Source organism: Mycolicibacter arupensis, from assembly GCF_002086515.1.
Taxonomy (GTDB): domain Bacteria; phylum Actinomycetota; class Actinomycetes; order Mycobacteriales; family Mycobacteriaceae; genus Mycobacterium; species Mycobacterium arupense.
In genome coordinates this window covers 1-57,671 of sequence record NZ_MVHH01000026.1, presented here as the reverse complement: position 1 = coordinate 57,671, position 57,671 = coordinate 1, and the positions used below count along the sequence as shown (strand labels likewise).

General features: G+C 68.0%; 52 protein-coding genes, 2 tRNA genes and 1 pseudogene (1 of these 55 running past the window's edge). 22 read left to right on the top strand and 33 right to left on the bottom strand.

All coding sequences use genetic code 11. The features are described 5' to 3' along the window. The 4 genes in view from BST15_RS13235 to pknB are tightly spaced (each overlapping or abutting the next) and all read left to right on the top strand, a layout consistent with a single transcriptional unit that may run on beyond the window. Positions 1–282, top strand: partial view of an FtsW/RodA/SpoVE family cell cycle protein gene (locus BST15_RS13235; protein ID WP_046191452.1) — the 3' portion only. The gene continues 1,128 nt to the left of window position 1, outside the view; the window shows 282 of its 1,410 coding nt (coding positions 1,129–1,410); the start codon falls outside the window, past its left edge; the stop codon is at positions 280–282. Further along, the gene (gene pbpA, locus BST15_RS13230; RefSeq protein ID WP_046191453.1) at positions 279–1,757 is read left to right on the top strand and encodes a D,D-transpeptidase PbpA; all 1,479 of its coding nucleotides are present in this window, start codon (positions 279–281) and stop codon (positions 1,755–1,757) included. Before BST15_RS13235 ends, pbpA begins: the two co-directional genes overlap by 4 nt. Beyond that, positions 1,754–2,986, top strand: coding sequence for a protein kinase domain-containing protein (locus BST15_RS13225; RefSeq protein WP_083070991.1), 1,233 nt, complete (start codon positions 1,754–1,756; stop codon positions 2,984–2,986). Before pbpA ends, BST15_RS13225 begins: the two co-directional genes overlap by 4 nt. After that, positions 2,983–4,857 (top strand): Stk1 family PASTA domain-containing Ser/Thr kinase, encoded by a 1,875-nt coding sequence (gene pknB / locus BST15_RS13220; RefSeq protein ID WP_046191374.1) that lies wholly within the window; start codon positions 2,983–2,985, stop codon positions 4,855–4,857. Before BST15_RS13225 ends, pknB begins: the two co-directional genes overlap by 4 nt. Before the next feature lies 1 nt (position 4,858). Here the strand turns inward: pknB and BST15_RS13215 are convergent, their stop codons facing one another. Together BST15_RS13215 and BST15_RS13210 are read right to left on the bottom strand one after the other, a co-directional pair. Further along, the gene (locus BST15_RS13215) at positions 4,859–5,524 is read right to left on the bottom strand and encodes an aminodeoxychorismate/anthranilate synthase component II (protein WP_046191375.1); all 666 of its coding nucleotides are present in this window, start codon (positions 5,522–5,524) and stop codon (positions 4,859–4,861) included. A gap of 38 nt (positions 5,525–5,562) precedes the next feature. Then, the gene (locus tag BST15_RS13210) at positions 5,563–6,327 is read right to left on the bottom strand and encodes a DUF881 domain-containing protein (RefSeq protein ID WP_046191376.1); all 765 of its coding nucleotides are present in this window, start codon (positions 6,325–6,327) and stop codon (positions 5,563–5,565) included. A 92-nt stretch (positions 6,328–6,419) separates the two neighbouring features. On the opposite strand from BST15_RS13210, the gene crgA reads away from it, so the two are divergent. Beyond that, on the top strand, positions 6,420–6,704 hold the full coding sequence (crgA, locus tag BST15_RS13205) for a cell division protein CrgA (RefSeq protein ID WP_046191377.1): 285 nt from the start codon (positions 6,420–6,422) through the stop codon (positions 6,702–6,704). Between the two features lie 141 nt (positions 6,705–6,845). Further along, a complete protein-coding gene (locus BST15_RS13200) occupies positions 6,846–7,277 on the top strand; it encodes a PH domain-containing protein (protein ID WP_046191380.1) in 432 nt (143 codons plus the stop codon). Between the two features lie 22 nt (positions 7,278–7,299). Here BST15_RS13200 and BST15_RS13195 read toward each other — a convergent pair whose 3' ends face one another. Beyond that, the gene (locus BST15_RS13195; protein ID WP_082104006.1) at positions 7,300–7,848 is read right to left on the bottom strand and encodes a peptidylprolyl isomerase; all 549 of its coding nucleotides are present in this window, start codon (positions 7,846–7,848) and stop codon (positions 7,300–7,302) included. A 40-nt stretch (positions 7,849–7,888) separates the two neighbouring features. On the opposite strand from BST15_RS13195, the gene cwsA reads away from it, so the two are divergent. Next, positions 7,889–8,314 (top strand): cell wall synthesis protein CwsA, encoded by a 426-nt coding sequence (cwsA, locus tag BST15_RS13190; RefSeq protein WP_046686503.1) that lies wholly within the window; start codon positions 7,889–7,891, stop codon positions 8,312–8,314. A gap of 59 nt (positions 8,315–8,373) precedes the next feature. Here cwsA and BST15_RS13185 read toward each other — a convergent pair. The 9 genes from BST15_RS13185 to dnaA form a co-directional block, all read right to left on the bottom strand. After that, positions 8,374–8,446, bottom strand: a tRNA-Ala gene (locus BST15_RS13185). A 12-nt stretch (positions 8,447–8,458) separates the two neighbouring features. Continuing rightward, positions 8,459–8,532: transfer RNA gene (locus BST15_RS13180), tRNA-Ile, on the bottom strand. A 74-nt stretch (positions 8,533–8,606) separates the two neighbouring features. Beyond that, positions 8,607–9,473, bottom strand: coding sequence for a DUF3566 domain-containing protein (locus BST15_RS13175; protein WP_083070990.1), 867 nt, complete (start codon positions 9,471–9,473; stop codon positions 8,607–8,609). Between the two features lie 56 nt (positions 9,474–9,529). Continuing rightward, positions 9,530–12,025: a DNA gyrase subunit A gene (gene gyrA, locus BST15_RS13170; RefSeq protein ID WP_046190116.1), complete on the bottom strand. Its 2,496-nt coding sequence runs from the start codon at positions 12,023–12,025 to the stop codon at positions 9,530–9,532. An 88-nt stretch (positions 12,026–12,113) separates the two neighbouring features. Next, entirely contained in the window at positions 12,114–14,165 is a 2,052-nt protein-coding gene (gene gyrB / locus BST15_RS13165) for a DNA topoisomerase (ATP-hydrolyzing) subunit B (RefSeq protein WP_109370779.1), read from the bottom strand. A 196-nt stretch (positions 14,166–14,361) separates the two neighbouring features. Next, entirely contained in the window at positions 14,362–14,940 is a 579-nt protein-coding gene (locus BST15_RS13160; RefSeq protein ID WP_046190115.1) for a DUF721 family protein, read from the bottom strand. Further along, positions 14,937–16,097, bottom strand: a complete 1,161-nt coding sequence (recF, locus tag BST15_RS13155; protein ID WP_046190114.1) for a DNA replication/repair protein RecF — start codon at positions 16,095–16,097, stop codon at positions 14,937–14,939. Before recF ends, BST15_RS13160 begins: the two co-directional genes overlap by 4 nt. Positions 16,098–16,135: 38 nt before the next feature. Further along, positions 16,136–17,332: a DNA polymerase III subunit beta gene (gene dnaN, locus BST15_RS13150; RefSeq protein WP_046190113.1), complete on the bottom strand. Its 1,197-nt coding sequence runs from the start codon at positions 17,330–17,332 to the stop codon at positions 16,136–16,138. 533 nt (positions 17,333–17,865) lie between these two features. Beyond that, positions 17,866–19,335: a chromosomal replication initiator protein DnaA gene (gene dnaA, locus BST15_RS13145; protein ID WP_046190112.1), complete on the bottom strand. Its 1,470-nt coding sequence runs from the start codon at positions 19,333–19,335 to the stop codon at positions 17,866–17,868. Between the two features lie 617 nt (positions 19,336–19,952). On the opposite strand from dnaA, the gene rpmH reads away from it, so the two are divergent. The 9 genes from rpmH to BST15_RS13100 all read left to right on the top strand — a co-directional run bounded on the left by rpmH (position 19,953) and on the right by BST15_RS13100 (position 26,402). Beyond that, entirely contained in the window at positions 19,953–20,096 is a 144-nt protein-coding gene (gene rpmH / locus BST15_RS13140; protein WP_024442093.1) for a 50S ribosomal protein L34, read from the top strand. 17 nt (positions 20,097–20,113) lie between these two features. Beyond that, positions 20,114–20,497, top strand: coding sequence for a ribonuclease P protein component (gene rnpA, locus BST15_RS13135; RefSeq protein WP_046190111.1), 384 nt, complete (start codon positions 20,114–20,116; stop codon positions 20,495–20,497). Next, positions 20,497–20,820: a membrane protein insertion efficiency factor YidD gene (gene yidD, locus BST15_RS13130; RefSeq protein ID WP_046190110.1), complete on the top strand. Its 324-nt coding sequence runs from the start codon at positions 20,497–20,499 to the stop codon at positions 20,818–20,820. Before rnpA ends, yidD begins: the two co-directional genes overlap by 1 nt. 43 nt (positions 20,821–20,863) lie before the next feature. Then, entirely contained in the window at positions 20,864–21,901 is a 1,038-nt protein-coding gene (gene yidC, locus BST15_RS13125) for a membrane protein insertase YidC (RefSeq protein ID WP_046190122.1), read from the top strand. Between the two features lie 54 nt (positions 21,902–21,955). Further along, positions 21,956–22,540 carry a Jag family protein gene (locus tag BST15_RS13120; RefSeq protein WP_046190109.1) on the top strand — a complete coding sequence of 195 codons (585 nt, stop codon included), beginning with the start codon at positions 21,956–21,958 and terminating at the stop codon, positions 22,538–22,540. A gap of 70 nt (positions 22,541–22,610) precedes the next feature. Then, on the top strand, positions 22,611–23,345 hold the full coding sequence (gene rsmG / locus BST15_RS13115; protein WP_188108855.1) for a 16S rRNA (guanine(527)-N(7))-methyltransferase RsmG: 735 nt from the start codon (positions 22,611–22,613) through the stop codon (positions 23,343–23,345). Next, positions 23,342–24,349 (top strand): ParA family protein, encoded by a 1,008-nt coding sequence (locus BST15_RS13110; RefSeq protein WP_083070988.1) that lies wholly within the window; start codon positions 23,342–23,344, stop codon positions 24,347–24,349. The genes rsmG and BST15_RS13110 overlap by 4 nt, the downstream gene beginning before the upstream one ends. Next, positions 24,346–25,356, top strand: coding sequence for a ParB/RepB/Spo0J family partition protein (locus tag BST15_RS13105; RefSeq protein WP_046190108.1), 1,011 nt, complete (start codon positions 24,346–24,348; stop codon positions 25,354–25,356). Before BST15_RS13110 ends, BST15_RS13105 begins: the two co-directional genes overlap by 4 nt. Positions 25,357–25,580: 224 nt before the next feature. Then, complete coding sequence (locus tag BST15_RS13100; protein ID WP_188108856.1) at positions 25,581–26,402, top strand: acetyltransferase; 822 nt, start codon at positions 25,581–25,583, stop codon at positions 26,400–26,402. Here BST15_RS13100 and BST15_RS13095 read toward each other — a convergent pair. The 8 genes and pseudogenes from BST15_RS13095 to BST15_RS13060 all read right to left on the bottom strand — a co-directional run bounded on the left by BST15_RS13095 (position 26,338) and on the right by BST15_RS13060 (position 36,931). Next, positions 26,338–27,555 (bottom strand): N-acetylmuramoyl-L-alanine amidase, encoded by a 1,218-nt coding sequence (locus BST15_RS13095; RefSeq protein WP_046190107.1) that lies wholly within the window; start codon positions 27,553–27,555, stop codon positions 26,338–26,340. The genes BST15_RS13100 and BST15_RS13095 overlap by 65 nt on opposite strands. A 169-nt stretch (positions 27,556–27,724) precedes the next feature. Continuing rightward, positions 27,725–28,057: a thioredoxin gene (gene trxA / locus BST15_RS13090; protein WP_046190106.1), complete on the bottom strand. Its 333-nt coding sequence runs from the start codon at positions 28,055–28,057 to the stop codon at positions 27,725–27,727. Beyond that, positions 28,054–29,043 (bottom strand): thioredoxin-disulfide reductase, encoded by a 990-nt coding sequence (gene trxB, locus BST15_RS13085; protein ID WP_046190105.1) that lies wholly within the window; start codon positions 29,041–29,043, stop codon positions 28,054–28,056. Before trxB ends, trxA begins: the two co-directional genes overlap by 4 nt. A gap of 108 nt (positions 29,044–29,151) precedes the next feature. Continuing rightward, positions 29,152–29,544, bottom strand: a complete 393-nt coding sequence (locus tag BST15_RS13080; protein WP_052751432.1) for a hypothetical protein — start codon at positions 29,542–29,544, stop codon at positions 29,152–29,154. Positions 29,545–29,738: 194 nt separating this feature from the next. Then, positions 29,739–30,296: pseudogene (gene sigM, locus BST15_RS13075) on the bottom strand (RNA polymerase sigma factor SigM); the annotation flags it as partial. Between the two features lie 64 nt (positions 30,297–30,360). Beyond that, positions 30,361–33,765, bottom strand: a complete 3,405-nt coding sequence (gene murJ, locus BST15_RS13070) for a murein biosynthesis integral membrane protein MurJ (RefSeq protein WP_046190104.1) — start codon at positions 33,763–33,765, stop codon at positions 30,361–30,363. Beyond that, positions 33,762–36,137 carry a hypothetical protein gene (locus tag BST15_RS13065; RefSeq protein ID WP_370759871.1) on the bottom strand — a complete coding sequence of 792 codons (2,376 nt, stop codon included), beginning with the start codon at positions 36,135–36,137 and terminating at the stop codon, positions 33,762–33,764. The genes murJ and BST15_RS13065 overlap by 4 nt, the downstream gene beginning before the upstream one ends. A gap of 29 nt (positions 36,138–36,166) precedes the next feature. Then, positions 36,167–36,931: an NUDIX hydrolase gene (locus BST15_RS13060; RefSeq protein ID WP_370759870.1), complete on the bottom strand. Its 765-nt coding sequence runs from the start codon at positions 36,929–36,931 to the stop codon at positions 36,167–36,169. Between the two features lie 221 nt (positions 36,932–37,152). On the opposite strand from BST15_RS13060, the gene BST15_RS13055 reads away from it, so the two are divergent. Together BST15_RS13055 and BST15_RS13050 are read left to right on the top strand one after the other, a co-directional pair. Beyond that, a complete protein-coding gene (locus BST15_RS13055; protein ID WP_046191154.1) occupies positions 37,153–38,607 on the top strand; it encodes a CCA tRNA nucleotidyltransferase in 1,455 nt (484 codons plus the stop codon). A gap of 25 nt (positions 38,608–38,632) precedes the next feature. Next, positions 38,633–39,163, top strand: coding sequence for a hypothetical protein (locus BST15_RS13050; RefSeq protein WP_046191155.1), 531 nt, complete (start codon positions 38,633–38,635; stop codon positions 39,161–39,163). 166 nt (positions 39,164–39,329) lie between these two features. Here the strand turns inward: BST15_RS13050 and BST15_RS13045 are convergent, their stop codons facing one another. Further along, entirely contained in the window at positions 39,330–40,103 is a 774-nt protein-coding gene (locus BST15_RS13045) for a TIGR03084 family metal-binding protein (protein WP_046191156.1), read from the bottom strand. Then, positions 40,090–41,397, bottom strand: a complete 1,308-nt coding sequence (locus BST15_RS13040) for an MFS transporter (RefSeq protein ID WP_046191157.1) — start codon at positions 41,395–41,397, stop codon at positions 40,090–40,092. The genes BST15_RS13045 and BST15_RS13040 overlap by 14 nt, the downstream gene beginning before the upstream one ends. A 125-nt stretch (positions 41,398–41,522) precedes the next feature. Between BST15_RS13040 and BST15_RS13035 the strand changes: the two genes are divergently transcribed. After that, positions 41,523–42,137 carry a YqgE/AlgH family protein gene (locus BST15_RS13035; RefSeq protein WP_046191158.1) on the top strand — a complete coding sequence of 205 codons (615 nt, stop codon included), beginning with the start codon at positions 41,523–41,525 and terminating at the stop codon, positions 42,135–42,137. A gap of 15 nt (positions 42,138–42,152) precedes the next feature. Here the strand turns inward: BST15_RS13035 and BST15_RS13030 are convergent, their stop codons facing one another. Continuing rightward, positions 42,153–42,605 carry a hypothetical protein gene (locus BST15_RS13030; protein ID WP_046191159.1) on the bottom strand — a complete coding sequence of 151 codons (453 nt, stop codon included), beginning with the start codon at positions 42,603–42,605 and terminating at the stop codon, positions 42,153–42,155. 23 nt (positions 42,606–42,628) lie between these two features. Beyond that, the gene (locus tag BST15_RS13025; protein ID WP_083070986.1) at positions 42,629–43,510 is read right to left on the bottom strand and encodes an LpqN/LpqT family lipoprotein; all 882 of its coding nucleotides are present in this window, start codon (positions 43,508–43,510) and stop codon (positions 42,629–42,631) included. 184 nt (positions 43,511–43,694) lie between these two features. Here BST15_RS13025 and leuS point away from each other — a divergent pair, with 184 nt between their 5' ends. Further along, entirely contained in the window at positions 43,695–46,577 is a 2,883-nt protein-coding gene (gene leuS / locus BST15_RS13020) for a leucine--tRNA ligase (RefSeq protein ID WP_188108858.1), read from the top strand. Between the two features lie 20 nt (positions 46,578–46,597). On the opposite strand, the gene BST15_RS13015 is transcribed toward leuS, so the two are convergent. The 9 genes from BST15_RS13015 to BST15_RS12975 form a co-directional block, all read right to left on the bottom strand. Further along, positions 46,598–47,263: an SDR family oxidoreductase gene (locus BST15_RS13015; RefSeq protein ID WP_046191010.1), complete on the bottom strand. Its 666-nt coding sequence runs from the start codon at positions 47,261–47,263 to the stop codon at positions 46,598–46,600. Beyond that, positions 47,263–47,775 carry a MarR family winged helix-turn-helix transcriptional regulator gene (locus BST15_RS13010; RefSeq protein ID WP_046191009.1) on the bottom strand — a complete coding sequence of 171 codons (513 nt, stop codon included), beginning with the start codon at positions 47,773–47,775 and terminating at the stop codon, positions 47,263–47,265. The genes BST15_RS13015 and BST15_RS13010 overlap by 1 nt, the downstream gene beginning before the upstream one ends. A gap of 57 nt (positions 47,776–47,832) precedes the next feature. Next, a complete protein-coding gene (locus BST15_RS13005; protein WP_046191008.1) occupies positions 47,833–48,579 on the bottom strand; it encodes an amino acid ABC transporter ATP-binding protein in 747 nt (248 codons plus the stop codon). Continuing rightward, positions 48,576–50,357: an ABC transporter substrate-binding protein/permease gene (locus tag BST15_RS13000; protein WP_046191012.1), complete on the bottom strand. Its 1,782-nt coding sequence runs from the start codon at positions 50,355–50,357 to the stop codon at positions 48,576–48,578. The genes BST15_RS13005 and BST15_RS13000 overlap by 4 nt, the downstream gene beginning before the upstream one ends. Then, complete coding sequence (locus BST15_RS12995; protein WP_046191007.1) at positions 50,339–51,136, bottom strand: LLM class F420-dependent oxidoreductase; 798 nt, start codon at positions 51,134–51,136, stop codon at positions 50,339–50,341. Before BST15_RS12995 ends, BST15_RS13000 begins: the two co-directional genes overlap by 19 nt. 54 nt (positions 51,137–51,190) lie before the next feature. After that, positions 51,191–52,075, bottom strand: coding sequence for an alpha/beta fold hydrolase (locus BST15_RS12990; RefSeq protein WP_046191006.1), 885 nt, complete (start codon positions 52,073–52,075; stop codon positions 51,191–51,193). Positions 52,076–52,144: 69 nt separating this feature from the next. After that, the gene (locus tag BST15_RS12985) at positions 52,145–53,236 is read right to left on the bottom strand and encodes an inositol-3-phosphate synthase (protein WP_046191005.1); all 1,092 of its coding nucleotides are present in this window, start codon (positions 53,234–53,236) and stop codon (positions 52,145–52,147) included. 74 nt (positions 53,237–53,310) lie between these two features. Beyond that, on the bottom strand, positions 53,311–53,853 hold the full coding sequence (locus tag BST15_RS12980) for a PadR family transcriptional regulator (protein WP_046191011.1): 543 nt from the start codon (positions 53,851–53,853) through the stop codon (positions 53,311–53,313). A 141-nt stretch (positions 53,854–53,994) separates the two neighbouring features. Beyond that, a complete protein-coding gene (locus tag BST15_RS12975) occupies positions 53,995–54,846 on the bottom strand; it encodes a DUF1707 SHOCT-like domain-containing protein (RefSeq protein WP_083070985.1) in 852 nt (283 codons plus the stop codon). 112 nt (positions 54,847–54,958) lie between these two features. On the opposite strand from BST15_RS12975, the gene BST15_RS12970 reads away from it, so the two are divergent. After that, entirely contained in the window at positions 54,959–55,384 is a 426-nt protein-coding gene (locus tag BST15_RS12970) for a DUF5318 family protein (protein WP_046191003.1), read from the top strand. Next, positions 55,377–57,671, top strand: a 2,295-nt coding sequence (locus tag BST15_RS12965; protein WP_109560234.1) for a transglycosylase domain-containing protein, incomplete at its 3' end; no start/stop codon positions are given. The genes BST15_RS12970 and BST15_RS12965, both read left to right, overlap by 8 nt.

The window sequence follows — 57,671 nt, the reverse complement described above, 5'->3', positions numbered from 1 at the left end:
ATCGCGGTTCGCGACAGCTTCGGCAAGCTGCTGGCCGCCGGCCTGGCTGCCACCTTGGGCATTCAGCTGTTCATCGTGGTCGGCGGCGTGACCAAGCTGATCCCGCTGACCGGGCTCACCACCCCGTGGCTGTCCTACGGCGGATCGTCGTTGCTGGCCAACTATGTGCTGTTGGCGATCCTGTTGCGCGTCTCGCATGCCGCGCGGCGCCCGCTGAGCACCGAGCCGGCCCGCCCGGCCCCGATCGGCGACACCGGGACGGCGGTGATCGAGCGCGTATGAACACTTCCCTGCGCCGCGTCACCATGACCCTGATGGCACTGATCGTGCTGCTGTTGGGCAACGCCACCATGACCCAGGTGTTCGCCGCCGACGGTTTGCGCGCCGACCCCCGCAACCAGCGGGTGCTGCTCGACGAATACTCCCGCCAGCGCGGCCAGATCACCGCCGCCGGCCAACTGCTGGCCTACTCGGTGCCCACCGACGGCCGCATCCAATACCAGCGCATCTACCCCGAACCCGCGGTGTACGCGCCGGTCACCGGGTTCTACTCCCTGCGCTACTCCAGCAGCGGCCTCGAACGCGCCGAGGACACCGTGCTCAACGGCTCCGACCCACGCCTGTTCGGACTGCGGCTGGCCGACTTCTTCACCGGCCGCAGCCCTCGTGGCGGCACCGTGGAGACCACCTTGCGGCCCCGGGTGCAGCAGGCGGGCTGGGAAGCCATGCGCAACGGGTGCACCGGCGGCTGCCGCGGCGCCGTCGTGGCCCTGGAGCCCTCCACCGGCAAGATTCTGGCGATGGTGTCGGCGCCGTCCTATGACCCCAACCTGCTGTCCTCACACGATTCGGCCAAGCAGGGCCAGGCCTGGCAGGAACTCCGGGACGATCCCGCCTCCCCGCTCACCAACCGCGCCATCAACGAGACCTACCCGCCGGGCTCGACGTTCAAAGTCATCACCACGGCCGCGGCACTGCAGGCCGGCATCAACGAGAACGAGCCGCTGACCAACGCGGCCCGCATCGCCCTGCCCGACAGCACCGTCACGCTGGAGAACTACGCCGGCAACACCTGCGAGGGCAATGAGCCGGTGGTCCCGCTGCGGGTGGCGTTCGCCCGCTCCTGCAACACCGCCTTCGTCCAGTTGGGTATTCGTACCGGCGTGGACGCACTGCGCAGCACCGCTCAGGGGTTCGGGTTGGACATCACCCCGGAGCCCATTCCGCTGCAGGTCGCCGAATCCACCATCGGGCGGATCGGCGATGCCGCCGCCCTGGGCATGACCAGCATCGGCCAAAAAGATGTGGCGGTGACACCGCTGAAGAACGCGGCGATAGCGGCGACCATCGCCAACGGCGGCCTGTCCATGCAGCCGTATCTGGTCGACGGGCTGGAAGGACCAGACCTGGCGGGCATCGCCACCACCCAGCCGCATGAGCAGCGCCGTGCGGTGTCCGCGCAGGTCGCGACTAAGCTCACTGAACTAATGATCGACGCCGAAAGAATGACCCAGCAGCAGGGGGCCATCCCGGGCGTACAGATCGCGTCGAAGACCGGCACCGCCGAACACGGTCCCGATCCGCGGAACACCCCGCCGCACGCGTGGTACATCGCCTTCGCCCCGGCCAGCGCCCCGAAAGTGGCCGTTGCCGTCCTGGTGGAAGACGGGGGCGACCGTTTGACCGCCACCGGCGGCACCGTGGCCGCACCGATCGGCCGGGCCGTCATCGAAGCCGCACTCCAGGGGGGATCATGAGTCCCCAAGTGGGCGCCGCCCTGGCCGGGCGCTACCGCCTGCAGCGGCTGATCGCCACCGGCGGCATGGGCCAGGTCTGGGAGGCCGTCGACAACCGGTTGGGTCGCCGCGTTGCGGTCAAGGTGCTCAAGCCGGAGTTCTCCTCGGACCCGGAGTTCATCGAGCGCTTCCGCGCCGAGGCCCGCAACACCGCCATGCTCAACCACCCGGGCATCGCCAGCGTGCACGACTACGGCGAGACCGAGCTCGACGGCGAGGGCCGCACCGCCTTCCTGGTGATGGAGCTGGTCAACGGTGAACCGCTGAACTCGGTGCTCAAGCGCACCGGGCGGCTGTCGCTGCGGCACGCCCTGGACATGCTCGAGCAGACCGGGCGGGCACTGCAGGTGGCACACAGCAGCGGGCTGGTGCACCGCGACGTCAAGCCCGGCAACATCATGATCACTCCCACCGGCCAGGTGAAGATCACCGATTTCGGCATCGCCAAGGCCGTGGACGCCGCACCGGTCACCCAGACCGGCATGGTGATGGGCACCGCCCAATACATCGCCCCGGAGCAGGCGCTCGGCCAGGACGCCACCGCCGCCAGTGACGTGTACTCCCTGGGTGTGGTCGGCTACGAAGTGCTGTCCGGCCGGCGTCCGTTCACCGGAGACGGCGCGCTGACCGTCGCGATGAAACACATCAAGGAACCCCCGCCGCCGCTGCCGGCCGAGCTGCCGCCCAACGTGCGGGAACTGATCGAGATCACGCTGGCCAAGAACCCGGGCATGCGGTATCGCAGCGGTGGCCCGTTCGCCGACGCCGTCGCCGCGGTGCGCTCGGGGCGCCGACCCACCCGACCCAGCCAGTCGCTGCCGGTCGGGCGTGCCGCCCCGTCGGCCATCCCCTCGACCGCGGCCACGCGGGTTGCCCAGCCGGTGTCGGCTCGGGCCACCGCGGCGCGGCGCGCCCGGCCCACTGCCGGGACCCACCGCACACCCCCGCCGCGGCGCACCTTCACCGCCGGGCAGCGCGCCCTACTGTGGGCGGCCGGTGTGCTCGGCACGCTGGCGATCATCATCGCGGTGCTGATCGTGGTCAACGCCAAGAGCCCGGGCGGCTCGCTGGCACCGGCCACCGTGACCGACACCGGGGCACCGCAGACCACCTCGTCGAGCTCCGAATCGACCTCGTCGACACCACCCGCACACCCCTCGGGCTGGACCTGGCACAGGACGTCATCATGACCACTCCGCAGCGGCTTTCCGACCGCTACGAACTCGGCGACATCCTGGGCTTCGGCGGGATGTCGGAGGTGCACCGCGCCGTCGACACCCGGCTGCACCGCGAAGTCGCCGTGAAGGTGCTGCGCGCCGACTTGGCCCGCGACCCCAGTTTCTACCTGCGGTTCCGGCGGGAGGCGCAGAATGCCGCCGCCTTGAATCACCCCGCGATCGTGGCCGTCTATGACACCGGCGAAGCCGAGACCCCCGCCGGCCCGCTGCCCTACATCGTGATGGAGCTGGTCGAGGGCGTCACGCTGCGCGACATCGTGCACAACGACGGCCCCATGCCGCCCATTCGGGCCATCGAGGTGATCGCGGATGCCTGCCAGGCGCTGAACTTCAGTCACCAGCACGGCATCATCCACCGTGACGTCAAGCCCGCCAACATCATGATCGACGAGCACAACGCCGTGAAGGTCATGGACTTCGGCATTGCCCGCGCCGTGGCCGATGCCGGCAACAGCGTCACCCAGACCGCCGCGGTGATCGGCACCGCCCAGTACCTCTCGCCCGAGCAGGCCCGCGGCGACACCGTCGACGCCCGCTCCGATGTGTACTCGCTGGGGTGCGTGCTCTACGAAATCCTCACCGGCGATCCACCTTTCGTCGGCGACTCACCGGTGGCGGTGGCCTACCAGCACGTCCGCGAAGACCCGGTGCCCCCGTCGCAGCGGCTGCCCGGCCTGCCGGCCGATCTGGATGCGGTGGTGCTCAAGGCGCTGGCCAAGAATCCCGACAATCGCTACCAGACGGCCGCCGAGATGCGGGCCGACTTGGTGCGGGTCCACAACGGAGAGACGCCCGAAGCCCCCCGAGTGCTCACCGCGGCCGACCGCGCCTCGATGATGCCGCCCCGGGCCGGCGACTCCGGCGGCCCCCAGACCGATCCGTTGCCCCGCCAGGAACTGGACTTCAACCACGACCGGCCGGGCTCGGTGGGCCGGTGGCTGATCGCCGCGATCGTGCTCGCGGTCCTGACCGTGATCGTCACGGTGTCGATCAACGCGTTCGGCGGCCACACCCACCAGATCCAGGTACCCGACGTCAGCGGGCGGGCATCGGTCGACGCGATCGCCGAGCTGCAGAACAAGGGCTTCAAGACCCGCACCGAGCAGCGCTCCGATTCCACGGTTCCGCCCGATCACGTGATCGGCACCGACCCGCCCGCCGGCGCCCCGGCCAACAAGGGCGACAAGATCACCGTCGACGTGTCCTACGGCCCCGAACAGCGCCAGCTGCCCGACGTGGCCACGTTGAGCTACGCCGATGCGGTCAAGAAGCTGACCGCCGCCGGCTTCGGCAAGTTCAAGCAGGTCAACTCGCCGTCGACCCCCGAGCTCAAGGACAAGGTCCTGGGCACCAACCCGCCGGCCAACCAGACCACGGCCGTCACCAACGAGATCATCATCGTGATCGGCAGCGGGCCGGCCACCAAGCCCGTACCCGACGTCACCGGTCAGACCCTGGACGTGGCGCAGAAGAACCTGACCGTCTACGGCTTCACCAAGATCACCGAGGTGACGGTGGACAGCCCGCGCCCGGCCGGTGAGGTGATCGCCACCAGCCCGCCCAGCGGGGAGACCGCGCCGTTGGACGCGGTGATCGAATTGCGCGTTTCCCGCGGCAATCAGTTCGTGATGCCGGATGTGACCGGGATGTTCTGGACCGACGCCGAACCGCAGCTGCGGGCCCTGGGCTGGACCGGAATCCTGGTCAAGGGCGCCGACGTCGACGCCGGCGGCGCCGGCCACAACCGGGTGCTCTACCAGACCCCGGCGGCGGGCCAAGGCGTCAACACCGACGCCAACATCACGTTGCGTTTCGGTCAGTAGGTTATTGCGCCGGAACCCGGCGGGCGGTCTGCACCGTGGTGGCGATCTCTTGCTCGAGCCGGCTCACCAGGGCTTCGTCGCAGGTGTATCCGCAGTAACCGAGCCAGTTGGCCAGCATGCGGTGGCCGCCCTCGGTGAGGATGGACTCCGGGTGAAACTGCACCCCGTGGATGGGCAGTTCGGTGTGGCGCACCGCCATGATCACCCCGCCGCGGGTGCGCGCCGTGGCTTCCAGGACCGCGGGCAGTGTCTCGGGCAGGATCGTCAACGAGTGGTACCGGGTAGCGGTGAACGGATCCGGCAGTCCCGTGAGCACCCCGGCGTCAGTGTGGAATACGGTGCTGGTCTTGCCGTGCAAAAGTTCCGGTGCACGGCCCACCGTGCCGCCGAAGGCGACCCCGATCGCCTGGTGGCCCAAACACACGCCCAGTACCGGGATCTTGGCGTGCGCGCAGGCCTTGACCAGTGCGATCGACGCGCCGGCGCGTTCCGGGGTGCCCGGTCCGGGGCTGAGCAGAACGCCGTCGAAGTCGGCGATGGCGGTGGCCGGGTCGGCCAGGCGGGCGTCGTCGTTACGCCAGACGTCAGCCTGCACACCCAGCTGGCCCAGATACTGGACCAGGTTGAACACAAAGCTGTCGTAATTGTCGACGACGAGGATCCGCACGCCCAACAGGCTACCGCCGCCGAAACGGGGGATCGGTGTCAGTAGTCCACCGGTCCGGCCGGCACCGCGTAACGCATCCGGGCCACGGCGGGTGTCTCGGCGACTTCCACGTCCGTGCTCACCTGTTCGCTGTAGCCCAGGCCGAACCGAATCACATACTGCTTGTACAGACTGACCAGCGGGTCGGCGGCCAGGGCGGCCTGCATCGCGGCCGGGTCTCCGATCGCGGTCAACACATAGGGGGGACTGTAGGTTCGACCCTCCAGCAGCAGGGTGTTGCCGACACAGCGGGGAGCCGATGACGCGGTGATCCGCTGGTCCTGCATCTGCACGGCCTCGGCGCCGGCGCTCCACAAGGCGTTGAGCACCGCGGAGATGTCTTGTTGGTGCACCACCAAGTCGTCGGGGGAGGCGTCCCGGGGGAACCGGCCATTGGCGTCACGCTGGGCGTCGGTCAACGTCACCACCAGTCCCGGCCCGTACATGGCCTCCAGGCCGGCGGCATCGGTCAGTTGCTCGCTGCGCTTGCGCATCGCCGACAGGGCAACGCCGGAGCCGCGTCCGTGGACCGAACCGACGCCGGTCGCCAGGGCGTCACGCTGCGCGGTGAGTTCTTCCACGGTGGTCTGGGTGGCACGGACCAAGTCGACCAGTCGGGGAGCGTCCCCGCGGCGGATCTCTTTGCCGCCGGATACCCCGTGGGTGGCCGCCAGCAGCAGGCCGGCCAGGACACAGACCACCGGAACCCCCAGCTGCCACGGGGAGCGCCGGCCCGGCGACGCGGACAGCCCCTTGCGCTCCATCGGCTCTCCCGTTCTCGGCTGAGTTGCCCTGCTGGGCTAATCTCGTACGGACCCATACTCGCAGCTTCACGCCGCACCGTCCCGAGGTACCGATGCCCAAGTCCAAGGTTCGTAAGAAGTCCACCAGCTTCACCCCCTCGTCGGTGAGCCGTACCCCGGTCAAACTCAAAGGCGGCCCGTCGAGCGCCTGGTTTGTCGCGACGTTCCTGGGGCTGATGCTTCTGGGGCTGGCGTGGCTGATGGTGTATCAGCTCGGCGCCACCGGACTGGACGCTCCCGCGGCCCTCAACTGGATGGCCGACCTGGGTCCGTGGAACTACGCCATCGCGTTTGCCTTCATGATCTCCGGGCTGTTGCTCACCATGCGCTGGCACTGAGCTGCGCAGACACGAGATTTCTGGTGATTTCGGGCGGTCTGCACAACCAGCCGAGCAACCAAGCGATTGCTCAATCACAACGATGTGATTTATCCCCACTGTGGACAACTCCTGTAGATAACTTTCTCTCCGCAGGTGGACATGAGTGAGAACGCGGCTGCCCGCACGCAATGGTCACCACCCGCGGGCGGGATCGCCGGCTGCGCGGTGGTGGGAGCGGTGCTGGCGATCGGCGCAGTGACGTTGGCGACAGATGTGCCCGGACGCGTGCTGGCCGGCGTTGCCGGACTGGGGCTGCTGGTGTTTGCCGGCATGTCCTGGCGGGCACGGCCCAAGTTGGCACTGACGTTCGACGGGCTGGCGGTGCGCGGATGGTGGCACACCACGGTATTGACCCAGGACAGCCTCACCCGACTCCGCGTGACGGAATATCAGCGGATCGGCCGCAAGCACCGGCTGCTGGAGATCGAGACGCGCGACGACCAGATGCTGATCCTGTCGCGGTGGGATTTGGGGACCGACCCGCGTGAGGTGCTCACCGCACTCAACGCGGCCGGTTACACCTGCCCCTGATCCAGGGGCAGGTGCCGTCGGCTTAGGAGACGGTGATCGACTCGATCACGACCGGCTCGGAGGGCCGGTCGGCGCGGTCCGTGGCGGTCGTGGCGATGGCGTCCACCACGCGCTGGGAGTCCGCGTCCACAACCTCACCGAAGATGGTGTGCTTGCGGTTCAGGTGCGGGGTCTGCCCGACGGTGATGAAGAACTGCGAGCCGTTGGTCCCGGGACCGGCGTTGGCCATCGCCAGCAGGTAGGGCTTGTCGAACACCAGCTCGGGGTGGAACTCGTCCTCGAACTTGTAGCCGGGGCCGCCGCGGCCGGTGCCGGTCGGGTCGCCGCCCTGGATCATGAACCCGTTGATCACCCGGTGGAACACCGCGCCGTCGTAGAACGGGCCCGACGAGCCGCCGGAGGCGTTGGTGGTGGAGTACTCCTTGGTGCCCTGAGCCAGGCCGACGAAGTTGGCGACGGTCTTGGGGGCGTGGTTGCCGAACAACGCGATCTTGATGTCGCCGCGGTTGGTGTGCAGCGTGGCGGTCGCGGTGGCAATGGAGCTGTTGGTCATGGGAAGACAGTGTGCCATTCCCGGGGTGGAGGGCTGCGTCACGGGTAGCGTTGGGCCCATGCGCCTGGCGACCCAGACCCCGTTGACCCACCGCGAGCGACTGACCCGGGGCTTGGCCTATTCCGCCCCCGGGCCGGTTGACGTGGCACGCGGCGCGGTAGGGCTCAGCGGGGACGCGGTACGCCGCGGCGCGGTCGAACTGCGGCGGCTCTACCGGGAGAGTCAACTGTCCGACCGCGTGGCCGAAGCCGCCGACGCGGCGGCCCGAGAGTTGGCGGCGGCTCAGGAGGCCGTCGCCGGCCTGCCGGAGCTGCTCGAGGGAGCTGCCCCTCGCCGGCACCTACGCCGGCCCTGGCTGCTGGTGGGGGCCGCCGGTGCGGCACTGCTGGCCGGTGGCGTGGTGGCGGTGCTGATCCGGCGCTCGAACCGGCCGCAGGAGACGTCGCCCCGCCCGCCGAGTGTGGACGCGCCGCACAAGATTTGATGCCGTTGGGCGCCGGTGACAGCCCAAGAAGTAACCGCGACGCTCGCGCGTTCGCACTGTGGAGCCTAGGAGATTCGAACTCCTGACATCTGCCTTGCAAAGGCAGCGCTCTACCAACTGAGCTAAGGCCCCTGGTGGGACTCGTGGGCCTAGGAGGACTCGAACCTCCGACCTCTTCGTTATCAGCGAAGCGCTCTAACCGCCTGAGCTATAGGCCCGTAGTCGTCTTGCGACCGAGCGAGATTACCGCACTGGGTGCCCGCTCACCAAAATGCCCTGAACACCCGCCCGGTCAGTCCCGGTCGGCCAGGGTGACCTCCACCCCGCCGACCACGTCGGTGCTGAGGTTGTAGATCACCACTCCCAACGTTGCCAGGGCGGTCAACACCACGACGTTGACCAACCCGATCAGCGCGGCGCCGCCGAAAATCGAACCGGCCGAAACCAGTTCGGCCGCACTGTTGTTGGTCAACAGATCACCGACGTTGCTGTTGAGTTTGCTCCAGACGCCCATCGCGCCCAGCGCCACGTAGAGCACGGCCACGGCGATCATCCAGACGAAGAATAGCGCCGTCGACAACAGCAAGGACACCTTGAGCGCACTCCAGGGGTCGATTCGCCGGATCTGCATGCTGGCGCGCAGCGGACCCCGCGTCCCGGCCGTCACCTGCGGGCGCCGCACCGCGGGGCGCCGCTGAGGGGGCTCCGACAGATCCGGCAGTTCGCTGGCGTAGGCGTCGTCCGACGGCGCCTGCTTCACCGGCGGCGCAACCTTGGCCGCCGGCTTGGCCTGCTGTACGGGGGGTTTCGCGGGCTGGGCGGGTGGCTTGGCCGGCGGTTTGGCCGACACCGGCGGTTTGGCAGCGGCCTGCGGCGCGGCCGCGGGCGCAGGCGGGGCCGCCGGGGCGGCCGAACCGGACACGAACCGCCGGAGGCGTTCGTCGACGCCGGCGGAGTGCTGGCCCGCGGCCGGGTCTGCCTGCCGCGGCGGCGCCGGCTGCCGGGGCTGGCCGCCGCGTTGCCACGGCGGGGCTTCCCCGGTCTCGGTGATCCGACCGGGACGGCCCGGTGGCCGCTGACCCGGTTCGGAGGGCCCGTTTCCGGACGTCTCCGCCTTGCCCCCGGTGCCCGGGTGCCCCGGCTCGTTCGGTGCGCTCACCCACGGCTCCTTACCTGCGTATCCCGGCCGCGCAGCGGTCGGGTCTGACGTCGGATTCAGCTACCCGATTCCTCGTCGGCCGCCTCTTCGTCGGCGTTCCGCGCAATCGCTATCAGTGTGTCGCCATCACCCAAGTTCATCAACCGAACGCCCTTGGTCTGACGTCCTGCCTTACGGACCTGCCGCGCCCCGGTGCGGATGACTCCGCCGCCGGAGGTGATCGCGTAGAGCTCGCTGTCGTCGTCCACGATCAGGGCTCCGACCAACCTGCCTCGCCGCGAATCGTACTGAATGGTCAAGATGCCCTTACCGCCGCGACCCTGCGCCGTGTACTCCTCGATCGCGGTTCGCTTGGCATAGCCACCGGCGGTGGCCACCAGCAGATAGGTGTCCTCGCGGACCACGTTGAGCGACAGCAGCCGGTCATCGGCGTTGAACCGCATGCCCTGCACACCGGAGGTGGCCCGGCCCATCGGCCGCAACGCCTCGTCGGTGGCCGAGAACCGGATGGACTGACCGTTGGCCGAGACCAGCAGCAGATCATCCTCGGATGAGCACAGCACTGCGCCCACCAGCTCGTCCGCGTCGCGCAGGTTGATCGCGACGATGCCGCCGGAGCGGTTGGAGTCGAAGTCGGTGAGCTTGGACTTCTTCACCAGGCCGTTGCGAGTGGCCAACACCAGATACGGCGCGTCCTCGTAGCTCTTGATCTGGATGACCTGGGCGATGCGCTCCTCGGGCTGGAAGGCCAGCAGGTTGGCCACATGCTGGCCGCGCGCGGTTCGCAACGCCTCCGGCAGCTCGTAGGCCTTGGCCCGGTACACCCGGCCCTGAGTGGTGAAGAACAGGATCCAATCGTGCGTCGAGCACACGAAGAAGTGCGCCACGATGTCGTCCTGCTTGAGGCCTGCACCCTGAACGCCCTTGCCGCCGCGCTTCTGGCTGCGGTACAGGTCGGTCTTGGTGCGCTTGGCGTAACCGGTCTCGGTGATCGTGACGACCACGTCCTCGCGGGCGATCAGGTCCTCGTCCGCGACGTCGCCGTCGGCGGCGATGATCCGGGTGCGACGGTCGTCGCCGTGCTTCTCGACCAACTCGGCCAACTCGTCGTGCACGATCGCACGCTGGCGCTCCGGCTTGTCCAGGATGTCCTTGAGATCGGCGATCTCGGCCTCGATCTTGGCCAATTCATCGATGATCTTCTGGCGTTCCAGCGCGGCCAGCCGGCGCAGCTGCATGTCCAGAATCGCTTGAGCCTGAATGTCATCGATCTCAAGCAGCTCGATCAGGCCCTGCCGGGCGATGTCGACGGTCTGCGATGCGCGGATCAGGGCGATGACTTCGTCGAGGGCGTCGAGCGCCTTGACCAGGCCGCGCAGAATGTGGGCGCGCTCCTCGGCCTTGCGGAGCCGGTAGCGGGTGCGGCGCACGATCACATCGAGCTGGTGCGCCACGTAGTAGCGGATCATCTGGTCCAGCCGCAGGGTGCGCGGCACGCCGTCGACGATCGAGAGCATGTTCGCGCCGAAGCTGGTCTGTAGCTGGGTGTGCTTGTAGAGGTTGTTCAGCACCACCTTGGCCACCGCGTCGCGCTTGATCTCCACGACGATACGCAGGCCCACGCGGTCGCTGCTCTGGTCCTCGATGTTGGCGATTCCCACCAACTTTCCATCACGAACCTGCTCGGCGATCGAGGTGATGAAGTTGTCGTGGTTGACCTGATAGGGCAGTTCGGTGATGACCAGCAGGGCTCGGCCGCGTGAGTCCTCCTCGATCTCGACCACCCCGCGCATCCGGATAGAGCCGCGACCGGTGCGGTAGGCGTCGTTGATGCCTTGGGAGCCGACGATCAGCCCGGAGGTGGGGAAGTCCGGGCCCTTGACCCGCTCCATCATCGCCTCGAGCGTGGTCTCTTCATCGGCTTCGTGGTTGTCCAGGCACCAGAAGACCGCCTCGGCCAGCTCCCGCAGGTTGTGCGGCGGGATGTTGGTCGCCATACCGACCGCGATGCCACCGGATCCGTTGGCCAGCAGGTTCGGGAAGCGGCTGGGCAACACCGTTGGTTCTTGTACCCGGCCGTCGTAGTTCGGTACGAAATCGACTGTCTCTTCGTCGATCTCGCGCAGCATCTCCATGGCCAGCGGGGTCAGCCGGGCCTCGGTGTAACGCATGGCGGCCGCGGGGTCGTTACCCGGCGAACCGAAGTTGCCCTGCCCGTCGACCAAGGGGTAGCGCAGCGACCAGGGCTGGGCCATGCGCACCAGGGTGTCGTAGATCGAGGCGTCACCGTGCGGGTGGTAGTTACCCATCGTCTCGGCGACAGAGCGCGCGGACTTCGCATGGCTGCGGTCCGGGCGGAAACCCGAGTCGTACATGGCATACAGGACGCGGCGGTGCACCGGCTTGAGACCGTCGCGGACCTCCGGCAGCGCGCGGCCCACGATCACGCTCATCGCATAGTCGATGTAGCTGCGCTGCATCTCCTGCTGGATGTCGACCGGTTCGATCCGGTCCACCGAGTCGTCCCCGGGCGGCAGCGTGGTGTCTGTCATCTATTCCTCGTTCTGGTCAGAAGTCGGGCTGGTCAGATGTTGCGAGATATCGCGGACGTCGCGCGGTGCGCGGCTTCGCGAGGTGTCTCTAAACATCCAAGAAGCGCACGTCTTTCGCGTTCCGGGTGATGAAACTGCGCCGGGCCTCCACGTCCTCGCCCATCAGGATCGAGAACAGCTCGTCTGCGGCGGCAGCGTCGTCGAGGGTGATCTGGCGCAGCACCCGAACGCTGGGGTCCATGGTGGTCTCCCACAGCTCCTTGGCGTCCATCTCACCCAGACCCTTGTAGCGCTGGATGCCGTCGTCCATGTTGATCTTCTTGCCGGCGGCCTTGCCGGCTTCGAGCAGGCCGTCGCGTTCGCGGTCGGAGTAGGCGAATTCGGCCTCGGTGCCGCGCTGCCACTTGAGCTTGTACAGCGGCGGCTGCGCCAAGAACACGTGCCCGTGCTCCACCAAGGGCCGCATGAAACGGAATAACAGGGTGAGCAACAGGGTCGAGATGTGCTGTCCGTCGACGTCGGCGTCAGCCATCAGCACGATCTTGTGGTAGCGCAGTTTCGAGATGTCGAACTCGTCGTGGATTCCGGTGCCCAAGGCGGTGATGATCGCCTGCACCTCATTGTTTTTCAGCACGCGGTCGATGCGCGCTTTCTCCACGTTGATGATCTTTCCGCGCAGCGGCAGGATCGCCTGGAACATCGAGTCGCGGCCGCTCTTGGCCGAGCCGCCGGCCGAATCACCCTCCACCACATACAGTTCGGACTTGCTCGGGTCATTGGACCGGCAGTCGGCCAACTTGCCCGGCAATCCGCCGAGATCGGTTGCACTCTTGCGCCGCACCAACTCCCGGGCCTTACGTGCTGCCATCCGGGCCTGCGCTGAAGACACCGCTTTGTTGATGATGGTCTTGGCCTCGGCCGGGTTGGCCTCGAACCAGTGCCCCAGCTGTTCGTTGCAGACCTTCTGAACGAAAGACTTGACCTCGGTGTTGCCCAGCTTGGTCTTGGTCTGGCCCTCGAACTGCGGTTGCGAGACCTTCACGGAGATGACCGCCGCCAGGCCCTCGCGGATGTCGTCTCCGGTGAGGTTGGGGTCTTTGTCTTTGAGCAGCTTCTTGTCTTTGGCGTACTTGTTGACCACGCTGGTCAACGCCGAACGGAAGCCCTCTTCGTGGGTACCACCCTCGGCGGTGTTGATGGTGTTGGCGAAGGTGTGCACCGACTCGGAGTAACCGCCGTTCCACTGCATGGCGATCTCGACCTCGTGTCCGGTTCCCTTGCCGTCGAAGTCGACGATCGTCGGGTGGATCGCGGTCTTACTGCGGTTGATGTGCGCGACGAAGTCGCGCAGGCCGCCGGGGTAGCAGAAGACGCGGTGCTTGACCTTGTGGGGAGCGACGGCCTCGGCGGCCTGCTCCTCTGCGGTCTTGGGTGCTTCGGCGGTGTCGCTGACCACCTCGTCGACCACTTCTTCGACGCGCACGCGCTCGTCGGTCAGTTCGATGGTCAGGCCCTTGTTGAGGAATGCCATCTCCTGTAGCCGCCGCGCCACGGTCTCGAAGTCATACGTGGTGGTCTCGAAGATGTCCGGGTCCGCCCAGAACCGGATGGTGGTACCGGTCTTCTTGGTCTTCTCGCCCTTGCGCAGGGTTCCCGGTACAGACTTGTCGTAGGTCTGGAACCACTGGTAACCGTCGACGGAGATATCGGCTTCCAGTCGGGTGGACAGCGCGTTGACCACCGAGACGCCGACGCCGTGCAGACCGCCGGAGACGCTGTAGGCGCCCTCTTCGAACTTTCCGCCGGCGTGCAGCACAGTCATGACGACGTCGACGGTCGGGATGCCGGTGGCGTGCATGGCCACCGGGATGCCTCGACCGTCGTCGGTGACCTCTACACCGCCGTCTTCCAGGATGCGGACGCTCACGGTGGTGGCGAAGCCGGCCATCGCCTCATCGACGGCGTTGTCCACGACTTCCCAGATCAGGTGGTGCAGGCCCCGTTCACCGGTGGAACCGATGTACATACCTGGTCTTTTGCGGACGGCTTCGAGGCCCTCGAGAACCTTGATGGAATCGGCACCATATTTGTTTTGGGCAGCCACGGTCGGGAAGTTCTCCTCAGGTTCGCAAGCCAGCATGTGACGCACCACCGGGTGCGTGCGCGGGATACTGAGTCAGTCTACCTTGGGGGCCCGACGGCGAGTAATTTCTTCGGGTGTTTCTGCCCATCTGATCGCGCCGTGGCGTCGATATCGCGGTTTGCCTCGTGTCCGGCCGTTGGCCGGAGCGATTTTTTTGCTCGTAGCGGCGCTCAGGCGGCTGATCCTGAGGGGCTCACCCGTAGGTGTCGCGTGGGCCCCGGCCCGAGACGTGCAACGGTCCCTTACGCCACGACGGCGCGGTGGGGCCGGTGATCTTCAAGGTCTTGACGACGCCGTCACCTACAGCCGCGGCGATCTTGGCCAGCAGTTGCGCCTGGACCAGGCGCAATTGCGTGGCCCAGGCGGTGGATTCGGCCGAAACGCTCAGGACTCCGTCGCTCAGGCGGGTGGGAATCGCGTGGGCGGCGATGTCGTCACCGACCACCGTGCGCCACTGACCGAGCACCGTTCCTTCGGCCACCTGCGCCGACCAGCCCCGCGACTGGGCAAGGTCGCGGGTCGCCGAACCCAGGGTCTGGGGGTCGCGGCGGTCCGGCCCCGGCCCCGACCAACTGCGCCAGCCCCCGCCCGTTGCAGGCGTTCGCCGACGCAACGGGGCCCGGCGACCCTGCCCGACATCCTTGCCCTGGCTGCGCGCGGCTTCGCGGGCCTCGGCCAGGGTGCGGCGCACCAGATCCATGCCGGACAACCCCGCCAGATGAGCCGGTGGCTGCCAGGCGTTCTCCTCGGACGACTCATCTGAATCGTTCATGCGAGGTCTCCGACCAATTCGGAGACGCGGCCCTCGTCTCCTTCGGCGACCGCGATACGTATGCGGCGGGCCTGCCACTCAGACGGGATGTCTTCGGCGACGGCGGCGGTGATCAGTACCTGCTCGGCGGCGGCGGCGACCCCGGCCAGGGCCTGGCGCCGGGCGGCATCTAACTCAGCGAAGACGTCGTCGAGCAGCAGTACCGGCTCGGCACCCTCGCTGCGCAGCAATTCGTACGATGCCAACCTCAGCGAAAGTGCCATGGACCACGACTCACCATGGCTGGCAAAGCCTTTCACCGGAGTCTCGCCGAGGCGCAATTCCAATTCGTCACGGTGCGGGCCGACCAGACAGACGCCCCGGTCAAGTTCCGCGCTGCGCCGGCGTGCCAGTTCGGTGAGCAGCGCTTGCTGGAGTTCGGCGACATCGGGATGTGTTTCACGTGGATCGAGATCCAGTTTCGGTCGATAGGCCACCGCCGCGGTACGGCTCCCCGGCGCCAGCAACTGGTAGGCCTTCTGGACCTCCGGGGCCAACTGATTCACCAGGTCGATCCGCGCGGCCATCAGCTCAGCGCCATGCAGGGCCAGCTGGGAATCCCACACGTCGAGCGTGTCCAGCACGGTACGGTCCCCACGGTGCAGCGCACCCGGCGCACTTTTGAGCAACGCGGTGCGTTGGCGCAGCACTTTGTCATAGTCGGCCCGCACGCCCGCGATCCTGGGCCGACGCACGCTGGCCAACTCGTCGAGATAGCGGCGTCGCTCACCGGGGTCGCCCCGCACCAGCGCCAGATCCTCCGGGGCGAACAGCACCGCCCGCAGGACCCCCACCACCTCACGCGCATGGCGCACCGGAGCCCGGTTGAGGCGCACCTTGTTGGCGCGGCCCGCGGCTATCTCCAGATCGACGGCCAGTTCGCGGCCCTCATTGACCACAATCGTCGAGACCACAGCCCGGCTGGCACCGGAACGAATCAGCGGGGCGTCCGTGGCAACTCGGTGCGATCCCAATGTGGATGAATACCACAGGGCCTCAACAAGATTCGTCTTTCCAAAACCATTCGGACCGACCAGTACCGTCGCACCCGACTCGAGTTCGAGGTCGACATGTGCCCAGGACCGGAAATCCCGCAGGCCCACATGGCGGACATACACCGAGAAACCAACCCCTCCCGTCGTCGCTGCTGCGCCGATCAGCCGGGGAGGCGAACCGGCATCAGCAGGTAGACGTAGTCCGATGGCACTGCCGGGAACGGACCCTCACCCATCAGCACCGGGTCATCGGCACCGGCCGGCCGCAGCACCGCAGGTTTCTTCGGGTCGGTGAAACCCATCGACACCTTGTCGCTGTGCAACGAACCCAGGCCATCGGTCAGGTAGGTCGGATTGAACGCGATGGTCAACGGTTCACCGACGAAATCGATCGGCAGATCCTCTTCGGCCCGTCCGACATCTTCGGCACCTGCCGAGAGCCGAAGTGTGCCCTCCGACAACTCCATCCGGACTTGCGCGCCGCGGTCTGCCACCAAGGCCACGCGCTTGATGGCCTCGGTGAGCTCTGCCACGCCGATGGTTGCCACGGCCAGGTGCTCACTGGGCAACAGCTGCCGGAACTTGGGGAACTCCGCGTCCAGCAGTCGGGTGGTGCTGCGTTTGCCGGCGCTGGTGATTCCCAGCAGGCCCTCGTTGCCGACCGAAGCACCGGCGCCCAGAGCCAGGTGGACCTCGTTGCCGTCACTGCTGGCCTTGGCTGCTTCCGCCAGCGTCTTCGCCGGTACCAGAACCGCAGCCTCGGTGCCGGGGGCCGCGGACCACGTCAACTCCCGCACAGCCAACCGAAAACGGTCGGTTGCGGCCAAAACGACTGTGTTACCGGAAATTTCGACGCGGATACCAGTCAACATGGGCAAGGTGTCATCGCGGCCGGCGGCTACGGCCACCTGCCCGATCGCTTCGGCGAACACATCCGCGGCCAATACCCCGGTCTCTTCGGGCAGGGTGGGCAGCGTGGGGTAATCCTCGACGGTCATGGTGGGCAGCGAGAAACGCGCGTTACCGCAGGTCAATGACACCCGCGTGGACTCCACCTGAACTTCGACCGGCTTGGCCGGCAATGCCCGAGTGATGTCCGACAACAGCCTCCCGGAAACCAAAACACTTCCCGGAGAAGCGATCTCGGCAGCCAGCTGGACTTCGGCGGACACTTCGTAGTCGAAACCCGACACGGTCAGACCGTTGTCGGAGCCGGTCAGCAGCACCCCGGCCAGAAGTGGCACCGTGGGCCGGGCCGGCAGAGATTTCGCCACCCACGCCACCGCGTCAGCGAAGTCATCCCGGTCCAGGCGGAACTTCAAGTCGGTCAGACCCGCGTTCGTGGTCGCCGCGTCCATAGCGTCCTCTCGTCACCCCAAATAGAGCTCTATCCTGCGGCGACTGGTGAACACCCCCACCCGCGGCCGTGCAACGCCCCACGCCGAAGTGTAAGAGCGGTCGGTCACCAACCGTAGAGCCTGGTGCGTCTTCTTGAAAGTTAAACCTCAACACCGACCCGGCCGGGAGTGCCTTGCTCCAGGGGCCGGACCACGAGCTTGTGAACAGACCCGTTTCACGCGAATCCCCAACGACCTGTTTTGAAAGAGAAACTAGGGATAACTCCCAGTATTAGTAGTAAGTCCTGTGGATCCTGGGTATAGCGGGGCATCGGTGCAGTTGAGCGGTGTCTGTTGCCTGGGGAGCAGCAGTGAATGACACGCCCGGGCCCGTCGGCGGGACTGTGTATGAATCGGGCGGTGTGTATCGACGGTCCGTTGGTCATCGGACCGTGGACAGGTTGTCCGCAGGGGTATCCACAGGGCGGGACCGTGACGGGTGGTGCGAGTGGGTCTAAAGTTTTTTGTAAGACTGCCGCGCAAAAACCCAAGAATCAGCGCTTTGCGCGCTGCCGGATCCGCGTGGTGAGTTCCTTGACCTGATCGAACACTTCCCGGCGCTCGGCCATCTCGCCGCGGATTTTGCGTTCGGCATACATGACGGTGGTGTGGTCTCGTCCGAATGCCTGGCCGATCTTGGGCAGTGAGAGGTCGGTCAGCTCGCGGCACAGGTACATGGCGATCTGACGGGACTGTGCCAAGGGCCGGGTCTTTCCCGGGCCGCGCAGCTCCTCAACCGAGGTGTCGAAGTACTCGGCGATGACGGCCATGATGATGGCCGCGCTGATCTGCATGGTGCTGGCATCGGCGATCAAATCACGCAGCACGATCTCGGCCAGGGAGCGGTCGATCGGTGTCTTGTTCAGTGAGGCGAAGGCGGTGACGCGAATCAAGGCGCCCTCGAGTTCACGGATGTTGCGTTCGATGCTGGTGGCGATCAACTCCAGCACGTCGCCTGGCACATCGAGGCGATCCATCTGCGCCTTCTTGCGCAAGATGGCGATCCGAGTCTCCAGATCCGGGGGCTGGACGTCGGTGATCAGTCCCCATTCAAAGCGGGTCCGCAGCCGATCCTCCAGGGTGGCAAGCTGTTTCGGTGCACGGTCGGAGGTGATCACGATCTGCTTGTTGGCGTTGTGCAGGGTGTTGAAGGTATGGAAGAACTCTTCCTGGATACCTTCCTTACCCTCGATGAACTGGATGTCGTCGACCAACAGCACATCGATGTCCCGGTAGCTGCGCTTGAACGCAACCTTGCGATCGTCACGCAGAGAGTTGATGAAGTCGTTGGTGAACTCTTCGGTGGAGACGTATTTGACGCGCATCCCGGGGAAGAGCCGCTGGGTGTAGTTGCCGGCCGCATGCAGTAGGTGGGTCTTGCCCAGTCCCGATTCACCCCAGATGAAGAGCGGGTTGTAGGCACGGGCCGGTGCTTCGGCGATGGCCAGCGCGGCGGCGTGGGCGAATCGGTTGGACGTGCCGATGACGAAGGTGTCGAAGGTATAGCGCCGGTTGAGGCTGGCACCGTCGGCCGTCGACGAGTCGTCGCTGGGCCGTTCGGTGAAGTAGTTCGGCCAGTCATAGGCGACGTCGGTGGTGTCGTCATCCTCGTCGTCGGCGCGTTCCTCGACGGCGTTGTCGGCCGGCGGCTGGGCGGAAGTCTCTTCGGCGGGCTGCGGCGCGATCCGGACTCCGAGTTCGATGGAGTGCCCGAGGCGTCGGCTCAGGGCATCGGTGATCTGGGTGCGCAGGTGGCGTTCGATCTCGTTCTGGACAAAGCTGCTCGGAACGGCAAGGAGGGCGAAGCCCTCCACGATGGCCAGCGGATGAACGAGTTTGAGCCAAGCCTTCTGCTGTGGTGTCAAGGCCGCCGCGGAAGCATTGCCGGACGGTGAATCGCCGTTGAGTTCAGCTACGACGTCGTCCCATAGACCGAGAAATGCAGTCCCGGGGTCCTCATTCAAAGCCCCATCCCCCTGGTTCGACGCCGTCTGACCGGGCACGGGAGTGCCCCGATGCCGTACCGGGACATGCTATCCACACAGTTATCCACAGATGTGGATGAGGTGCGCATTCCGCGATGAGGCCCCCTGGGCCGGTTGCTGGGCAACGGATACTCCAGACAGAGACGCTATATCTGAAGCGCCAACCGCTTCGTCATCTTCGGTTCGTCATACAAACCGCTCCGGATCCGAAACGGCGCTGGCAAGCAAGCTAACAGGTTTCGGGGCGGACGACTACTCATTTCAACCAGATGAATCGAATGAAAACGAGGGTCGATAACGCCCACGATACGGGTGTGACCAGTGTGAATAATGGGCTGCTGTGAGGCACCCAGAGGTAGCCTTACTGCGCGGGGCAGGAGCGGGGTTTGACCCGGGGAACCTGCATCAGTACCCTCGAACAGTCGCCCGAACGCTGGCGATACGGCAGCGACCGGCTTCCCGCCGGAGCCCGCGCCGGTTACGAGCAAGACGCAAGAAGTTCACCGAGCTTACCCAGTGCGTCGCGTGCGGCAGGCACAACGGGCTTCCGGTGTGTCGGGCAGGCGTGACGCAAGACGCAATAAGGAGAGTGTGCCGTGGCCAAGGGCAAGCGGACCTTCCAGCCCAACAACCGTCGTCGGGCCCGGGTGCACGGGTTTCGGTTGCGGATGCGGACCCGTGCCGGCCGTGCCATCGTCACCGCCCGGCGTAGCAAGGGCCGTCGCTCGCTGACTGCCTGAGCACAGGCAGCTCGGCGGTGCTCCCGGCTCAGTACCGGATGAGACGATCGGCCGACTTCGGTGCAACGGTCAAGCATGGCCGAAGGGCAGTACAACCCGACCTCGTCATCTACGACCGACGCGCGGACACGTCCGAGGCGTCGGCGTTGGATTCGTCGACCGCAACTGCGCCCCGTGTTGGGCTGATCATCGCCAAGTCGGTGGGGCCGGCTGTCACCCGGCATCGGGTGGCCCGGCGGCTGCGCCATGTGGCTCGCGGCGTGCTGGTGGATTTGGAACCCTGCGAGCAGTTGGTGATTCGGGCGTTGCCCGGCAGTAGCACCGCCACGTCGGAGGCCCTCGGTGGACAGTTGCGGGCAGGTTTGCGCGCGATTCGCCGAACCAGTGGTGCGGTGCGCTGATGCAGTCTCTCGCGGTGGCTCCCGTACGTGGACTGGTCTTTCTGATCCAGCTGTACCGGAATCTGATCTCCCCGCTGCGTCTACCCAGTTGCCGCTTCATGCCCACGTGCAGCCAGTACGCCGTCGAGGCGTTGACGGAGTACGGATTGATTCGGGGCAGCTGGCTGGCCGCGGTACGACTGGCCAAATGTGGGCCATGGCATCAAGGGGGCTGGGACCCGATTCCCGAGCGGTCCGAAGGGGCCGGCGGATGCGGTTGCCGGACCGGCCACGCCCTGAACGAGCACGACAATCTATCGGAGGGTGAATACCGTGTCCTTTGATCCGGGCAGCCTGGACTACGTGTACTACCCGGTTTCGGGCATTATGTGGTTGTGGTACAAGGCTTTTGGCCTTCTACTGGGGCCGGCCAACTTCTTCACCTGGGCGCTGTCGGTGGTGTTCCTGGTGTTCACGCTGCGGGCACTGCTCTACAAGCCCTTCGTCAAGCAGATCCGGACCACCCGGCAGATGCAGGAGCTGCAGCCCCAGATCAAGGCCTTGCAGAAGAAGTACGGCAAGGACCGCCAGAAGATGGCACTGGAGATGCAGAAGCTCCAGCGCGAGCACGGCTTCAACCCGATCCTCGGCTGCCTGCCGATGTTGGCTCAGGTCCCGGTCTTCCTGGGTCTGTTCCATGTGCTGCGGTCGTTCAACCGGACCAGCACCGGGATAGGCCAACTGGGTCTGTCGCCAGACCTGAACCGCCAACTGGGCAACTACTTCTTCAGTGCGGCCGACGTCGGCAACTTCCTGGATGCGAATCTGTTCGGCGCACCGCTGGGCGCGACCATGATCCAGCGCACCGGCCTGGATGCTTTCGCCGAGTTCAACCGGGTGTCGGTGATCGCGGTCGGCGTGCCCATCATGATCGCGGCGGGCATCGCGACGTATTTCAACAGCCGTGCTTCGGTGGCCCGACAGAGTCCCGAGGCCGCGGCTAACCCGCAGACCGCGATGATGAACAAGCTCGCGCTCTACGTCTTCCCGTTGGGCGTGGTGGTGGGCGGGCCGTTCCTGCCGTTGGCCATCATCTTGTACTGGTTCTCCAACAACATCTGGACCTTCGGTCAGCAGCACTACGTCTTCGGCCTGATCGCCAAAGAGGAAGAGGCCAAGAAGGAGGAGGCGCTTCGGCGCCGCGCCGCGAACGCCCCCGCGCCCGGAGCCAAGCCGAAGCGAGGTGCCCGGGCGGCAGTGGAGGCCGGCGGCGGCGGCGAGGTTCCCGCGGTGTCCTCGGACGCTGCTGAGACGACCGTGGCGGAGTCCGGAAGTTCCGAGGCCGCCAAGCGCAGCGCCGGCCGCCCCGCGGCCCGGGGGGCCCGGCCTGGGGCCGGCGCCAAGCCGAAGAAACGTAAGCGGTAATCGACCGCGACAAGCCAACCGGCGCGCGAGCCGCCGGGCACGGAGGGAGACGAGATGACCGACACGACCGACATGAACGACGCCGGGACCGCAGAGAACGAGGCTGTGGAGTCTGCGGGGGAGACCGAAGCGCAGGAAGCCCGCGAGGAAGTGGCTGCGGCGCCCGCGGTGGACCTGGAAGATCGACTGGTCGCCGAAGGGGAGATCGCCGGCGACTACCTCGAGGAGCTCCTTGATCTCCTGGACTTTGACGGCGACATCGACCTGGACGTCGAGGGCCGCCGCGCGGTGGTGAGCATCGACGGCGGTTCGGATCTCACCAAACTGGTGGGACGCAAGGGTGAGGTGTTGGATGCACTGCAGGAGCTCACTCGGTTGGCGGTGCACCAGAAGACGGGTGAGCGCAGCCGGCTGATGCTGGACATCGCGGGCTGGCGTCGCCGGCGCCGGGATGACCTGACTGCGCTGGGCGACGAGGTGGCCCGGCGTGTGTTGGACAGCGGTGCCGACGAGGAACTGTCACCGATGAGTCCCTTCGAACGTAAGATCGTCCACGACGCGGTGGCGGCCGTCGCCGGTGTGCACAGCGAGAGCCAGGGCGTTGAGCCCTCTCGCCGCGTAGTGGTTCGGCGGGACTGACGAGGCTCAGCGCGGGGAATTACAGCGATGTGATTCCCCGCGGGCGAGCGAGTCGCGGGAGGCCGGAGGAATGTTTCACGTGAAACAGGTCGAGGGAACACCGCCACCCGAGCCACCCCCGGAGGCAGCCGAGGTCTTCGGCGAGCGCCTAGATATCGCCCAGCGTTATGCGGCCCTGCTGGCGGGCCCCGGGGTGGAGCGTGGTCTGATCGGCCCGCGGGAAGTCGACCGGCTCTGGGATCGGCACATCCTGAACTGCGCGGCGGTCGGGGAGTTGCTCGAATCGGCCGAACGCATCGCGGACATCGGCAGCGGCGCCGGCCTGCCGGGCATCCCGGCGGCGATTGCCCGCCCGGACGTGTCCATCACGTTGGTCGAGCCCCTGCTGCGTCGGAGCGAGTTTCTCCGCGAAGCGATTGCAGAGCTGGGTCTGGGCCACGTTGCGGTGGTGCGCGGGCGTGCCGAGGATGCGTCGGTGCGTGAGCTAGCAGCGGACAGCGACGTCGTACTGTCTCGGGCCGTCGCGAGCTTGGACAAGCTCGGCCGGTGGAGCCTGCCGCTTCTACGTCCGGGGGGCCGGATGTTGGCGATGAAGGGGGAGCGGGCACAGGCCGAGGTCGACGAACACCGCGGTGTGCTCAAGAGACTAGGCGCGAACGACGTAAGGGTGGTGAGATGTGGCGTGAAGTATTTATCCCCGCCCGCGACCGTGGTGCTGGCGCTGCGGGGAGAACCCGAGGCCAGGCATCCACGCCGACGCCCAGCGGGAGGACCGGCACGACGGGCGACCAGGAGGCACACATGAGCAGAGCAGTCCCCCCGGCCGCGAAAGCCCGAGGCGGCGCCCAAGCTGTTTCACGTGAAACATCGGGCAACCCGGTTTCACGTGAAACATCGCCCTCGTTTGTGGACACCCCGATCGGCGCAGCAGCCGAACGGGCCATGCAAGTGCTGCACACCAACAACCTCCTGCCGCGCCCGAAGCGCCGCCGCGTGTTTACGGTGGCGAACCAGAAGGGCGGCGTCGGCAAGACCACGACGGCGGTCAACCTGGCCGCCGCGCTGGCGGTCCAGGGAATCAAGACCCTGGTGATCGACCTGGATCCGCAGGGCAATGCGAGTACCGCGCTGGGTATCGCCGACCGCAAATCCGGGACGCCGTCTTCCTACGAGGTGTTGATCGGCGCGATCCCGGTGACGGAGGCCTTGCAGCAGAGTCCGCACAACGAGCGGCTGTACTGCATCCCGGCCACCATCGATCTGGCCGGCGCCGAGATCGAATTGGTCAGCATGGTGGCGCGGGAGAACCGTCTGCGCAATGCGCTGGCCGACCTGGACGGCTTCGACTTCGACTACGTCTTCATCGACTGCCCGCCCTCGCTCGGGCTGTTGACGGTCAACGCGTTGGTCGCTGCGCCGGAAGTGCTGATTCCCATTCAGTGTGAGTACTACGCCCTGGAGGGCGTCTCGCAGTTGATGCGCAACATCGAGATGGTCAAAGCCCACCTCAACCCGCGGCTGGAGGTGACCACGGTCCTGCTGACCATGTACGACGGTCGCACCAAACTCGCGGACCAAGTCGCCGATGAAGTCCGTCGATACTTCGGCGATCGGGTGCTACGCACGGTGATCCCGCGCAGCGTCAAGGTCTCCGAGGCGCCGGGCTACAGCATGACGATCATCGACTACGACCCCGGTTCACGCGGCGCCATGAGCTACTTGGATGCCAGCCGGGAACTTGTCGAGCGGGACCTCGGTGACGGGGGCCCGACGGGGGAGCACAGGGATGAGGAGGAACACCGCCGATGACCGGACCGTCACGTAAGAAAGGCGGCCTGGGCCGCGGCTTGGCCTCGCTGATCCCGACGGGGCCTGGTGAGGGCACCGACGCTCAGGCAGACCGCGGCGCTGGCATGGGACCGCGCATGGGCGCCGCCGCCGCAGACGTCGTTCTGGGAGGCCTGGGGGGTTCTGCTCCGGCGGCCGCCACCGAGGTGGGCGCGGTGTACCGGGAGATCCGGCCCTCCGAGATCGAGCCCAACCCCCGCCAGCCCCGCCAGGTATTCGACGACGAGGCGCTGGCCGAGCTGGTGCACTCGATTCGGGAATTCGGGCTCATGCAGCCCATCGTGGTGCGGGCCGTGCCCGGTGCTGCGCCCGGCTCGCCGCGGTACCAACTGGTCATGGGGGAGCGGCGTTGGCGCGCTTCCCAGCAGGCTGGCTTGGAGACCATCCCGGCCATCGTTCGGGAAACCGAGGACGACAACCTCCTGCGCGACGCGCTCCTGGAGAACATCCACCGGGTGCAGCTGAACCCGCTGGAAGAGGCCGCCGCCTATCAGCAGCTGCTGGATGAGTTCGGCGTGACTCACGAAGAACTTGCGACGCGGATCGGCCGGTCGCGCCCCTTGGTGACCAACATGATCCGGCTGCTTCGCCTGCCGATCCCGGTGCAGCGCCGGGTCGCCGCCGGAGTCCTGTCGGCAGGCCACGCCCGCGCGTTGCTGTCGCTGGAGGCGGGGTCGGAGGCACAGGAGGAACTCGCCGCGCGGATCGTCGCCGAGGGTCTCTCCGTGCGCGCCACCGAAGAGGCGGTCACCCTGGCCAACCGCGCGGGCACACCGACGCCGGTGGCTCCGCGGCGCAAGCCGATCCAGATGCCCGGCCTGCAGGACGTGGCCGAGCGCCTGTCGACCACCTACGACACCCGGGTGACAGTCAGTCTGGGGAAGCGCAAGGGCAAGATCGTGGTCGAATTCGGATCCGTCGACGATCTGCAGCGGATCGTCGCGATGATGGACTCGAACACCCCCTAAAGGCGGTGTTCGCCCAGGTCCAGGGCCACACGGCAGTTACGTCACTGTGACGGTATGGCGCGACGAGCCGGGTGGGAGACGTGAATGGTGTTGACTAGCAGTAGCTTTCGCATTTTCGAGGGATCGACCAACCAAACTGCGCAGAACGTGGCGTCTGGTGGGCCTACCCTCCTATCCTTAAGGGGCTGTCGCGGGCGACAGCACGGGTTGAGACCGGGAGTCCAGTGTCTGTCCGAATCGCACCCCTGAGGCTCGAGGGTTTCGAGCAGCTTCCCAAGCACGCACGCCGGTGTGTGTTCTGGGAAGTCGATCCGGCCACCCTCGGCCACGACGATCACCTGTCGGACCCGGAGTTCGACAAGGAAGCCTGGCTGTCGATGGTGATGTTGGAGTGGGGGACCTGCGGACAGGTCGCCACACCGCCGCCGGCCACCCGCGGTGTCGGAGACCCGCCCTGCCTCGGCTACGTGCTCTACGCACCGCCCCGGGCCGTGCCGCGGGCTCAGCGGTTTCCGACCGGCCCGGTATCGGCGGACGCGGTGCTGTTGACCTCGATCGGTGTCGACCCGACACCCATGGCTGACGGCCTGCCGGCGGAATTGATCTCCCGAGTGGTCGACGAGCTGATCCGGCGCGGCGTCCGGGCGCTGGAGGCCTTCGGTCGCACGCCCGCGGTCTCGGAACTCCTGGATGCGCGTCGTGCCGGACACGATGTCGTCCCGCCCGACGTGGCTCCGGTGTTGGAGGCCGTCGGGGACTGCTCGGTGGAGCACTGCATCATCGCCGCGGACTTCCTGACCGACGTCGGCTTCACCGTGGTGGCCCCGCACCGCTACTTCCCGCGGCTGCGCCTGGAACTCGACAAGGGACTGGGGTGGAAGGCCGAGGTGGAGGCGGCGCTGGAGCGCCTGTTGGAGAGGGCACAGCTGGAACAGCCGATCGGCGCAGGTGCTCCGGTGGCTACTGGACGTGCCGCGGAGCTCAGGGACCGAGCGGTCCGGTCCGCTCGACCGACAGCTCGTGGGCAAGCAGCTCGGCGAACGTAAAGGTTCCGGTGGGCCGGTCGTTCTTGCCGAGCAGGTACAGCCGCTTGACCGCAGCCAGCATGCCTTCGGCGATGGCGTCGCGAGTCGCCGGAGAGGCCAACATCGCGCGATCACGCGGGCTGGTGATGTAACCGACATCCACCTCGACAGTGGGCATCCGCGTCAGGCGCAACAGGTCCCAAGTCCGGCCGTGAGCCCGGCAGTCCTGTAATCCGGTGCGGGCCACGGCCTCTCGCTGAATGAAGTCCGCCAGATTCCGGCCGATCGTGGAGACCGAACCGTGCGAGTTGCCGAAGTGGAACGAGGCCACCCCGTTCGCCGCGGGGCTGACGTGAGTGGCGCACCGCAGGCTGATCATCAAGTCCGCGCCCACGGCGTTGGCGGTCGCGGCGCGTTCGGCGTCGGACGGGTTGCGGCCGCTGGGGCGGGACAGGAAGGTGTCCATGCCGATGGCCGTCATCCGGCCTTCCAAGCGACTTGCCAAGTCCCACAAGATGTCTGCTTCACTGATCGGTCCCGACGGAGTCTGGGTGATCAGCCCGTGGTCACGGCCGCCACGGCCGGGGTCGATGACGATCCGTTTACCGGACAGTCGGGGTCCAGAGCGGCGCACCAGCTCCTCTTCGCGGATTGCGTGTGGCGAGCCGCCGCTGACCCGCGAGGCCAGGAAGTTCAAGGAACGCAAGGTTTCTGGCCCGCAGATGCCGTCGGCGTACAGACCGTACTCGCGCTGATAAGACGCCAGCGCGTTGTGGGTCTGTATGCCGAAGTAGCCGTCCACCAGCCCGGTGTAGAAGCCCAGATCCTGCAGGCGGGCCTGCAGGGTGGCCACGTCGTCGCCGTACATCGGCGCACCGAACTGGTGGTTGAGAATGCGGGCGCCCAGGCGGTAGGACGCCTCTTTGAGCGCGCGATAGGTGGCCTGACCGATGATCCCGTCCACCAGCAGGCCACGCTGCTGCTGAAAGGCGCGCACCGCCTGATCCAGGTCATCGTCGAAGACATCCAGCGCGACGTGTTTGCCCGTACTCAGGTCGGCGTCGGGGCTGTCCACCAGGCCTAACGAGGCCAGCGCAACCCGGATCTCCACCACGGCACCATTGCGGTCGCCGCGACGCAGGCCCTGCTCGGTGCCGCGATGCCGACCCGACATGAGTGAGCCCTTCCGGTTGTTGCTGTTGGCAGTGGAACCGTAGCGGGTGTTTGCCAGCAGATTAGCCAGAATTGTCTCAGATCCCGAGCCATTTTTCGAAAACGGCAAGGCAACAAACAGGCTCAGAAGAGCCGGCGGTCACAGGCCCGTCACGAGGTGCCCGGAATCGCTAGGTGGCGTCGGCGAGCTCCCGCAGCAGCGCCGCCTTACCCTTGGCGCCCACGATCCGCTTCACCGGCTGACCATCCTTGAACAGGATCAGGGTCGGAATCGAGACCACGTTGAAGTCGCGCGCGGTGTTCGGGTTGGCGTCCACGTCGATCTTGGCGACCGTGAGCTGGCCCGCCTGCTCGGCGGCGATCTCCTCAAGGACCGGCGCGACCATCTTGCAGGGGCCGCACCACGTCGCCCAGAAGTCGACCAGCACAGGGGTGCTGCTGGCCAGGACGTCGTCGGCGAAGGTGGCGTCGGAAACGGTCACCGTGCTGTGGTTGTCGCTCACTGAGGTGCTCCCATCAAGGTTTCGGTACCGCTGTCATGAGTGGTGGCTTCTTCCGATTCTGCCAGCCAGCGTTCGGCGTCGATGGCGGCCGCGCAGCCCGTTCCGGCGGCGGTGATCGCCTGCCGGTAGGTGTGGTCCACCAGATCACCGGCGGCGAACACCCCCTCCAGTGACGTGCGCGAGCCCGGCTGCTGCACCACCACGTAGCCCTCCGGGTCCAGCTCGACCGCGTCGCGCACCAGCGTCGAACGGGGATCGTGGCCGATGGCGACGAACACCCCGGTCACCGGGAGGGTGGTCTCGGCGCCGGTCTCGGTGTCGCGCACCCGCAGGCCGCTGACCGTCGATTCGCCCTCCACCGCGACCGGCACGCTGTTGGTCAGGAACCGGATCTTGTCGTTCTCACGGGCGCGGTTGAGCATGATCTTCGACGCGCGGAACTCGTCGCGGCGGTGCACCAGCGTCACGCTGCGGGCGAAGCGGGTCAAGAAGGTGGCTTCCTCCATGGCGGAGTCGCCGCCGCCGATCACGGCGATGTCCTGGTCACGGAAGAAGAATCCATCGCAGGTGGCGCAGGAACTCACCCCGCGGCCGAGCAGCTCCTGCTCCCCCGGGATGTTCAGGTAGCGGGCGGCCGCGCCCATGGCCAGGATGACCGCGCGGGCCCGGTGGGTCTCGCCGTCGGCGGTGACGACGGTCTTGATCGGCCCATCCAGCTCCACCGACTCGACGTCTTCCATCCGCAGGTCGGCCCCGAAGCGCAGGGCCTGCTCACGCATCTCGTCCATCAGCTCGGGCCCCATGATGCCGTTGCGGAAACCGGGGAAGTTCTCCACCTCGGTGGTGGTCATCAGCGCGCCGCCAAACGCGGTCCCCTCGAACACCAGGGGCGCCAGCTGCGCCCGGGCGGTGTAGATCGCCGCGGTGTACCCGGCTGGACCGGAACCGATGATGATCACATCGTGGATGGATGGTGTCTCAGACATCGAGGGCCTCTTCTTCTCGGATCCGCTCGGGATCTGCTTACACGGGCTAGCAACGTCAGCGTAGGCGGCGATGTTCCCCGCGCCGATACTGCCGGGCCCGCATGCCGGTCAGGGGCGCCGAACGGTCGTGTCGGCAAGCAGTCCGGTGTCTGCGGAACTGCAGTGCGGAGCCACCGCGAGTGCGATGACGTTGCCGGCCGGTGTGCCGGGTACCAACAGGAGCACCCCGGGGCGGCCGCCCACCGTGATCTCGCGTGCTCCCAGGATCTGCGTCGAGGCCGGGTAACCCAGCCCGGCAAGGCACCCCGTGCGACGTACCGGGTCGGCCAGCGGGCCGTACTCGGGACGACGATCCAGTAGTTCGAGGATCTCCGGTTCGGACAGCGGCAGCACGGCCGTGGGCGCCGATGCCACCGTGATGGCGTCAAACGAGCGGGGACCGCTGGAGGCCTCGCCGGGCAACCGGATCAACGCCGCCGTGCCGACGCCGACCGCGATCACGGCGGCGATACCGCCGGCCCAGGCGGCGATCCGGCTGAACCGGGGTGACGGGCGGCTTGCGTGCGCCGGTGGCCCGGAGGGGGCCCGGGACTGTTCGTCGTCCGAATCGCTGGACATGGTGCCGCTTCCACTCGTTGTCGTGGCGGCACACGTCGTGCCGTGCCGCCGTCCGGGGCCAAGGCTAACCGGCCGTGGGCCGACGGGCCCGCAGCGGCAGGGCGGGAACCGCGGCCCTGCCCCAGTAGGACGGCCAGCCGCGCCCGACCGCGGGCACAGCGACTCTTGACGGTGCCCGGTGCCACCCCGAACTTGTGGGCGGCGTCGGCGACCGAATATCCCTGCATGTGCACGGCGAGCAGCGCGGCCCGCTGTTCGGCCGGCAACCTGCGCAGCGCCGCGCGGACCACCAATGCCGTGTCCACTTCGGCGGTGCGATCACCGGTGGCCGGATGGTCGATCAGCTCCACCCAGGTCGACCTGTTGCGGCGCACCCGATCCAGGCAGGCGTTGAGCACGATCCGGTGCAGCCAACTGCCGACGGCGGCGTCGTGGCGAAACGATCCGGCCGCCCGATGTGCCGACAGCATGGCGTCTTGCAGCGCATCTTCGGCCTCGTGAGCGCAGCCGGTGGTGCTGCGGGCCAGCCGTCGCAGCCGGCGGTGGTGCCGGTCGTAGAGCGCGGCGAAGGCGTAGCGGTCACCGGCCACATGTGCGGCCAACAGCTCGGCGTCAGTGCGATCGGGGAGCCCCATGGGCGGACAGTAACCAGAGCTGGCCCCGCCGGCACTTCACCCCGAAGACCTGTGCACAGCCCCGCTAGGAGGCGGCTTGCACGGTGATCTCAGAGATCTGGGTGCGGCTCTCTCCGCCGGTGTTTCCCATCGTGGAGATCCACACCAGCAGGTTCGAGGTCGCCGTCGACGAATCCGCGGTGATCTTGTTGGAGCCGGGCTGCAGCGCCTTCGCCGGGGCCAACAAGGTGGTGTCCTCCAGCCGCGCCGGCTTCGGCGTCGGGGACGAACGCAGCTCCACCTTGGTTCCGGTGCTGGACACGTTGAGCGAGACGGTGCCGATCACCGTGGGCTTGGGCAGTTGCAGCATCAGCCCGACGCCGTTCTTGAAATTGGGGAACGGCACCGGATCGGAATAGGTGTCCGTCGACCAGGCGGTGGCCGGGTTACCGTCGATCGCCAGAGCGGCGTCCTGGGGCCGGTCTGCCTCGCCGCCGGGGGAGAAGACCGTCACCTGCACCGGCTTCACAATCCCGTTGGGTCCGCTGGCGCCGGGCAGTGACGATGCCGAGGGGCTGCTCAAGCCGAGTTCGGTCTTGTCCAACCCGTTGACGTCGCCGAAGATCCGGTTGAGCACCGAGGCCAACACCAACAGCGCCACCAGGATGACCGCCGCACCGATGCCCAGGCCGATCAGCACCCGGCGGCGCCGCTCGGCCGCTGCCTCGGCGTCCGGTGGTGCGGGCCGCACCCGCGGAGCGGGCGGTTCGTCACTGACCGGACCCAGCAGCTCGGTCTGCTCATGCAGGGCGGTGGCCTGCTGCAGCAGGTTCGACAACGTGGACGCGCCCCGGATCCCGCCGTCGGGCTGGATCGCATGGCTGGCGGCCGCGGAGATCTGGAACGGAATGTCGGGGTTGACCGAATCGGGCTTGACGGGATTGCCGCTGGAGTCCAGGTCCGCCGGCTTCAGGCCGCTGTCGGCCCCGGCGTCGGCCAGGGGCCACCGGTTGACCAGCAGCGCATAGAGGGTGGCGCCGATTCCGCGGATGTCGTCTTCGGGCTTGGTGTCGGGCAGCGTCGCGGGGAAGGCCAGTGTGACGTCGCCTTCGATGCTGACCCGCACTCGTGCCGGGTGGTCGATCGACAGGGCCACCCCGCTGTGGTGAGCGGATTCGGCCGCCGATGCCAGCGACCGGATCGCGCGGGCCGCGCCGATCGGCGACGGCGCCGTGCCCGCCACCTCCTGGAGCGAGGCGCCACGCACCCATTCGGAGACCACCAGTCCGCCCGCACCGACGCGCACCACGTCCAGGACGCGGGCGATCCCCGGCAGATCGATCTGGCTGAGCCGCTGGGTGCGGGACAGGACACTGGTGAGCTGCTCGTCGGACAGGGTCTGATTCGGGTCGACGAAGGTCAGGGCCACCTGGCGGTCCAGGGCGGTGTCCAGCGCCTGCCAGAACTGCAGCACCGGGGTACCGCCGTGGCGAACGAGCAGCCGGTAGCGGCCGCCGGCGATGCTCAGCCCCGGCGTCAACAAGCTGTCGTTGGCGGCGGACTCGGGGGCCTCAGCCGCGCGCTGGGACGGCTGCGGAGCAACGGTCCGCGCCGCGGCTTGAGGTCCGACGCCCTCCGAAGGAGTGTTGGCCACCTCCCCGCCTTTCGGTGTCCAGCCACCGGCGATGTGTGCGGGCGGCGTATGCGTGGCGGGAGCGTTCACGACGTCCCCGCCGACTGTGGGCAAACGGTTGGAATCAGCGTACGGGACGCTGGCATCGGGAGAAGGCGGGTTAGGCATGCCGGCCGGTGGCCCGCCGGCCCCCATTCTCCGGCGAACCGCGGCCACTGCGGCGACCGCTTCGGGAACCTCGGCACGCACCATGACGGCCGCGATGATCGGCAGCATCACCGCCGTGAGGATCAGCAGCCGCAGCATCGACCCGGCGGCGCCATGGTCGGTCAGCCCCCGAAGACCCAGCGCGCGATCCAGCACCTCGACGACCAGGCCGGCCAGCAGCGACGCCGTCAGCGTGACCAGAACGGTGCGGATCACCTCCGGCCCCAACAATGCCCAGCGCGCCGGAGGCGCCCCGGGACCGCGCACCGGGCGCAGTGAGCGCCGCAGCAGCAGGTGCCCGACGATCGCCCCGGCCAGGAAGCCCAGACCGTTTGCCAGGCCCAGGTAGGCCGCGACCAGCTCCGGGGTTCCGGTCAGGTGCGGAGCCAGCACCGAGGCGGCGATCTTCACCGCGGTGATCACCACGATGATCGCGATGGGTGTCCACGGCTGCTCTCGGGCGTAGAAGACCCGCAGCTGCAACAGCACCATCGCATAGGGGATCAGCGTGAAGGCCGACATGGCGACCGCGGCGCCGAGGTAGCCCGCATCGACGTTGCCGAAGTTGCCGTAGGCGAACAGCGCACTGCCGATCGCCGGTCCGCCGACGGTCATCAGCGCCACGATCGGGATGAGCGTGATCATCATCAGCCGGGTCGCCAGGGACAGATCGGCCAGCACCGCGGGGTCGTCGCCGGCGGCGGCGTTGCGGCTCAAGCGGGGCATGACGACGGTCAGCACCGTCACGCCGATCATGCCGAACGGCAGCTGCAACAGCAGCCAGGAGTAGTAGTAGATCGCCGGACCGGAGGCGGCGGCGGTGCTGGCGATCTGATTGGTCACCACCAGGCCGACCTGGCTGATCAAGACGTAGAGCACCATGGCCGACGCCATCGTGCCGAAGCGCTTGAGCCGGTCGTCGATGCCCCACAGCGGCCGTAGGCTGATCCGCTCCCGGCGGATGGCCACCAGCAGCACGGCGGTCTGTGCGACGACGCCCGCGGTGGTGCCCAAGCCCAGCACCAGCAGCTTGGCGTTGCCCATCCGCACCGGATCCACCGACAGTTCGCCCGGCACCAGCAGGTACAGCACCAAGGTGGCGATCGCGACGACGTTGTTGACCACCGGAGCCCAGGCCGGAGCGCCGAAGATATTGCGCGTGTTCAGGATCGCCATGAACACCGACGACAGTCCGTAACAGATCACCTGTGGCAGCAGCAGGTAGGCGAACGCAATGGTCAGCGGCTCGTTGACCTGCGGGTCCCCGCCCAGCATCAGCCGCACCAGCAGCGGGGCCGCTGCCACCGAGATCACCGTGGTGGCCAGCAGCAACGCGGTTGCCAGTGTGACCAGCCGCCGGACGAATGCGGCACCGCCGTCGGCGTCGTCGCGTTCGGCGCGGGCCAGCACCGGCACGAAGATCGCGGTGAACGTGGCCTCCAGCACCAGCGCGGCAATCTGGTTCGGCAACTGGTTGGCCACCGAGAACGCGCTCGAGAGCGCCGCACCCAGGATCGCCGCCAGCAGCACCACTCGGACGAATCCAGTGATCCGGCTGACCAGGGTCGCCAAGGCCATCCCCCAGGACCGTGACACCACCGCGGCGTCGGTCAGCTCGGGGCGTGCGGGCTGCTGGGCCGGCGTGCTCATCGGTCGCCGCCGCGGTCCGCCGGATGCTGTTGCGCCGCCACGCTCGCCGGGGGCCGGTCCGCGCCGGGGGGTGGCGCGGGCAGGTCGGCGCGGTCGGGTTGGCCGCGGAACCGATGCCAGAGCCGGCGCCCGGTCAGAACCGTCAGGGCCGCCGCCGCTGTCATGGTGATCAGGAACAGCACCATGCCGTAGGCGTTGGAATGCACCGACAAGCGCACCGATTCGCCCAGCGGCATGCCGTTGGGGGTCTGTAGTGCCGCGTCGACCACGAAGTGCTGGTTGACCCGCACTTCGACCGGAACTCGCAGGGGCAGGTACCCCGGTGGCAGCTCGAGCTCCCCGACATCGGTGACCGACATTCCCGGTGGTGCGTCCACGTGCAGCCGCACCCGGATCGGCACCGCGAGATCGTTGCGCAGCGCCAGGGGAAGCGGACTGTGCTCGGTGGCCAGCGTGTAGGAGTCGGCCGGATTGACGATGGTGACGGCGCCGATCAGGTCGGCGACGGTGGTGCCGATGATCGCCAGGCGTTGCGCGGCCAGGCCGTTGCGGACATCGGGCGGTTCGGACTGGGTCAGGGCGCGCAGCATGCCCTCGGCGAGCGGTGTCGTGTACGCCTCACCGGTCAGGCCGGTGCGAGCGTCGGTGGTCAGCGCCGACGTCAAGCCCCACAATCTGCCGATGTCGCTGGTCACGGTGCCGATCACCTCGGGGCCGAAGCCACCCGCCGGCTGCTGGGCCGGCAGCGGATGCTCCGGCGGCGCCGCCACGTCGGCGGATTCGGCCAGCACCGCGGTGAGCGGCCGGGCGTCGGCCAGCCCGGAGTGCAGTGCGGTGGCCAGGGTGGTCAGCACGGCCTGGGCGTCGTCGGCGCGCGGCTTCCAGTACGCCGGCGGCATCAGGATCTCGCTGCGCAGCGCGCCGGGAGTCTCCGGCGATTCCAGGCTTCGCCACAGCAGCGCACCCAGAGCATCCTGGCGACGGGCCAGCGCGGAGTCGTGGTTCAGCCGGACCGCCAGGGAGCTGTCCAGGTAGCCGGGTGTCATCGGATCGGTGCCCATGGCCGCCAGCGCGGCACCCACGGCGGGGTCATAGGGCACCGCCACCAGCTGCGGTGACAACCGCCGGGGCGTGACGTCAGCGGTGGCCGCGGCGCCGGACTCCAGGGCGGAACACTCGCCGGCCGTGATCACCACAGCATCGCCCTGGGCGCCGATCAGGTCGGCGGCGCCCGTCGTCAGCCGGCCGTCGCCGAGCAGGACCACGCCGCGGGTCGAGCTCACCTCCAGGATGCGGTCCAGGATGTCGGCGGGAGTGCGCACCGCGATCTCGTCGAGACCGGCGTCGCCCACCCGCGCCAAGGCGTCCAGGTCGGTCTGGGCGTAGGGGGTTGCGGCGACGCAGGTGTGGTGGGCCAGGCGCCGCAGCCGCTCCAGCCAGGTGCGGGCGGCGTCGCGCCCGGTCCCGGGAAGCGTGGTGGCGCTCGCGGGGGAGTCGGCGACCACGTAGCCGCGGGTCATCGCCGATACCGTGACCACCAGGTCGGGGTCGACGGCCAGGCACAGGGCACGATTGACCACGCCGTTGATGTCCACTGCCGGGCTGGTGGCGAACTCGGCGGCGGACAACAGCGCCTCGAGCCGACCCCCGGGAGCCAACGATGTCGCCAGCTCATCGTCGATGAGCCGAACCGGCAGCGCACCGCCGGGCTCTCCCGGCGTGAGCCGCGGCCGATCGGCCAAGGGCCAGAACATGGTCACCCGCACCGGGTGCGAGATATCGGGTGCGACGGGGTCCGCGGTCAACCCGGATCCAGGCTCGGTGCGGGGCAGGCCGGTCACCGGAAGCAGGAAGCGGGCATCGTCCAGGCGGGTCGGTTCGCCGTAGTCGGGGGTGCCGTTGACGTTGACCAGCACCGGGTAAACGCCGGGGCGGTCGATGTTCAAGGCGGGCTGGTTCGCCGAGCGCAGCGGCGCGGACAACGTGAAGCGGGCCTCTTGGCCGCGCTGCAGTTCCGGCGCCACCGTGACGAAGGCGCCCACCGGGCGGTATTGGTCGTTGGCCCCGCTGAGGTTGGTGCGCAGGCCGGCGGAGGAGGCCACGGCACCGGCCTGCTCAAGCCGAACCACCACGTCACGTACGGGTCGATCGCCGACGTTGCTGACCGTTCCGGCGATGGTGACCACGGGCGCGCTGGAGGTGGTGACGACGTCAGGGGTGACGCGGTCGATCCGGATCTGGACGAACGGTGCCGCATCGGGTTCGCCTGCGGCGACGTGCGGGGCGGCGGCGACGAGGGTCGTGCCGAGAGTCATCAGGAGGACGGTCACCACCGCCACCAGGGCCGCCAGGGGCCCTGACAAGGCGAGTATGGGACCCCCACCACCGGGTCGCGTGCGGGTCACGGGTCCAGCCCGCGACCGTTCTTCGGGTCCGGTGAGGGCTCACCAGTGCGAGTACGGCGGGCGCGGGAATGGGTCTGCTGCCGCCGCCAGGGTGCCGTGACCGGCAACGGGGGCAGGGCGGCCGGACCGTCGGCCTGCAGGCGGTCGATCAACTCGTCGGCGACCAGCGCCAAGCGGCGCTCGTCGGCGTACGCCAGGCGGGACGCCAGCTCCCGGATCGGCACCCAGGCCACCTCGGCCACTTCCATGTCGTCATCGCACAGTTCGCCGCTGGCGAATCGCAACAGATAGTGGTGCACGGTTTTGTGGACGCGGTGGCCGTCGGTGACGAACCAGTAGTCGATGCTGCCCAGCGCGGCCAGCACGCTGCCTTGCACGCCGGTCTCTTCGGCGACCTCACGGATGGCGGTCTGCTCGGCGGTCTCACCGACCTCGATATGACCCTTGGGCAGCGACCACAGCATCCTGCCGCGCCGGTCCACCCGTCCGATGAGGGCGGCCACCTGCTCTTCGCGCGGGCCATCGATACCGTCGACCACCAGCCCGCCCGCGGAGGTCTCATGCACGGTGCGCAGGCGCTCGGGGCCGTGCCGCGCGGGTCGCGACCGGCGCTGAGCCGCACGCGAAGGAGTGACGGCAGCAGCCGGACTGGCCTCTGCGGCCGGGGATTCGGTGTGACTGGCCTTGGGACCAGACGTGCGTCGACCACGGCGCCGCCTGCGGCGCCGTCCCGAATTGGCTTCTCCGCCGTCGGCCGACACCCATGTGATAGTAGCTGGCACGCATGGGCCGACCGGCGCCCCTCGCCGGTGATGCACTCGGCCCCGTTTCATCCCGTGGAGTCCATCGAGTGTGCGGAATTGTTGGCGCCGCCCGCGAGAATCCCCTGAAACCGCACACTCGGCTGCCGGCACGCCACCAGCACGGCGGCCCGCTTCGCCCGGCTTCGCCGTTCTCGCGACCACCGCTAAGCTCACCGAACGTGCCTGATGCCCACCAAGACGCCGATCTGCTGACCGCGGCGGCCGTCGCGCTGAATCGGCACGCCGACGTGCTGCGCAGCCTGGGCGCCCTCTTCGCCGACGCCGGCCACCAGCTCTACCTGGTCGGGGGATCGGTGCGCGATGCCCTGCTGGGACGCCCCAGCCCGGACCTGGACTTCACCACCGACGCGCGGCCCGAGCAGGTGCAGACCATTCTGCGCGGCCAGGCCGAAGCCATGTGGGACACCGGCATCGATTTCGGCACGGTAGGCGCGGCCATCGGCGGTCAGCGCGTCGAGATCACCACCTTCCGGGCCGACAAATATGACCGGGTGACGCGCAATCCCGAAGTGCGCTTCGGTGACTCACTTGACCAGGATCTGGTGCGCCGCGACTTCACCGCCAATGCGATGGCGGTCCAGATCACGCCCGCCGGGCCGGGGGAGTTCATCGACCCGCTGGGCGGCCTCGCGGCACTGCGCGAGCGGGTGCTGGACACGCCGACTGCACCGCAGGACTCGTTCGGCGACGACCCGCTGCGCATGCTGCGCGCCGCCCGCTTCGTTTCCCAGCTCGGCTTCACCGTGGCGCCGCGAGTGCGCGCGGCCATCGTGGACATGGCCCCGGAGCTGGGCCGCATCACCGCCGAACGCGTGGCGGCCGAACTGGACAAGATGCTGGTGGGCGCCGACCCGGTCGCCGGCCTGGACCTGATGGTGGCCACCGGGATGGGCGATGTGGTGTTGCCCGAAGTCGGCGGCATGCGGATGGCCATCGATGAGCATCACCAGCACAAGGACGTCTACCAGCATTCGCTGACCGTGCTGCGCCAGGCGATCGACTTAGAGGACTCGGGCCCCGACGGCGGCCCCGATCTGGTGCTGCGCTGGGCGGCGCTGTTGCACGACATCGGCAAGCCGGCCACCCGGCGCCACGAGAGTGACGGAGGCGTCAGTTTTCACCACCACGAGGTGGTGGGCGCGAAGATGGCCCGGAAACGAATGCGCGCACTGCGCTACTCCAAGCAGATGGTCGACGACGTGTCCCAGCTGGTCTACCTGCACCTGCGGTTTCACGGTTACGGCGACGGCAAGTGGACCGACTCGGCGGTGCGCCGGTATGTCACCGATGCGGGACCGCTGCTGGCTCGGCTGCACAAGCTGGTCCGCGCGGACTGCACCACACGCAACAAGCGGCGTGCGGCCCGCCTGCAGGCAAGCTACGACCAACTCGAAGAGCGGATCGCGGAACTGGCCGCCCGGGAGGACCTGCAGCGCGTGCGGCCCGACTTGGACGGCAACGAGATCATGGCGCTGCTCGACATCCCGGCGGGTCCGCAGGTGGGACGGGCGTGGAGCTACCTCAAGGAGCTCCGCCTGGAGCGCGGACCGCTGACGCGCGAAGAGGCGACGGCGGAATTGCTGAGCTGGTGGCAGACGCAGGGGAACCGATAGCGGCACCGGCCCGTCAGATGCGGGTATGGACTATTGCCTCAGCGACGGTGACGGTTCGGCCGCGATGTGGACCGGTCCACCGGATGTGGACCTGGACGGCGACGGGGTGGCCGACGGCATCAGTCTGGACTTCGACGGGGACGGGCTGCGCGACGACGCGCTCGTCGACCTCGACGGCGACGGGCTGGTCGACCACCTCCTGCTCGACCTCGACGACGACGGCATCCCGGAGGCCGCGTTCGTCGACGACGGCACGGGCACCTGGGGACACGGCATGGCGGCCGGCTCAGCGGACCGCTCGGGCGGACTGCGCTGGCTGGACCTCGACGGTCTCGAGCACGCCGGCGGTCCGCTGGTGGACTTCGAGCGAGACGGCCGCATCGACGATCGCCTGCTCGACTTTGACGGTGACGGGCGAGCCGACCGGGTCTTGATCGGCAACGGCGCGGGGGGTTACGCAGCCGCCTACGTCGACACCGATGGTGATGGCAGGTGGGACCTGAAACTCACCGACGCCGATGGAGACGGGGCCGCCGACGGCGCGACCGCGCTGTAGGCGCCTGCTCAGCGCCCCGGCGGTACTGATGCGGCCGGGTCTCGCTTCGCGCTGGCGCGCTCAGCGCCCCCGGCGGTACTGATGCGGCCGGGTCTCGCTTCGCGCTGGCGCGCTCAGCGCCCCCGGCGGTACTGATGCGGCCGGGTCTCGCTTCGCGCTGGCGCGCTCAGCGCCCCCGGCCGGGAGGCCCCGCGAAAGCTTGCGCTATCTCCAACCAGCGCTGCGCATCGTCGCCGTGCGCCGTGACATCCAGGTCAGCCAGCGCACGTCGCTGGGTCACCAGGAAGCAGAAGTCCTCGGCGGTGCCCGTCACCCGTTGCTCGGCGTTGACCGGCCCCCACGCCCAGACACCGCCTTCGGGTGCGTGTAGTTCCACGTGAAACGGTTCGGCCGGCGGGGCCAGGTTGTGCACGCTGAAGGCGAAATCGCGGGTCCGCACGCCCAGGTGTGCGATGGACCGCAACCGCGCGGTGGCGCGTCGCCGCACCCCGAGCGCATCGGCGACGTCCAGGCCGTGGGCCCAGGTCTCCATCAGCCGGGCGGTGGCCATCGACGCGGCGCTCATCGGGGGGCCGAACCACGGCAGTTTGCGACCGTCGGGCACGCCCCGCAGCGCCTCATGCAACTGCGTGCGCGTCGAACGCCACTCCGCGAGCAGATCGGCGGGCGCGAGTTCGGCGAGTTCGGCCGCGCCTTCGTCAACGAAGCCGGAAGGATTGCGCAGGGCCTCAGCGAGGTTTTCGGCGAAAGCTGCCTCGTCGACGATGGCGGTCAGCGACTGCCGGTCTGTCCACAGCAGATGCCCGATCTGGTGGGCTATCGACCAGCCCGCCGCGGGTGTGGGAGCACCCCACTGACTGTCGACCAGGGGAGCCACCAGGGCGTCGAGCTCGTCGCTCTCGGCACTGAGATCGGCGACGATCGGTTCAGTTTCGGCCATGCTCGTACTCTAAGCCCAGCGGTTCTGCCCGCCGCCCGATGAACGCGTGCGCGGCCAAACCCGACAGATACAGCAGCGTGCCGGCCACAATCAGCAACGGTGCCTGCCCGTCGGCGGGAATCACCGCCGCGGCACCTGCCACGGCGACGATGAATGACACCCAGAACAGTGAGTCCTGGACCGCGAACACATGACCGCGCAACGCATCATCGACGTCGATCTGCATCGCGGTGTCGGCACACAGTTTGACCACCTGCCCGGCCACCCCGAGCAGGAAGCCGCACAGCACCAGAACGGGCAGATACAGGCCGATGGCGGCCAGCTGGATGACCGCCGCCGCGGCCAGGGCGCCATTGACCGTGGCGTAGCGCCCCCACCGGTGGACCGCCGGCGGAGTCAGCAGGGTGGCCAGAAACGATCCGGCGCCCGCTGACGCGACGAACAGTGCGGTGGTTCCCAGTCCGGACACCGTGTGCTCGCCCACGTGGCGAACCAGCACCAGCACCACCAAGGTATTGACGCCGAACGCCATCCGGTGCGCGGCCAGTCCGGACAGGGTGGCCGACACGGTGGGTCGGTGGCGGACCGTCCGGATACCGTGCACCCAGCCGGTGGTCACCGCGTAGAGCACCGAGCCGTGGATCGCGCGTTTGGTGTCGTCGGGGCCGAGCACATGGGCGCCGAAACGCACCGCCAGCACCAAAGCGATCGTGACGGGGACGGCCACCGCCGCAATGACCGAGGCCGCTCCCCGGTCATCGGTGCCCACCAACCAGCGCGGCAGCAGCATGAAGTTGGCGCCCAGGAAGGCCGCCACCGCACCGGTGGCGATGGCCAGGGCGTTCATCGTCACGACCTTGTCGCGCGGCACCACGTGCGGCAGCGCCGCGGACAGGCCCGAGGCGATGAACCGGGTGAATCCGTTGGCGACCAGCGCCGCACACAGCACGGGCAGGTCGCTGGTACCGCACGCCAACAGCGCCGCAATCCCAAGAACCAATATCAACCGGGCAAGGTTGGCCACCACCAGAACCCCGCGCCGGTCCCAGCGGTCCAGGAGGGCGCCGGCGAACGGGCCCAGCACCGAATACGGCAGGAACAGCACGGCGAAGGCGCCCGCGATCGCCCACGGTGAGGCGGCGCGGTCGGGGTTGAACAGCAGGGCTCCGGCCAGCCCGGCCTGAAACAGCCCGTCCCCGAATTGGCTGGCGGCCCGCAATTCCAGCAGCCGGCGAAACTCCGGCAGCCCGCGCGCCGTCCGCCACAGTGACGTGGGTGCGCGGTCATCCACCACAGAACCTCTTCCAGACTCGGGCGGCGGCAGGGCAGGGACCCCAGACCAGCGTACAAATCGCCGGCGCCGGCCGATGTTCGGCACAGCTCAACACGAACCACGGCGGCGGGTGCCATGATGGAAAAATGGCTCAGCCCGAAGAACCCGAGGACGCAGAACAGTTCGTCGCGCCCGCTGCACATCGGGTACGGGCCGGCACGCTGCTGCTCGCCAACACCGACCTGCTCGAACCCACCTTCCGGCGCACGGTGATCTATGTGGTCGAGCACAACGACGGCGGGACGCTCGGTGTGGTTCTCAACCGTCCCAGCGAGACGGCCGTCTACAACGTGCTGCCGCAGTGGTCTGAGCTGGCAGCCAAGCCGAAGACGATGTTCATCGGAGGGCCGGTGAAGCGCGACGCCGCCCTGTGCGTCGGCCTGCTGCGGGTCGGCGCCGAACACCAGGGTGTGCCCGGGCTGCGTCACATCGACGGGCGCCTGGTGATGGTCGACCTGGACGCGGACCCCGACGCCATCGCGCCACACGTGGAGGGGGTCCGGATCTTCGCCGGCTATGCCGGTTGGACCATCGGCCAGCTTGAGGCGGAGATCGAGCGCGATGACTGGATCGTGCTGTCGGCCCTGCCGTCCGACGTGATGGTTCCGCCGCGCGTGGACCTGTGGGGCCGAGCCCTGCGACGGCAGCCGTGGCCCACCTCGTTGCTGGCGACCCACCCGATCGACATCAGCCGCAACTAAGCGGCGCCGGGGGCTTTAGGAGCAGCCGCAGCCGCTGCCGCAGCCGGTGGCCGGCTCCGGCGGCGCACTCTCCCCGCAGCCGCAGGCCGATCCGCAGCCGGCCTCCTCGACCGGTGCGACGTCACCGCAGCACCCACCCGATCCACAGCAGCCGCCGGCGCTCGCGGCCGCGGCGGCATCAGCGGAGAGCCGCGCCGCGTAGCGGGCGCCCTGCCAGACACCGGCGGCCAGGGTGGCCAGCGCCCCGGTGATCGAGATGATCAGGGCCAGCAGTGCCATCGAGGAGGGGCCGGCCACCACGAGGACGCCGCCAACCCCCAGAATCGCGCCGACCGCGACCTGGGCGGGCGCCACCGCGCGCAGCACCAGCTGCTCGGGGTCACCGGTGAGGGGCCGCGTCAGGGTCCGCACACCGAACACCAGCGATACCACCGCGGCGGCCAGGCACACCACACCCATGATCAGCATGGGGACAGAATACGAGCCGGTGGCTAGCCGGTAGTGCCCACCTGGTGGCGCACCGTGCCCGACTCCACCGGCAGGCGGGGGGCCTGGGGCAGTGGCACGGTTCCCACCTGGTGGCGCACCGTGCCCGATTGCACCGGAGCGGGTGGGGCAGGGGGCGGCGGGTTGGTCCCCGGCCGGTCGACCCGGAAGCCGTTGACGATCCCGTCGGTTGCCGGCGCCGCCCCGATCGCACGCCCGGCGCCGGTGGTCACGGTCAACGACACGAGATAGGCCGTGTCATCTGCCGGAACGATCACATGGCGCCGCGATGTGTTCAGCGTCATGTCGGCGTCGCGGTAGGTCCCCTCAATGATCGAGGAGGCGAATCCGTTGAAGTCCTCCAACGAGGCGTTGGTGGTCTGCCAGGCCATCAGGGTCTGACTGTCGACGAAGCCGTGGGTGATCGCCTCGTGCGGATCGAACTGCCCGTCAAGGCGATAGACCACCACCTGCGCGTTGGGCGTGTACAGCGAGCCGCTGCGGCGGTCGGCGATCACGGCGAACGCGTCAGGCACATTCGGGTCGGGAACGTGGGTCCAGCCGGCCGGCATCGGCAGGGTGATGTTGACCGCGGTGAAACCCGCGGGCTGCTGAGGCTCCAGCTGCACCTTCTTGGCTGCGAAGAAGTCACGCAGCGTGCCGGAGGTGGCCGGAACCAGGCCGCTCGGCGGAGCCGGGGCCGCGACCGGTCCCGCGGCGGCCGGCCCGGCCACCGGGACCGAAGCCAGTTGAGCCGGTGGCCCGTAGGGGTTCGGCTGCACCGGGACCAGCGGATCGGCTGCGACGGCGGGGGTGAGGGTCAGGCCCGCCGCCATGACAGCGGCGCAGCCAAACATGAGTCGCCAGCGGCGCGCGGTGTTCGTCATCTCCAGGGGTCCTTCCGGGCTGGGCCGAGCAGCGATGCCCGGGCCGTGAATCGACGGTAGCCAGGGGGAGTCGGGGTCACCAGGGATGCAACCGACCTGGTACGAAGCCCTCATCGGGTCGCAACCCAACTGATACCAAGCTGTGGCGAACGACCCGCCGATCGCCGCCCTTTACCCTGTTGAGGTGAAAGAAGCCCCGCCGCAGGAGCACAGCGACCCCACCGACCAGGCACCCCGGCACCGCTACACCGCTGCGCTGGCCGGGCGTATCGAAGGGACCTGGCAGGACCACTGGGAGCAGCAGGGGACCTTCAACGTCGCCAACCCGGTCGGTTCGCTCGCGCCGGCGGACGGCTCCGCGATCCCCGCCGACAAGATGTTCGTTCAGGACATGTTCCCCTACCCGTCCGGTGACGGCCTGCACGTCGGTCACCCGCTCGGCTACATCGCCACCGACGTCTATGCCCGGTATTTCCGGATGACGGGGCATAACGTGCTGCACGCGCTGGGCTTTGACGCGTTCGGCCTGCCCGCCGAGCAGTACGCGGTCCAGACCGGGACCCACCCGCGCACCCGCACCGAGGCCAACATCGAGAACTTCCGCCGCCAACTGCGACGGCTGGGGCTCGGGCATGACAGCCGGCGCAGCTTCTCCACCACCGACGTCGACTTCTACAAGTGGACGCAGTGGATCTTTCTGCAGATCTACAACGCCTGGTTCGACCCGAGCGCGAAAAAGGCCCGCCCGATCTCGGAGCTGATCGCCGAATTCGACTCCGGTGCCCGCACCCTCGATGACGGACGGGACTGGGCGCAGCTGTCCGCGGGTGAGCGCGCCGACGTCATCGACAGTCACCGGCTGGTCTACCGGTCGGATTCGATGGTCAACTGGTGTCCGGGGCTGGGCACCGTGCTGGCCAACGAAGAGGTGACCTCCGAGGGCAGAAGTGACCGCGGTAACTTCCCGGTGTTCCGGAAGCGGTTGCGGCAGTGGATGATGCGGATCACGGCATACTCCGACCGGCTGCTCGACGACCTCGACGCGCTGGACTGGCCGGAGAAGGTCAAAACCATGCAGCGCAACTGGATCGGGCGTTCCACCGGTGCGGCGGCACTGTTCGGTGCGGTCGCGACCGACGGCACCGCGCTGGACATCGAGGTGTTCACCACAAGGCCGGATACGCTCTTCGGTGCCAGCTATCTGGTGCTGGCGCCCGAACATGAGCTGGTGGACCGGCTGACGGTGTCCGAATGGCCGGACGGCACCGACCAGCGCTGGACCTACGGCGCGACCACGCCCGCGGCGGCCGTGGCCGACTACCGAAAAGCCATCGCGGCGAAGTCCGATTTGGAACGCCAGGAGAACAAGACCAAAACCGGTGTGTTCCTGGGCGCTTACGCGACGAACCCGGCCAACGGGCGACAGGTTCCGATCTTCATCGCCGACTATGTGCTGGCCGGCTACGGCACCGGTGCCATCATGGCGGTGCCCGGCCACGACCAGCGTGACTGGGAGTTCGCGGCCGAGTTCGGCCTTCCGGTGCTGGAAGTCATTGCCGGCGGCGATATCTCGGAAGCTGCCTACGCGGGCGACGGCACGCTGGTCAACTCCGGTCCGCTGGACGGCATGACCGTCGCCGACGCCAAGAAAGCGATGACCGAGCAGCTGGAGGCGCAAGGCCGCGGCTGGGCGCGCATCGAATATAAGTTGCGGGACTGGCTTTTCGCCCGGCAGCGGTACTGGGGAGAGCCGTTCCCCATCGTCTTCGACGCGGACGGGCGCGCACACCCGCTGGACTCCGCCTCCTTGCCGGTCGAGCTGCCCGACGTCGCCGACTACTCACCGGTGCTGTTCGACCCGGACGACGCATCCAGCGAGCCCTCGCCGCCGCTGGCTAAGGCGACCGACTGGGTGCATGTCGAACTGGACCTCGGCGATGGACTTCAGACCTACACGCGTGACACCAATGTCATGCCGCAGTGGGCCGGAAGTTCTTGGTACGAGCTGCGTTACGCCGACCCGCACAACGCTGATCAGTTCTGCGCCCCCGAGAACGAGGCCTACTGGATGGGGCCGCGGCCGGCCGAGCACGGTCCCGACGACCCCGGTGGTGTGGACCTGTACGTCGGCGGGGCCGAGCATGCGGTGCTGCACCTGCTGTACTGCCGCTTCTGGCACAAGGTGTTGTTCGACCTCGGGCATGTCAGCTCACGCGAGCCCTACCGCCGCCTGGTGAATCAGGGCTACATCCAGGCCTCCGCCTACACCGATTCGCGGGGCTCTTACGTGCCGGCTGCCGACGTGGTGGAACGCGACGGGAAGTTCTACCTGCCGGGCACCGAAGGTGACACGGAAGTCTTCGCCGAGTACGGCAAAATGGGTAAGAGCCTGAAGAATTCGGTGTCTCCCGACGAGATCTGCGACAGCTATGGCGCCGACACCCTGCGGGTGTACGAGATGTCGATGGGTCCGCTGGACATGTCGCGGCCGTGGGCCACCAAGGACGTTGTGGGCGCACATCGCTTTCTGCAGCGGGTGTGGCGACTGTTCGTCGACGAGGAGTCCGGCCAGACCCGGGTGCTTGACGGCGAGCCGGACACCGAGACGCTGCGGCTCCTGCACCGGACCATCGTGGGTGTGTCGGAAGATTATGCGGCGCTGCGCAATAACACCGCGGCGGCCAAGCTGATCGAGTACACCAACCACCTGACCAAGGAGCACCCCGAGGGCGTCCCGCGTTCGGCCGTCGAGCCGCTGGCGTTGCTGCTCGCACCGCTGGCCCCGCACCTCGCGGAGGAATTGTGGCGGCGTCTGGGCCATGACTCCTCCCTGGCGCACGGTCCCTTCCCGGTGGCCGACCCGGCCTATCTCGTGACCGAGACCGTGGACTATCCGGTCCAGGTCAACGGTAAGAAGCGGGGTCTGGTCACGGTGGCCACCGACGCGGACGCCGAGGCGATCAAGGCCGCCGCGCTGGCCGACGAGAAGGTGCAGGCTTTCCTGGCGGGTGCGCCGGTCAAGAAGGCGATCGTGGTGCCCGGCCGGCTGGTGAACCTGGTGGTGTGAGTGGGGGACCGGTGCACGCGTCAGCGTGGCCGGACCACCACTTCCTGCAGCTGCGCCTCGGCCGGGGTGCGGAGGGCAGCTGCCACCACTTCGGCGACGGTCTCGGGGCGCAGGAACCGGCCCGGGTCATACTCGCCGCCTTCGTAGGCGACCAGGTCATGCTGCATCTCGGTGTCGACCCGGCCGGGATAGACGGTGGTGACCCGCAGGGACGGCTCATCGCTGCGCAGCGAGTCCGCGAATGCCCGAAGTGCGAACTTGCTGGCCGAATACGACGCCATGCCGGGCGAGACCCGTTGCCCCGCACCTGAGTTGATGAAGACCACGTGTCCTCGGGCTTGCCGCAACGCCGGCAGCAGGGCCAGGGTCAGGGCTACCGCGCCGAAGACGTTCACCTCGAAGGTGGCCCGCCATTCCTCCACGTAGGATTCGCCGGCCGCACCGGGCAACATCACCCCGGCGTTGTGCACCAGCACGTCGAGCTCATCGACGATCTCGGTGGCCGACTCGATCTCGTCGGCGTCGGCGAGATCCAGTGGCCAGGTGGTGGCGCCGAGCTGCTCGGCCACCGCGTCCAACCGTGCCGACGGCCGCCCGGCCAGCAGCAGCGTGTGGGTGGGGGCCAGCGCCGTCGCGATCGCCGAACCGATGCCGCCGCCGGCGCCGGTGATCAGCGCGGTCGGCATCAGTTGCAGTCCAGGGGGCAGCTCGCCTTGTCGTCGGCGGCAGCTTCGGCCACGTCGCAGGTGGCCAGCCGTTCCAGGGGCTCCAGCGCCCGGGTGAGGGTGTCGAGGTCCTCGGGGCTGAGTCTGTTCAGCATCGCCGCCAGGGCGGCGTGACGGTTTGCCAGGGACTCACGGTGGCTTGCCAGACCTTCTGGTGTGATGTCGACCAGCACCGCTCGCAGGTCAGAGGGGTCCCGGCTGCGCTTGACCAAGCCGATCTTCTCGAGCCGGCGGATCGCCACCGTGGTGGTGGGGGTGCGGACCCGTTCGTGGGCGGCCAGCTCGGTCATCCGGATAGGGCCCCGGTCCAGGAGCGTGATCAAGATCGACAGCTGGGCCAGCGTCAACTCGCCGGTCGGGCTACCTCCGCTGATGTCACCGCGCCGCAGAATCGAGAAGAGTTTGGACAGCGAACGGTGCAAGCCTTCGGCGATAGCCGTCACCTGCGGCGTATCGGCAGTGCTCTCCGTCATAGTTCGCCAGTCTAACGGGCGGCCCCGACGAGGGGGGATAAGTCTGTGAGGTCAGTGTCACAACACCTGGGACAGGAACTTCTGCAGCCGTGGGGTCGCGGCGTTGTCGAAGATCTGATCTGGCGGCCCGGACTCGACCACCTTGCCCCGATCCATGAACACCACCGTGTCCGACGCCGACCTGGCGAAACTCATCTCGTGGGTGACCACCACCATCGTCATGCCGTCGGCGCCGAGCTCGGCGATGAGCGCCAAGATCCCCTTGACCAATTCTGGGTCCAGCGCCGAGGTGGCTTCGTCGAACAGCATCACCTGTGGCTGCATGGCCAGCGCTCGGGCTATCGCCACACGTTGTTGCTGGCCGCCGGAGAGCGCCGACGGTCGAGAGCCCGCCTTGTTCCTCAGGCCGACACGGTCCAGCAGGCCCAGTGCGAGTTCGCGGGCCTCGTCGCCGGACATGCCGCGGAGCTTCCGCGGCGCCAGCGTGATGTTGTCCAGCACGGTGCGGTGCGGGAACAGGTTGAAGTGTTGAAACACCATGCCGATCCGCTGACGCAGTTCATCGGGATCGTCGGCCAACACCGACCGGCCGCCCAGCACGACGTCGCCGGCATCGGGCTCGTGCAGCCGGTTCAGGGTGCGCAGCATCGTCGACTTACCCGAACCAGACGGGCCGATCACCGCTGCGGTGGCACCTGCCGGCACGTCGAGGTCCACGCCACGCAATACCTGATGCTTGCCGAAGGACAGTTCAATACCCTTGGCCGCCAACGACACCGGCTCACGGGAACCGGCCGCCGTCACGTCATCTCCTGACTGGAGATCGCCGGGCTCAACTCCACGGAGTCATCGGCCTCGGGGGGCCTGCCGCGGCGCAATCGATGATCGACCACGTTCACCAGATGGGTCAACGGGATGGTCAGCGCCAGGTAGAGCAGGCCGGCTGCCACCAGCGGCGACAGGCTGCCGGTCTGGGCGTTGAAGTCACGGCCCACCTGGAACAGCTCGCGCTGACCGGCCACCAGGCCGAGGAAGTACAACAATGCCGAGGCTTTGAGCAGGGCAATGAATTGGTTGACCAGCGCCGGCAACACCCGCCGGATGCCCTGGGGGATCACCACCAGGCGCATGGCCTCCGGATACCCGAAGCCCAAAGCCCGGGAAGCCTCCAACTGGCCGGCCTCCACGCTCTGGATTCCCGAGCGCAGAATCTCGCCGATATAGGCGGCAGCGGTCAGCCCCAGGGCGGCGATCCCCAGCGGATAGGGATTGTTGTGCGTCAGCCCGCCCACCAGCGGACCGACCGCCAGGCCGATCAGCAAAATGATCAGCACCTCGGGCAGGCCCCGGAAGATGTCGGTGTAGATCCGGGCCGGCCAGCGCAGCCACCGCGTGCGGGAGATCCCCGCGACGGCCAGGCCCAGTCCGGCCAGCAGGCCGATGACACCGCCGCTCACCGTCAGCAGCAGAGTATTGGGCAGGCCGGTCTTGATGAGGTCGGGCAGCGCTTGACGGTAGAGCTCCCAGTCGAAGAAGGAGTCGCGCAGTTGCGCCAGAGTCGATTTGGGCGTGTAGGGCTCGGCCTCAGCCCGGTGGTGCCGCGCGGCTATCGCGGCGAAGTCCGGCAGGTGCGGGGTGGCAGCTGACTTGGAACCCGGTTTCCAGTCCGGCGGCAGTGGCCGCGGCACCCAGTCGGTGTAAAGCTGAGGCCAGGTGCCGTCGGCGATGACGGCGTCCAGACCGGAGTTCAGCGCCGACGTCAGAGCCTGGTTCCCCTTGGCGACCGCGTACGCCTCGAAACCGGCCGGGCTGAATGTGCTGCCGACGATCTGCGCCGGATCGCCCGGCCGCAGCAGGTTCAGGGCGGTCATCGAAGGGGCCACCCAAGCATCGACCTGACGGCTCTTCAGGCTGGCGTACAGCGTGATCGAGTCGGGGAACCGTACCGGTTCGATCTCCAGGGTGTCGACGACATAGGCGTCTTCGACGGTGCCCTGCACCACGGCGATGCGCTGGCCGGCGGTCAGGGCGTCATATCCGCTGATCGCCGAGCCGCTGGGGACCACCAAGGCCATGTAGCCGAAGTTGTAGCCATTGGTGAAACCGACTGTGCGACGGCGCTCTTCGGTGGCATTGATCGACGCCGAACCGACATCGAACCGCCCGGACTCCACCTGGGCCAGCAACCCGAAGAAGTCGGTGCCCACGAATTGGATCCGCAGGCCCAGCTTCTTGGCGATGGCCCGCAGCAGCTCGTTGTCGAAGCCGGTGTAGCGGCCCTTGGCGTTGATGCAGTTGGTCGGCGGGCTCTCGGTGATGGTGCCGACCGTGAGGACACCGGGGGTCCCCAGCCCGAGTTTGGTGATGTCCACGGAGCTCAGCGGCTCAACTGCGGCGGTGGTGTACTTGTCCTCCCGCGGACGCTTGGCGTTGGCCAGTTTGGGCGGCAACGCGACGGCGGCCTCCTCGCCGAGGGGGGCGCATTGGTCGGGTGCGGCGCCGGCCGGGGGCACAGCCGCGAGGCTGCCCATGATCAGGCAGGTGGCGAGAAACGCCGCCAGTCTCAGTGCTGATCGCGCCATCGGCACAGCGCTTCGGCCGCGGTCAGGTCATAGTCGGGTCCACTGCTGCCGATGGTCAACAGGCTCACCCCCAGGGCGCTCAAGGCGTCGGCCTCGGCCAGCAGCTCGGCGATGCTGCCACGGGTCTGGTCACCGCCGAGCGCAGCGGAGTGCTCAATGGTTGCGGGATCACGTCCGAGGGCGGCGCAGTGCTCGGCGAGCACCGCGGCCTTGTGGGGATAGCTGTCGGCGTCGGCGAAGCTGTGCCAGATATCGGCGTGCTCGGCGACCAGGCGCAGGGTCTTACGTTCGCCGGCACCCCCGATCAGCGTCGGGATAGGCCGGGTTGGCGGCGGGTTGAGCTGGGCCAGGCGGCGTGTGATCCGCGGCAATGCGCTCGCCAAGTCATCGAGTCGGCTGCCCGCGGTACCGAACTCGTAGCCGTATTCGCGGTAATCCCGGTGTTTCCAGCCCGAGCCGATCCCCAGGATCAAGCGTCCACCGCCGATGTGGTCGACGGTGCGGGCCATGTCGGCGAGCAGTTCGGGGTTGCGGTAGGAGTTGCACGAGACCAGGGCACCGATCTCGATGCGCGAGGTCTGCTCTGCCCAGGCGGCCAGCATGGTCCAGCACTCGAAGTGTTCTCCGTCGCGGTCGCCGTAGAGCGGGAAGAAGTGATCCCAGTTGAAGGCGATGTCGACGCCGATGTCCTCGCACCGACGGACCGCGTCGCGAATCGCGCTGTAGTGCGGCGCGTGCTGGGGTTGCAGCTGTACCGCGATGCGGAGGGGCCGGGCCATCTGGCCACTGTATCCCCGGAAACCTCGGGTTCGGCCCTGGCGAACCGCCGGATGTCAGGCCAGTGCCATGCGAAGCAGCTCGACCAGTACCCGCGGCCGATCACTTTGCACCGAGTGCCCCGCGCCATCCACGACGTGGGTGGTCAGTCCCGGCGAGCGTTGGGCGTACTCGGCGACGTCGTCGGCGGAGACGAACGCCGAGTCGCCACCGCGGATCAGTGTGGTCGGTGCGGTGATCGACGCGACATCGGTCCACAGGTCGGTGAAATCGCCGACCGAGCGGATGGCGTCGTAGCGCCACGTCCAGCTGCCGTCGGGCAATCGCCGGGTGTTGTGGAAAAGCCCGCGCCGCAAGGACTCCGGATCCCGGTGTGGCGCCGCGGCCACGGTGACCTCCAGCAGCGCCGCGAAATCCGGGAAGGTCCGGTCGCCCTGCACCAGTGCCACCGTGCCGCGGTCGGCGGTGCTCATCTGGGCGTGCCGCTGCAGCGCCGAAGGCGTCACGTCCACCAGGGCCAACCGGCGCACCAGCTCGGGTGCCGTGGCCGCCAGCCGGATCGCGGTGAGTCCACCCAGTGACATGCCGACCACCAAGGTGGCGTCCGGCGCCAGCTCGCGCAGGACCGGAGCCACCGCGGCGGCATTGCGCTGCGGTGAGTAGTCGCCGTCGTCGCGCCAGGCGGAACGGCCGTGGCCGGGCAGGTCCACCGCCAGTGCGGGTTCGCCGAGCCCGAGGACGACGGTGTCCCAGGTGTGGGCGTTCTGTGCGCCGCCGTGCAGGAACACCACCCGCGGCGCGGCCGTCCCCCAGCGCAACGCACTGATCTCGGCGGTCTCGATGCGCTCGACCTCGGGCAGCGGGCCGGTGAGACCGGCCTGCTCGGCGTTGCCGACCAGCAGGTCGAACTCCGAGAGGCCGGCCAGTTCGTCGTCGGTCATATTCCCGCTCACTCTGCGTCCTTGGCGTAAAAGTACGAGTTGTTCGTGGCCTCAGCGCAGAGTCAACGGCTAACCGACGATGAACTCTTCGAGCTGCGCGCGTGCGACGTCGTCGGCCAGCTGCTTGGGCGGGCTCTTCATCAGGTAGGCCGACGCGGGCAGGATCGGTCCGCCGATGCCGCGGTCCTTGGCGATCTTGGCGGCGCGCACCGCGTCGATGATGATGCCGGCGGAGTTGGGCGAGTCCCACACCTCGAGCTTGTACTCGAGGTTCAGCGGTGCGTCGCCGAAGGCACGACCCTCGAGGCGCACGTAGGCCCACTTGCGGTCGTCGAGCCAGGCCACGTGGTCGCTTGGTCCGATGTGGACGTTCTTGTCCTCGACCTTGCCGGCCAGCGAGCCGGTGAGGTTGGAGGTGACGGCCTGAGTCTTGGACACCTTCTTGGACTCCAGGCGCTCACGCTCGAGCATGTTCTTGAAGTCCATGTTGCCGCCGACGTTGAGCTGGTAGGTGCGGTCCAGTGTGACGCCGCGGTCCTCGAACAGCTTGGCCATCACCCGGTGGGTGATCGTGGCGCCGACCTGGCTCTTGATGTCGTCGCCGACGATCGGCACGCCGGCGTCGGCGAACTTCTTGGCCCAGACCGGGTCGGAGGCGATGAACACGGGCAGGGCGTTGACGAACGCGACATTGGCGTCGATGGCGCACTGGGCGTAGAACTTGTCGGCCTCTTCCGAACCCACCGGCAGGTAGGAGACCAGCACGTCGACCTTGGCCTCACGCAGCGCCGCCACCACGTCCACGGCTTCGGCGTCGGACACCTCGATGGTCTCCGCGTAGTACTTGCCGATGCCGTCGAGGGTCGGGCCGCGCTGCACGATGACGTCCGTCGGCGGCACGTCAGCGATCTTGATGGTGTTGTTCTCCGAGGCGAAGATCGCCTCGGAGAGGTCGAAGCCCACCTTCTTGGCGTCCACGTCGAACGCGGCGACGAACTTCACGTCGCGGACGTGATACGGACCGAACCGCACATGCATCAGGCCGGGGACCGTCGAGGTGTCATCGGCGTTCTGGTAGTACTGGACGCCCTGGACCAGCGAGGACGCGCAGTTGCCGACGCCGACAATGGCGACCCGCACATCCGTCGTTTGCTCAGTCATTTTCGACGCTCTCCTTTTTTGCTTTCACTGCTACGTGCTGTGTTGTGTTGTCCCGATGCCCGCGTCCGGCAGGATCAGGGTTGTTCGGCCCGACCCTGCGACACGCGTTCGGCCGCAATCAGCTCGTTGAGCCACTTGACTTCCCGCTCGCTGGACTCCAGCCCGAGCTGGTGCAGTTGACGGGTGTAGCGGTCCAGCGAGTTGCTGGCCCGTGCCACCGCGTTGCGCAGGCCTTCCCGGCGTTCCTCCACCTGCCGGCGGCGTCCCTCAAGGATGCGCATCCGGGCTTCGGCAGGGGTGCGGTTGAAGAACGCCAGGTGCACCCCGAAGCCATCGTCGGTGTAGTTCTGCGGGCCGGTGTCGGACACCAGCTCGTTGAAGCGCTCACGGCCGGCGTCGGTCAGCTGGTAAACCCGCCGAGCCCGGCGCACCGGGGTCCCCGTTGGAGCGGCGTCTTCGGCGATCACGCCGGCCAACTGCATGCGCCGCAGCGCGGGGTACAGCGAGCCGTAGGAGAACGCCCGGAAGGCACCCAGCAGACCGGTCAACCGCTTCCGGAGCTCGTAGCCGTGCATCGGCGACTCGAGCAGCAGGCCCAAAATGGCAAGTTCAAGCACTCGAATCACCTCCCTGATGTGTTTTCAGCTACGACCGGTCGACGGTTCGCGACATAGTATCGCGCCGATATAACAGAACCCAAGTGGCTGTCGTTCGCCTAACATTCAGGCGCCCGCAACGGGGCGTTTGAGGCGCGCGGATCAGGAGGGGTAATTGATGCGTTTGATCGTGCCGTCTCCGGCGAAGGCGATGTACCCGCTGCCGTAGTCGCTGGAGACGTACACCGACAGCGACAGCGCCCCCGGTGTCGTCGGATCCCGGGCCGGATCCACGATCAGGTAGGTGTTCTTCACCTCAGACGGCTTGATCCCGAGCGTTTCGGGGCCGCCGCGCAGGATGCCGACCGCGGTCTTGACGTCGAACGCGCCCAGATCGACCAGAACGTCGTCGCTGCTCCGAGATGACGTGGACGGGTCGTCCCAGCCTCCCCGGTAGGAGTAGTCCAGCTTGCGGCGTTCCTCGGCCGGATCGGCGCGTTCCAGGGACGCGTAGTCGGGGTAGACCACCAGGCGGTAACCCTTGGTGTCGCCGAACTTCTGGCGGGCCTGCTCCAGCAGCCCGGTCAGCCCGCCCAGCGAGTGCAGCTGCCGGGGCGGCGTCAGCACCACCGGCGCGACGCCGTCCGGCTTGGCCCCGGGGTCGGAGGTGAAGCTCAGGGGCGAGCTGGTGTTCCCATACATCACCCAGCCCAGCAACAGTCCCACCAGCAACGTCGCACCCAGGACACCCAATGCTTTGAGGACGACGCTGCGCACGCCAAAGGTCGTGGGACCGCCCAGGGCGGGCAGCTTGACCGGAGCTGTCTCGGTCTGCAGGTCGCTGACCAGCGCATGAAGATCACCCAGGGTGACAGCACGAGTGGCTGAACTGACGCGTTCCTGGTGCTCGGCGCCCGACAGCTGCCCCTCACCCAGCGCACTGTCGAGGATCCGGCACACGTCGTCGCGGTCGCTGTCTTTGGCTCGGGTGCCTGCGGTCTGCCGTGTCGCCACGGCGACGATAGTAAAAGAACGGTGCGCGACGGTGTCCCCGAATCCGCCGGTTGACGTCGGTTAAGGGCGTTGATCGCGACTGCCGGTGGGGACCCGACGTACTCTGGTCAGCGTGCGATTGCAGCGACAGGTGGTGGACTACGCGCTCCGGCGCCGTTCCCTGCTGGCCGAGGTCTACTCCGGGCGCACCGGGGTCTCCGAAGTGTGCGACGCCAATCCGTATCTGCTGCGGGCCGCGAAGTTCCACGGCAAGCAGAGTGCAGTGGTCTGCCCCATCTGCCGCAAGGAGCAGCTGACCCTGGTGTCGTGGGTGTACGGCGAACAGCTGGGCGCGGTCTCGGGTTCGGCGCGTTCCGCCGAGGAACTGGTGCTCCTTGCCACCCGATTCTCGGAGTTCTCGGTGTACGTCGTCGAGGTATGCCGGACCTGCAGCTGGAACCACCTGGTGAAGTCATACGTGCTGGGCATCGCGAGCCCGCCCAAGGGATCCCGCGGGCGACGGACGGCACGCAGCGGAGCCCGTACCGCCAGTGAGTAAACACCACGCCGACGAGCCCGACACCGGCTCGGCCCGGTCCTCCGACGCCGGTGGGCGGCGCCCCCCGGCCGGACCGGACGACCGGCTCACCACGATCATTCCGGCGGTCGACGATGCCGTCACCGCCGATCTGCGCGACCCGATCGACGCCGTCCGTGCCGCGCTCGACGGCACGCCACGGCAACGCGAGGAGACGCTGAGCGGCCGCATCCCGCGGCGCGAGCCCCCGCCGGAGAAACCCGTCACCGCGGCTGCGCCGCGGCGGTCCGAGCAGCCGCGCCCCCCGGACCGCCCGGCCGCACCGAACCCGCTGAACTGGCTGCGGGACCACCCGCCGAACTGGCGCTGGATCCGCCGCGGGTGCTACATCGGCGCGGCGGTGTTGCTGCTGTTGCCTGTCATCACCTTTGCGATGGCGTACTCGATCACCGAGGTGCCCTCGCCGGGGGACATCCGCACCAACCAGGTGTCGACCATCCTGGCCAGCGACGGCTCCGAACTCGCCAAGATCATTCCGCCGGAAGGCAACCGCGTCGACATCGACATCAACCAGGTGCCGGTCTATGTGCGCAACGCGGTGCTGGCCGCCGAGGACCGCGACTTCTACTCCAACCCGGGATTCTCGGTGTCCGGCTTCGCCCGCGCCATCAAGAACAACATCTTCGGCGGCGACACCCAGGGCGGCTCGACCATCACCCAGCAGTACGTCAAGAACGCCCTGGTGGGTTCCGAGCGGGCCGGCATGGGCGGATTGGTCCGCAAGGCCAAAGAACTGGTGATCGCCACCAAGATGTCCAGCGCGTGGCCCAAAGACGATGTGCTGCAGGCGTACTTGAACATCATCTACTTCGGCCGCGGCGCCTATGGGATCGCCGCGGCGTCGCGGGCCTACTTCGACAAACCGGTCGAGGACCTCGACATCGCCGAAGGCGCGCTGTTGGCGGCGCTGATCCAGCGGCCGTCCACGTTGGACCCCGCCGTCGATCCCGAAGGCGCCGTGGACCGCTGGAACTGGGTGCTCGACGGCATGGTGGAGACCGGGGCGCTGACCGCCACCGAGCGGGCCGCTCAGGACTTTCCGGCCACGGTCTCGCCTGACCTGGCGAGCTCTCGCAACATCACCACCGGGCCCAACGGGCTGATTCAGCGGCAGGTGACCCGAGAACTGCTTGAGCTGTTCAACATCGACGAGCAGACGCTCAACACCCAGGGTCTGCAGATCACCACCACCATCGACCCGGCGGCGCAGGACGCCGCCGAGGAGGCGGTCGAGACCTACCTCAAGGACCAGATGCCGAAGATGCGCGCGGCGGTGGTCTCGATCGATCCGCGGGACGGCGCAGTGCGCGCCTACTACGGGGGATCAGAGGCGACGGGCTTCGACTTCGCCCAGGCCGCCCTGCAGACCGGTTCAGCGTTCAAGGTGTTCGCGCTGGTGGCCGCGCTGGAGCAGGGTATCGGCCTGGGTTACCAGATCGACAGTTCCCCGCTGACCCTCGAGAACGGCCAGATCAAGATCACCAACGCCGAGGGCGAGGGTTGCGGTGTCTGCAACATCGCCGAGGCGCTCAAGCGCTCGCTGAACACTTCGTATTACCGGCTGATGCTCAAGCTCAACAACGGGGCGCAGGACGTCGCCGACGCGGCACATCAGGCCGGCGTTGCCACGAGCTTCCCCGGTGTTGAGCACACCCTGTCTCAGGACGGCGGTCCGCCGGAAGGCGGCGTGGTGCTGGGCCAGTATCTGACCAGGGTCATCGACATGGCCTCGGCGTACGCCACCTTGGCCGACTCGGGTATCTACCACCCACCGCACTTCGTGGAGAAGGTGGTCAGCTCGAACGGTAGCGTGCTGTTCGACGCCAAGACCTCCGAGGACACCGGCGAACAGCGCATCCCGAAAGCGGTCGCCGACAACGTCACCGCCGCCATGGTGCCCATTCCGGGCTGGTCGCGCGGGCATACCCTGGCCGGCGGCCGGCCCGCGGCGGCCAAGACCGGAACCACCCAGCTCGGTGACACCGGCGCCAACAAGGACGCCTGGATGGTCGGTTACACCCCTTCGCTGTCGACCGCGGTGTGGGTGGGCACCACCGACAGCAAGGATCCGCTGGTGAATCAGTGGGGAGGAGCGGTGTACGGCGCGGGTATTCCGGCCGACATCTGGAAAGCCACCATGGACGGTGCGCTGCAGGGCACTCCCAACGAATCCTTCCCGACCCCCACCGAAATCGGTGGCTACGCGGGTGTTCCGGCCGCCCCGCCGCCGCCCCCGCCGATGGATGAG

Excerpts from the sequence above, each read along its gene's own strand:
- pbpA (WP_046191453.1), top strand. The coding sequence starts at position 279 with ATGAACACTTCCCTGCGCCGCGTCACCATGACCCTGATGGCACTGATC.
- BST15_RS13225 (WP_083070991.1), top strand. The coding sequence starts at position 1,754 with ATGAGTCCCCAAGTGGGCGCCGCCCTGGCCGGGCGCTACCGCCTGCAG.
- pknB (WP_046191374.1), top strand. The coding sequence starts at position 2,983 with ATGACCACTCCGCAGCGGCTTTCCGACCGCTACGAACTCGGCGACATC.
- BST15_RS13210 (WP_046191376.1), bottom strand. The coding sequence starts at position 6,327 with ATGGAGCGCAAGGGGCTGTCCGCGTCGCCGGGCCGGCGCTCCCCGTGG.
- crgA (WP_046191377.1), top strand. The coding sequence starts at position 6,420 with ATGCCCAAGTCCAAGGTTCGTAAGAAGTCCACCAGCTTCACCCCCTCG.
- BST15_RS13200 (WP_046191380.1), top strand. The coding sequence starts at position 6,846 with ATGAGTGAGAACGCGGCTGCCCGCACGCAATGGTCACCACCCGCGGGC.
- BST15_RS13195 (WP_082104006.1), bottom strand. The coding sequence starts at position 7,848 with ATGGCACACTGTCTTCCCATGACCAACAGCTCCATTGCCACCGCGACC.
- cwsA (WP_046686503.1), top strand. The coding sequence starts at position 7,889 with ATGCGCCTGGCGACCCAGACCCCGTTGACCCACCGCGAGCGACTGACC.
- gyrA (WP_046190116.1), bottom strand. The coding sequence starts at position 12,025 with ATGACAGACACCACGCTGCCGCCCGGGGACGACTCGGTGGACCGGATC.
- gyrB (WP_109370779.1), bottom strand. The coding sequence starts at position 14,165 with ATGCTGGCTTGCGAACCTGAGGAGAACTTCCCGACCGTGGCTGCCCAA.
- BST15_RS13160 (WP_046190115.1), bottom strand. The coding sequence starts at position 14,940 with ATGAACGATTCAGATGAGTCGTCCGAGGAGAACGCCTGGCAGCCACCG.
- dnaN (WP_046190113.1), bottom strand. The coding sequence starts at position 17,332 with ATGGACGCGGCGACCACGAACGCGGGTCTGACCGACTTGAAGTTCCGC.
- yidD (WP_046190110.1), top strand. The coding sequence starts at position 20,497 with ATGCAGTCTCTCGCGGTGGCTCCCGTACGTGGACTGGTCTTTCTGATC.
- yidC (WP_046190122.1), top strand. The coding sequence starts at position 20,864 with ATGTGGTTGTGGTACAAGGCTTTTGGCCTTCTACTGGGGCCGGCCAAC.
- BST15_RS13120 (WP_046190109.1), top strand. The coding sequence starts at position 21,956 with ATGACCGACACGACCGACATGAACGACGCCGGGACCGCAGAGAACGAG.
- rsmG (WP_188108855.1), top strand. The coding sequence starts at position 22,611 with ATGTTTCACGTGAAACAGGTCGAGGGAACACCGCCACCCGAGCCACCC.
- BST15_RS13110 (WP_083070988.1), top strand. The coding sequence starts at position 23,342 with ATGAGCAGAGCAGTCCCCCCGGCCGCGAAAGCCCGAGGCGGCGCCCAA.
- BST15_RS13105 (WP_046190108.1), top strand. The coding sequence starts at position 24,346 with ATGACCGGACCGTCACGTAAGAAAGGCGGCCTGGGCCGCGGCTTGGCC.
- BST15_RS13095 (WP_046190107.1), bottom strand. The coding sequence starts at position 27,555 with ATGTCGGGTCGGCATCGCGGCACCGAGCAGGGCCTGCGTCGCGGCGAC.
- trxB (WP_046190105.1), bottom strand. The coding sequence starts at position 29,043 with ATGTCTGAGACACCATCCATCCACGATGTGATCATCATCGGTTCCGGT.
- murJ (WP_046190104.1), bottom strand. The coding sequence starts at position 33,765 with ATGAGCACGCCGGCCCAGCAGCCCGCACGCCCCGAGCTGACCGACGCC.
- BST15_RS13050 (WP_046191155.1), top strand. The coding sequence starts at position 38,633 with ATGGACTATTGCCTCAGCGACGGTGACGGTTCGGCCGCGATGTGGACC.
- BST15_RS13045 (WP_046191156.1), bottom strand. The coding sequence starts at position 40,103 with ATGGCCGAAACTGAACCGATCGTCGCCGATCTCAGTGCCGAGAGCGAC.
- BST15_RS13035 (WP_046191158.1), top strand. The coding sequence starts at position 41,523 with ATGGCTCAGCCCGAAGAACCCGAGGACGCAGAACAGTTCGTCGCGCCC.
- BST15_RS13030 (WP_046191159.1), bottom strand. The coding sequence starts at position 42,605 with ATGCTGATCATGGGTGTGGTGTGCCTGGCCGCCGCGGTGGTATCGCTG.
- BST15_RS13025 (WP_083070986.1), bottom strand. The coding sequence starts at position 43,510 with ATGACGAACACCGCGCGCCGCTGGCGACTCATGTTTGGCTGCGCCGCT.
- BST15_RS13015 (WP_046191010.1), bottom strand. The coding sequence starts at position 47,263 with ATGCCGACCGCGCTGATCACCGGCGCCGGCGGCGGCATCGGTTCGGCG.
- BST15_RS13010 (WP_046191009.1), bottom strand. The coding sequence starts at position 47,775 with ATGACGGAGAGCACTGCCGATACGCCGCAGGTGACGGCTATCGCCGAA.
- BST15_RS13000 (WP_046191012.1), bottom strand. The coding sequence starts at position 50,357 with ATGGCGCGATCAGCACTGAGACTGGCGGCGTTTCTCGCCACCTGCCTG.
- BST15_RS12995 (WP_046191007.1), bottom strand. The coding sequence starts at position 51,136 with ATGGCCCGGCCCCTCCGCATCGCGGTACAGCTGCAACCCCAGCACGCG.
- BST15_RS12990 (WP_046191006.1), bottom strand. The coding sequence starts at position 52,075 with ATGACCGACGACGAACTGGCCGGCCTCTCGGAGTTCGACCTGCTGGTC.
- BST15_RS12985 (WP_046191005.1), bottom strand. The coding sequence starts at position 53,236 with ATGACTGAGCAAACGACGGATGTGCGGGTCGCCATTGTCGGCGTCGGC.